This is a genomic window from Streptomyces sp. NPDC005195, from assembly GCF_040608315.1.
GTDB lineage: Bacteria > Actinomycetota > Actinomycetes > Streptomycetales > Streptomycetaceae > Streptomyces > Streptomyces kaempferi.
In genome coordinates, this window is record NZ_JBEXHZ010000009.1 from 169,992 (window position 1) to 227,662 (window position 57,671).

General features: G+C 72.0%; 47 protein-coding genes (2 of these 47 cut by a window edge). 27 read left to right on the forward strand and 20 right to left on the reverse strand.

From position 1 onward, the window contains the following. The 3 genes from ABZV34_RS13515 to ABZV34_RS13525 form a co-directional block, all read left to right on the forward strand. Positions 1-920, forward strand: partial view of a hypothetical protein gene (locus ABZV34_RS13515; RefSeq protein WP_356274584.1) — the 3' portion only. The gene continues 58 nt to the left of window position 1, outside the view; the window shows 920 of its 978 coding nt (coding positions 59-978); its start codon lies beyond the left edge, outside the window; its stop codon occupies positions 918-920. Between the two features lie 65 nt (positions 921-985). Then, on the forward strand, positions 986-2,098 hold the full coding sequence (locus tag ABZV34_RS13520) for a hypothetical protein (RefSeq protein ID WP_356274738.1): 1,113 nt from the start codon (positions 986-988) through the stop codon (positions 2,096-2,098). A gap of 110 nt (positions 2,099-2,208) precedes the next feature. Beyond that, on the forward strand, positions 2,209-3,462 hold the full coding sequence (locus tag ABZV34_RS13525; protein WP_356274586.1) for a hypothetical protein: 1,254 nt from the start codon (positions 2,209-2,211) through the stop codon (positions 3,460-3,462). A 109-nt stretch (positions 3,463-3,571) separates the two neighbouring features. On the opposite strand, the gene ABZV34_RS13530 is transcribed toward ABZV34_RS13525, so the two are convergent. After that, positions 3,572-5,068, reverse strand: a complete 1,497-nt coding sequence (locus ABZV34_RS13530; protein WP_356274589.1) for an oligopeptide:H+ symporter — start codon at positions 5,066-5,068, stop codon at positions 3,572-3,574. Positions 5,069-5,561: 493 nt separating this feature from the next. Here ABZV34_RS13530 and ABZV34_RS13535 point away from each other — a divergent pair, with 493 nt between their 5' ends. Both ABZV34_RS13535 and ABZV34_RS13540 read left to right on the forward strand, forming a co-directional pair. Beyond that, positions 5,562-6,239: a response regulator transcription factor gene (locus ABZV34_RS13535; RefSeq protein WP_018566970.1), complete on the forward strand. Its 678-nt coding sequence runs from the start codon at positions 5,562-5,564 to the stop codon at positions 6,237-6,239. 357 nt (positions 6,240-6,596) lie between these two features. After that, positions 6,597-7,874, forward strand: a complete 1,278-nt coding sequence (locus ABZV34_RS13540) for an ATP-binding protein (protein ID WP_356274591.1) — start codon at positions 6,597-6,599, stop codon at positions 7,872-7,874. A 53-nt stretch (positions 7,875-7,927) separates the two neighbouring features. Here ABZV34_RS13540 and ABZV34_RS13545 read toward each other — a convergent pair whose 3' ends face one another. Beyond that, complete coding sequence (locus ABZV34_RS13545) at positions 7,928-8,506, reverse strand: GtrA family protein (protein ID WP_356274594.1); 579 nt, start codon at positions 8,504-8,506, stop codon at positions 7,928-7,930. 243 nt (positions 8,507-8,749) lie between these two features. Here ABZV34_RS13545 and ABZV34_RS13550 point away from each other — a divergent pair, with 243 nt between their 5' ends. The 4 genes from ABZV34_RS13550 (at position 8,750) to ABZV34_RS13565 (ending at position 12,913) form a co-directional block, all read left to right on the forward strand. Beyond that, positions 8,750-9,922 (forward strand): 5-(carboxyamino)imidazole ribonucleotide synthase, encoded by a 1,173-nt coding sequence (locus ABZV34_RS13550; protein WP_356274597.1) that lies wholly within the window; start codon positions 8,750-8,752, stop codon positions 9,920-9,922. Beyond that, positions 9,919-10,443: a 5-(carboxyamino)imidazole ribonucleotide mutase gene (gene purE / locus ABZV34_RS13555; protein ID WP_356274600.1), complete on the forward strand. Its 525-nt coding sequence runs from the start codon at positions 9,919-9,921 to the stop codon at positions 10,441-10,443. Before ABZV34_RS13550 ends, purE begins: the two co-directional genes overlap by 4 nt. Before the next feature lie 5 nt (positions 10,444-10,448). Next, entirely contained in the window at positions 10,449-11,627 is a 1,179-nt protein-coding gene (locus ABZV34_RS13560) for a dipeptidase (RefSeq protein WP_356274603.1), read from the forward strand. Positions 11,628-11,752: 125 nt separating this feature from the next. Further along, positions 11,753-12,913, forward strand: coding sequence for a dipeptidase (locus ABZV34_RS13565; protein ID WP_356274606.1), 1,161 nt, complete (start codon positions 11,753-11,755; stop codon positions 12,911-12,913). Positions 12,914-12,955: 42 nt separating this feature from the next. On the opposite strand, the gene ABZV34_RS13570 is transcribed toward ABZV34_RS13565, so the two are convergent. After that, positions 12,956-13,351: a VOC family protein gene (locus ABZV34_RS13570; protein WP_356274609.1), complete on the reverse strand. Its 396-nt coding sequence runs from the start codon at positions 13,349-13,351 to the stop codon at positions 12,956-12,958. Positions 13,352-13,443: 92 nt separating this feature from the next. Here ABZV34_RS13570 and ABZV34_RS13575 point away from each other — a divergent pair, with 92 nt between their 5' ends. Continuing rightward, a complete protein-coding gene (locus ABZV34_RS13575; protein WP_356274612.1) occupies positions 13,444-14,013 on the forward strand; it encodes a CGNR zinc finger domain-containing protein in 570 nt (189 codons plus the stop codon). A gap of 130 nt (positions 14,014-14,143) precedes the next feature. Here the strand turns inward: ABZV34_RS13575 and ABZV34_RS13580 are convergent, their stop codons facing one another. From ABZV34_RS13580 to ABZV34_RS13595, 4 genes are all read right to left on the reverse strand, one after another. Then, positions 14,144-14,800: a hypothetical protein gene (locus ABZV34_RS13580; protein WP_356274614.1), complete on the reverse strand. Its 657-nt coding sequence runs from the start codon at positions 14,798-14,800 to the stop codon at positions 14,144-14,146. A gap of 26 nt (positions 14,801-14,826) precedes the next feature. Further along, the gene (locus ABZV34_RS13585) at positions 14,827-15,384 is read right to left on the reverse strand and encodes a hypothetical protein (protein WP_356274617.1); all 558 of its coding nucleotides are present in this window, start codon (positions 15,382-15,384) and stop codon (positions 14,827-14,829) included. Between the two features lie 100 nt (positions 15,385-15,484). After that, the gene (locus ABZV34_RS13590; protein ID WP_356274620.1) at positions 15,485-16,567 is read right to left on the reverse strand and encodes an AI-2E family transporter; all 1,083 of its coding nucleotides are present in this window, start codon (positions 16,565-16,567) and stop codon (positions 15,485-15,487) included. Positions 16,568-16,979: 412 nt separating this feature from the next. Next, positions 16,980-18,323 carry a UDP-glucose/GDP-mannose dehydrogenase family protein gene (locus ABZV34_RS13595; protein WP_356274623.1) on the reverse strand — a complete coding sequence of 448 codons (1,344 nt, stop codon included), beginning with the start codon at positions 18,321-18,323 and terminating at the stop codon, positions 16,980-16,982. Positions 18,324-18,499: 176 nt separating this feature from the next. Between ABZV34_RS13595 and ABZV34_RS13600 the strand changes: the two genes are divergently transcribed. Then, complete coding sequence (locus ABZV34_RS13600) at positions 18,500-19,672, forward strand: acyl-CoA dehydrogenase family protein (protein WP_356274626.1); 1,173 nt, start codon at positions 18,500-18,502, stop codon at positions 19,670-19,672. 196 nt (positions 19,673-19,868) lie between these two features. On the opposite strand, the gene ABZV34_RS13605 is transcribed toward ABZV34_RS13600, so the two are convergent. From ABZV34_RS13605 to ABZV34_RS13620, 4 genes are all read right to left on the reverse strand, one after another. Beyond that, positions 19,869-21,536: an LCP family protein gene (locus ABZV34_RS13605; RefSeq protein WP_356274629.1), complete on the reverse strand. Its 1,668-nt coding sequence runs from the start codon at positions 21,534-21,536 to the stop codon at positions 19,869-19,871. A gap of 310 nt (positions 21,537-21,846) precedes the next feature. Then, positions 21,847-22,152 (reverse strand): hypothetical protein, encoded by a 306-nt coding sequence (locus ABZV34_RS13610; protein ID WP_356274631.1) that lies wholly within the window; start codon positions 22,150-22,152, stop codon positions 21,847-21,849. 682 nt (positions 22,153-22,834) lie between these two features. Beyond that, positions 22,835-23,473: an HAD family phosphatase gene (locus ABZV34_RS13615; protein WP_356274634.1), complete on the reverse strand. Its 639-nt coding sequence runs from the start codon at positions 23,471-23,473 to the stop codon at positions 22,835-22,837. 570 nt (positions 23,474-24,043) lie between these two features. Then, positions 24,044-24,592, reverse strand: coding sequence for an acyl-CoA thioesterase (locus tag ABZV34_RS13620; protein WP_356274637.1), 549 nt, complete (start codon positions 24,590-24,592; stop codon positions 24,044-24,046). Between the two features lie 120 nt (positions 24,593-24,712). Between ABZV34_RS13620 and ABZV34_RS13625 the strand changes: the two genes are divergently transcribed. Then, positions 24,713-26,017 carry an LCP family protein gene (locus ABZV34_RS13625; RefSeq protein WP_356274640.1) on the forward strand — a complete coding sequence of 435 codons (1,305 nt, stop codon included), beginning with the start codon at positions 24,713-24,715 and terminating at the stop codon, positions 26,015-26,017. A gap of 124 nt (positions 26,018-26,141) precedes the next feature. Here ABZV34_RS13625 and ABZV34_RS13630 read toward each other — a convergent pair whose 3' ends face one another. Continuing rightward, complete coding sequence (locus tag ABZV34_RS13630) at positions 26,142-27,719, reverse strand: LCP family protein (protein WP_356274741.1); 1,578 nt, start codon at positions 27,717-27,719, stop codon at positions 26,142-26,144. A gap of 72 nt (positions 27,720-27,791) precedes the next feature. Between ABZV34_RS13630 and ABZV34_RS13635 the strand changes: the two genes are divergently transcribed. After that, positions 27,792-28,826, forward strand: a complete 1,035-nt coding sequence (locus ABZV34_RS13635; RefSeq protein ID WP_356274642.1) for a glycosyltransferase family 2 protein — start codon at positions 27,792-27,794, stop codon at positions 28,824-28,826. Positions 28,827-28,935: 109 nt separating this feature from the next. Here ABZV34_RS13635 and ABZV34_RS13640 read toward each other — a convergent pair whose 3' ends face one another. The 3 genes from ABZV34_RS13640 to ABZV34_RS13650 all read right to left on the reverse strand — a co-directional run bounded on the left by ABZV34_RS13640 (position 28,936) and on the right by ABZV34_RS13650 (position 33,318). Beyond that, the gene (locus ABZV34_RS13640) at positions 28,936-30,687 is read right to left on the reverse strand and encodes an LCP family protein (protein ID WP_356274645.1); all 1,752 of its coding nucleotides are present in this window, start codon (positions 30,685-30,687) and stop codon (positions 28,936-28,938) included. 245 nt (positions 30,688-30,932) lie between these two features. Next, positions 30,933-32,252 carry an LCP family protein gene (locus ABZV34_RS13645; protein WP_356274648.1) on the reverse strand — a complete coding sequence of 440 codons (1,320 nt, stop codon included), beginning with the start codon at positions 32,250-32,252 and terminating at the stop codon, positions 30,933-30,935. A 313-nt stretch (positions 32,253-32,565) separates the two neighbouring features. After that, positions 32,566-33,318 (reverse strand): TIGR03089 family protein, encoded by a 753-nt coding sequence (locus ABZV34_RS13650; protein WP_356274651.1) that lies wholly within the window; start codon positions 33,316-33,318, stop codon positions 32,566-32,568. Positions 33,319-33,446: 128 nt separating this feature from the next. Here ABZV34_RS13650 and ABZV34_RS13655 point away from each other — a divergent pair, with 128 nt between their 5' ends. Both ABZV34_RS13655 and ABZV34_RS13660 read left to right on the forward strand, forming a co-directional pair. Continuing rightward, entirely contained in the window at positions 33,447-34,829 is a 1,383-nt protein-coding gene (locus ABZV34_RS13655) for a peptidoglycan recognition protein (protein ID WP_356274654.1), read from the forward strand. Positions 34,830-35,004: 175 nt separating this feature from the next. Then, complete coding sequence (locus tag ABZV34_RS13660) at positions 35,005-36,087, forward strand: NDP-sugar synthase (RefSeq protein ID WP_356274656.1); 1,083 nt, start codon at positions 35,005-35,007, stop codon at positions 36,085-36,087. A 233-nt stretch (positions 36,088-36,320) separates the two neighbouring features. Here ABZV34_RS13660 and ABZV34_RS13665 read toward each other — a convergent pair whose 3' ends face one another. The 4 genes from ABZV34_RS13665 to ABZV34_RS13680 form a co-directional block, all read right to left on the reverse strand. Next, positions 36,321-37,331 carry a DNA-3-methyladenine glycosylase 2 family protein gene (locus tag ABZV34_RS13665; RefSeq protein WP_356274659.1) on the reverse strand — a complete coding sequence of 337 codons (1,011 nt, stop codon included), beginning with the start codon at positions 37,329-37,331 and terminating at the stop codon, positions 36,321-36,323. A 119-nt stretch (positions 37,332-37,450) separates the two neighbouring features. Further along, entirely contained in the window at positions 37,451-38,890 is a 1,440-nt protein-coding gene (locus ABZV34_RS13670; protein WP_356274662.1) for a coenzyme F420-0:L-glutamate ligase, read from the reverse strand. Then, complete coding sequence (gene cofD / locus ABZV34_RS13675; RefSeq protein ID WP_356274665.1) at positions 38,887-39,852, reverse strand: 2-phospho-L-lactate transferase; 966 nt, start codon at positions 39,850-39,852, stop codon at positions 38,887-38,889. Before cofD ends, ABZV34_RS13670 begins: the two co-directional genes overlap by 4 nt. 42 nt (positions 39,853-39,894) lie before the next feature. Continuing rightward, on the reverse strand, positions 39,895-40,383 hold the full coding sequence (locus ABZV34_RS13680) for a cysteine dioxygenase family protein (RefSeq protein WP_356274668.1): 489 nt from the start codon (positions 40,381-40,383) through the stop codon (positions 39,895-39,897). 746 nt (positions 40,384-41,129) lie between these two features. Here ABZV34_RS13680 and ABZV34_RS13685 point away from each other — a divergent pair. From ABZV34_RS13685 to ABZV34_RS13695, 3 genes are all read left to right on the forward strand, one after another. Beyond that, positions 41,130-41,393 (forward strand): WhiB family transcriptional regulator, encoded by a 264-nt coding sequence (locus ABZV34_RS13685; protein WP_003975777.1) that lies wholly within the window; start codon positions 41,130-41,132, stop codon positions 41,391-41,393. Between the two features lie 233 nt (positions 41,394-41,626). Continuing rightward, on the forward strand, positions 41,627-45,316 hold the full coding sequence (locus ABZV34_RS13690) for a glycosyltransferase (RefSeq protein ID WP_356274671.1): 3,690 nt from the start codon (positions 41,627-41,629) through the stop codon (positions 45,314-45,316). Continuing rightward, complete coding sequence (locus ABZV34_RS13695) at positions 45,313-46,827, forward strand: DUF5719 family protein (protein WP_356274674.1); 1,515 nt, start codon at positions 45,313-45,315, stop codon at positions 46,825-46,827. The genes ABZV34_RS13690 and ABZV34_RS13695 overlap by 4 nt, the downstream gene beginning before the upstream one ends. Positions 46,828-46,887: 60 nt before the next feature. Here the strand turns inward: ABZV34_RS13695 and ABZV34_RS13700 are convergent, their stop codons facing one another. Continuing rightward, entirely contained in the window at positions 46,888-47,337 is a 450-nt protein-coding gene (locus ABZV34_RS13700) for a metallopeptidase family protein (protein WP_356274744.1), read from the reverse strand. A 352-nt stretch (positions 47,338-47,689) separates the two neighbouring features. Between ABZV34_RS13700 and ABZV34_RS13705 the strand changes: the two genes are divergently transcribed. The 9 genes from ABZV34_RS13705 to ABZV34_RS13745 all read left to right on the forward strand — a co-directional run. Beyond that, the gene (locus ABZV34_RS13705; RefSeq protein WP_356274677.1) at positions 47,690-48,064 is read left to right on the forward strand and encodes a DUF3499 domain-containing protein; all 375 of its coding nucleotides are present in this window, start codon (positions 47,690-47,692) and stop codon (positions 48,062-48,064) included. A 273-nt stretch (positions 48,065-48,337) separates the two neighbouring features. Further along, positions 48,338-49,954, forward strand: a complete 1,617-nt coding sequence (locus ABZV34_RS13710) for an L-lactate permease (RefSeq protein WP_356274680.1) — start codon at positions 48,338-48,340, stop codon at positions 49,952-49,954. 144 nt (positions 49,955-50,098) lie between these two features. After that, positions 50,099-51,460 (forward strand): phosphomannomutase/phosphoglucomutase, encoded by a 1,362-nt coding sequence (locus tag ABZV34_RS13715; RefSeq protein WP_356274682.1) that lies wholly within the window; start codon positions 50,099-50,101, stop codon positions 51,458-51,460. A 484-nt stretch (positions 51,461-51,944) separates the two neighbouring features. After that, entirely contained in the window at positions 51,945-52,115 is a 171-nt protein-coding gene (locus tag ABZV34_RS13720; protein ID WP_266699539.1) for a Trm112 family protein, read from the forward strand. A gap of 90 nt (positions 52,116-52,205) precedes the next feature. Further along, positions 52,206-53,333, forward strand: a complete 1,128-nt coding sequence (locus ABZV34_RS13725) for an SIS domain-containing protein (RefSeq protein WP_356274686.1) — start codon at positions 52,206-52,208, stop codon at positions 53,331-53,333. A gap of 99 nt (positions 53,334-53,432) precedes the next feature. Continuing rightward, a complete protein-coding gene (gene manA, locus ABZV34_RS13730; RefSeq protein ID WP_356274688.1) occupies positions 53,433-54,584 on the forward strand; it encodes a mannose-6-phosphate isomerase, class I in 1,152 nt (383 codons plus the stop codon). Positions 54,585-54,748: 164 nt separating this feature from the next. Beyond that, positions 54,749-55,726: a cation diffusion facilitator family transporter gene (locus ABZV34_RS13735; protein ID WP_356274691.1), complete on the forward strand. Its 978-nt coding sequence runs from the start codon at positions 54,749-54,751 to the stop codon at positions 55,724-55,726. 334 nt (positions 55,727-56,060) lie between these two features. After that, the gene (ahcY, locus tag ABZV34_RS13740) at positions 56,061-57,518 is read left to right on the forward strand and encodes an adenosylhomocysteinase (protein WP_356274694.1); all 1,458 of its coding nucleotides are present in this window, start codon (positions 56,061-56,063) and stop codon (positions 57,516-57,518) included. Positions 57,519-57,619: 101 nt separating this feature from the next. Further along, on the forward strand, positions 57,620-57,671 hold the start of the coding sequence (locus ABZV34_RS13745; RefSeq protein ID WP_356274697.1) for a hypothetical protein. Its footprint extends 563 nt past the window's final position; the window shows 52 of its 615 coding nt (coding positions 1-52); the start codon lies at positions 57,620-57,622; the stop codon falls past the right edge of the window.

Consider the following 57,671-nt stretch of genomic DNA (forward strand, 5'->3'; position numbering starts at 1 on the left):
CCCCGGCCGCCGCGGGGGAGGACGACTGGTCCGTCGTGCCGTCCGCGGGCACGGGCACCGGGCGGCCGTACGTCTACGCGGAGGGGACTCCCGGCACGGTCCTCCAGGACACCGTGTCCGTGCTCAACCCGGGCGCGGGGCCGCTGACGGTCCGGCTGCGCGGCGCGGACGCCGACAGCACCGCGCGCGGCGGCCTCACCGTCCGTACCACCGGGAGGCCGACGGACACGGGCGCCTGGATCGCCTTCGCCGAGGAGCGGGAGGGACACCGGGCGCCGGCCGGCGCGGTGTCCGTCCGGGTGCCCGCGCGCACCCGCGCCGACGTGCCGTTCAGCGTGAGCGTTCCGCCGGGCGCGACGCCCGGCGACCATCCGGGGGCGATCGTCGCGAGCGCCGGCGGCCGCACCTCGGCGGTACGGGTGCGGCTGCGGGTCGGCGGGCCGACGCTGTCGGCGCTCACGGTCGAGCACCTCACCCTCCATGGCGGACGCATCTCGTACGAGCTGGTCAACCGCGGCAACACCGTGCTCACCCCGAAGCTCGCGGTACGCGCCGACGGTGTCCTCGGCAGGGTCCTCGACCGACCTCCGAGGGCCCTTCCCGTCGAACTCCCGCCGGGCCGTCGCGTGACGCTCACCGAACCGTGGCGCGACCCGCCGGCGCTGGACGCGGTCGACGTGCGGCTCACGGTGACAGCGGCGGGAGGGGCGCGCGCCACCGCCTCCACGCCGGTGCGGTTCGTGCCCTGGGGCGCGGTGGCGGGTGTCGGGGGCGGTCTCGCGGCGGTCGCCGCGCTGTTCGTCGTACGGCGGCGCGGGCGCCGTACGAGGGATGACGGGGCGTGCGCACCGGCGCGCACGGAAGTGGCGCGTACGGAACCGGCGCGTACCGACGCGGAGTGGACGGGAGCGGTGTCGTGAGCTTCGTCGATGGCAGGGCGCGCGTGACGGTGCGGGCGGTGGTGGTGCGGGTGGCGGCGGTCGCGCTGCTCCTGGTCCCCGTGACGGGGACGGCCGTCGTGTCCGTCGCGTCGGTCGCGTCCGCCGCGGGGAGACCGGGGGTGGAACTGTCCGCCTCCGAGGCGGGGACGGGCGGTTCGGTCACCGTGACCGGCAGCGGATGGCGGCCGAGGACGCTGCTGATGATGCTGATCTGCGGGCAGTCCGTGCCGTCCCGCGGGGTGATCGGCGGCACCAACTCCTGTGCCAACGCGGGCGGCCGGGCCGTCACCACCGACGCGAAGGGGAACTTCGAGAGGAAACTGCCGGTCACCGAGCCGCCCGAGCCGTGCCCGTGCGTCGTGCACGTCGCCACGGTCACGGGCGGACAGGCGGCGGCCGACGCCGTCTTCATGGTCGCCGGGCACCCCGTCGAACCGCTGCCGAAGGAGTCGGGCGCGGGACGTCTGGCGGTGCTCACCGTCACCCGGCTGGACGGCTCCGGCGGGGTGCTGACCTGGTTCGGCGCGCCGCCCGCCCGGGACCTCGTCTTCACCGTCGGCAACGTCGGCACCGCCTCCGTCAAGGACCCCGTCTTCCAGGTCGGCACCTCGCACGGGGTGTTCGCGCCGCAGTGGGAGGAACAGCAGTGGCGCGGCACGGTCGCGCCCGGCGGGAAGGCGCGGATCACCCTCCCGGTGGAGCTCGCGGCCGGGGCGCACGGCGACTACACGGTCTCGCTGAGGTACGGCGGGAAGGTCCTCGCCGAACAGCCGTGGGGCGTCGGCCGCCCCTGGGGCGTGACGCTCTTCTGGATCCTGCTGGGCGTGGTCGTCCCGGCGGCGGTGTTCCGGATCGGGATGGCCGTGGTGGACCGGGTGCGGCCGCGCCGGCCGGCGCGGCGTGCGGGCCCGCACCGGGGCCTGCGGCTGGCCGGCCGCACTCTCCGGCTGCCGAGGCCGGGCGGTTCCCCCGCCCCACCGTCCCCACCCGCCGCGCCCGGGGCGAGGACGTCCGCCGCGGCGGGGAACCGCGTACCGAAGACCGCCGCCACCCCGGCCCTGCCGTGGTTCACGCCGGACAACGATCCCGGTGGCACCGCGAACGGTCAGCTCTCCGCACCGCAAGAGAACAGTCCGACGACGAAGGGGAACACGTGAGTACGCGATGGAGAGTTGCGTCGGCGGGAGGGCGGCGAGGCGCCCCCTCGGACGGGCGGAGAACAGTCCCTGGGGGCGGCCGGAGAGCGAGCGCGGCCGGGTTCGCGCTGATGCTGGCCGGAGCGGGCCTTCTGGTGGGCGTCGCGGCGGGCCCCGCACAGGCCGCCGGGGTGTCCTACGCGACCCGGTGCGTTCCGCCTCCGGCCTCCGGCCTCGACCCCGTCGAGGGCACCACCGAGGTGCAGGTCACGGCGCCCGCGACGGCGAGCGTGGGCGACGAGGTCGAGGTGGTCTGGAAGTTCACGCGGGCCGCGTCGAAGAACCCCGACCTCATCGACCTCCCGGCCGACTCGGTCCAGCCGAGCGGCACCCTGAAGGCGGCCGGTGCGCAGACCGCGGACCTCGCGATGCAAGGACCCCGCGAGAACCCCGCCATACCCAAGGGCGGGGCCATGGTGCTCTCCGACATGAGGGGCACCCTGAAGCTGACGGCGCCCGGCACGGTCACGCTGACCCCGGACGCGTACGTCATCAACGCCTTCTCGACGGACACGAAGTGCGCACCGACCGGGGCGGTGCAGCCGGCGGCGACGATCGAGGTGACAGGTTCCCCGACGTCACCGACACCCACGCCGTCATCGACGCCGACGACGACGCCCTCGGCCACTCCCTCCGGCACGGCGTCGACGCAGCCCACCGGATCCTCGTCGGCGAGCCCGAGCGACAGCGGGGGACAGACGGACTTCACCGGCAAGGAGGTCTCCGTCGCCTACGCGTGCAAGACGCCGATCGGGGACAAGAACGCCGCCTCTCCCGTGCAGATCGACGCACGGAAGAACGGCGGGAGCTTCGATCTCACCGTCCGGTTCAAGAAGTCCGTGATGGACAGTCCGGCCGACATTCCCGCGAACTCGGTCAAGCCGTCGATGGAGGTGGTGCTGGGCGGCGCGGACAAGGGCACGGTCCATGTCGAGGGGCCGGCCAACGCCCAGCCGATCAAGTCCGGGGACCCGATCGGGGTCCCCGACCTCACGGGTACGTACAAGCCCGGCGCGAGCGGTGAGTCCACCCTGGCGCCCGGGGTGCTGACGGTGACGGCCCTCGGCACCACCACCACCTGCACCCCGGCGACGTCACAGGTCTCCCTGACCCTGGACACCGCACGGCAGGAGGGCGGGGCGTCGGGCGGAGGAGGGTCCTCCTCCACGTCCGGTGGCACGTCGTCCGGGTCGACGTCCGGCGGCCTCGCGGAGACGGGCTCCGACAGCCACGGCGCGCTCAGGGCGCTGGGGCTGGTCGCCGGAACGGTGATCCTGCTCGGCGGAGCGGTCTTCACGTTCCTGCCCCGCCGCCACCCGCACTGACCGTCCCCGCGCCCGCGGCGCGGGAACGCCGGAGGGCCACCGCGCCGATGGGGTGCGGTGGCCCTCCGGGTGTCGGGCTCCGGCCCGGGGAAGCCCCGGCGCGGGTGCGTCAGTTGACGTCGCCCATCAGGTCCTTGACCCGCTTGCGGTACATCCAGACCGCGACGCCGGCGATCACGGCGAGCGTGGCCTCCAGGGCGACGATGCCCGTCTTGTTGAGGTCGACCTCGGCGATGGAGAGGATGCCGGTCGTGGCGTCACCGGCGGTGACCGCCAGGAACCAGACACCCATCATCTGGGAGGCGTACTTCGCGGGCGCCATCTTCGTCGTGACCGACAGACCCACCGGAGAGAGCGTCAGCTCGCCGACGGTCTGCACGAAGTAGATCGCCACCAGCCACATCGCCGCGGCCTTGTGACCGCCCTCGGCGATCGTCAGCGGGGCCAGGAAGAGGAAGAACGACGCGCCGACCAGGATCAGGCCGGAGGCGAACTTCGTGGCCGTGCTCGGCTCCTTGCCGCGCTTGTTCAGCGCCAGCCACGCCCAGGCGAAGACCGGGGCGAGCGCCATGATCATGACCGGGTTGACCGACTGGTACCAGGAGACCGGGAAGTCCCACCCGAAGACGGTGTTCTTGGCGGACGAGTCGGCGAAGATCGACATGGTCGAGCCGCCCTGGTCGTAGATCATCCAGAAGACGGCCGCGGCGACGAAGAACCAGATGTACGCGGACATCTTCGACTGCTCGGCGCGGTTCAGGTCCTTGTCCCGCTTGATACGGCCGATGACCATGACCGGGATGACCAGACCGGCGACCGTGATCGGGACCAGCAGCCAGTTCAGCGTGTAGTGGCCCGAGAAGCCGACGATCGCGTAGAAGACGACGGCGACGGCCGCCCAGAACGCCGACTTGCGCAGCGTCGCGGACTTCTCCTCGGCCGACAGGGGCGTGGGGACCTCCTGCGAGCGGGGGCTCAGGTGACGGCCGCCGAGCAGGTACTGGGCCAGGCCCAGGGCCATGCCGAGCGCGGCGATCGCGAAGCCCAGGTGCCAGTTCACGTTCTCGCCGACGGTGCCGATGACCAGCGGCGCGATGAAGGCGCCCAGGTTGATGCCGATGTAGAAGAGCGTGAAGCCACCGTCGCGGCGCGCGTCGTCCGGGCCGTTGTAGAGGTGGCCGACCATCGTCGAGATGTTGGCCTTGAGCAGACCGGAACCGATGGCCACGAGGCCGAGCCCCGCGAAGAAGGTGCCGGAGGTGGGCAGGGCGAGCGTGAGATGGCCCAGCATGATGATCAGGCCCGCGACGGCGACCGTCTTGCGGGGGCCGAGCACACGGTCGGCGACCCAGCCGCCCGGCAGGGCGAGGAGGTACACCAGGGACAGGTACACGGAGTAGATCGCGGTCGCGTTGGCCGCGCTCATGTGCAGGCCGCCCGGTGCCACCAGGTACAGCGGGAGCAGAGCCTTCATGCCGTAGTAGGAGAAACGCTCCCACATCTCGGTCATGAAGAGAGTGGCCAGTCCGCGGGGGTGGCCGAAGAAGGTCTTCCCGGAACCGGGGGTGCCCGGGGTGACCGAGTCCTTCGTCAGGCTGGACGCCATGGTCGTTCCTTGCTGGTCGGGACGCGCCGCTGGAGCGTGACGCGCCCGGTGGGGGGCGGCCGGCACCGGCGGGGTCCGATCCGTCCACCCCACGCCCACGGGGAGTCCGCTCCGGTTCGCGAAGCGGTGCACGGCGACCGCCGGGATCCACGCCCGTCACGCGTCGATGCGCTCGGGCCCGGCCACAGGTCATTCCTGTCGAGGCTGGCGAAACACCAGCCCGCACACAAAAGAGACCCTCAGCGTCACGTAACGCGCCAAAGGTCCCAGTGCGGTGCAACAGGCGTCTGGTCACCATACGACATGTCAATGCCGCATATGAAAGGACTTGAGAGATGGATCACAGGTGATAATGGAACCACGGAAGCATATTCGAAGGCCTTACCCAAGATCGTGCCCACCAGCCGAAGGTGGCTCCCCGGCGGGCCGTAGGTAAGAATCCCGGTCGCCGATCACACCACAGGTGCTGTCCGAGGCGGACTACCATCACCCCATGACCCGTGTACTGCTCGCCGAGGACGACGCGTCCATCTCGGAGCCGCTGGCCCGTGCCCTGCGCCGGGAGGGTTACGAGGTCGAAGTGCGCGAGGACGGACCCACCGCGCTCGACGCCGGAATGCAGGGCGGCGTCGACCTGGTCGTCCTGGACCTGGGGCTGCCCGGAATGGACGGCCTGGAAGTGGCCCGCCGGCTCCGTGCCGAAGGCCACACCGTCCCCATCCTCATCCTGACCGCGCGCGCCGACGAGGTGGACACCGTCGTCGGTCTCGACGCGGGCGCCGACGACTACGTGACCAAGCCGTTCCGCCTCGCCGAACTGCTCGCCCGCGTCCGGGCGCTCCTGCGGCGTGGCGCCGCCGAGCCGCAGCAGCCGCCCGCCACGCACGGGGTGCGGATCGACGTCGAGTCGCACCGGGCCTGGATGGGTGACGAGGAACTCCAGCTCACGGCCAAGGAGTTCGACCTGCTGAGGGTGCTGGTCCGGGACGCGGGGCGGGTCGTCACCCGGGACCAGCTCATGCGCGAGGTCTGGGACACCACGTGGTGGTCGTCCACCAAGACCCTCGACATGCACATCTCCTGGCTGCGCAAGAAGCTCGGTGACGATGCGGCGAACCCCCGGTACATCGCGACGGTACGGGGTGTCGGTTTCCGCTTCGAGAAGAGCTGACGGGGGACTGCCGCCCGGGACCCCGGCATCGGCCTGAACGGCCTCGTCCTCAAACGCCGGACGGGCTGAAAGACATGCCCCCGCCCGAGGCCGGCCCCCACCTCCGGGCCGGCCCCGACCTTCTCGGCACGGGCCTCGACCATCTGGCGGAGGCCCGCACATCCAGCCCGTCCGGCGTTTGAGGACGAGCCCTTGGGGCGATCGGGGGTCCAGGGGGCGAAGCCCCTTGGCGGGGGCCTGGGGGCGGAGCCTCCAGGTACGGGATGGGTCGGGCAGGGGCGGCGGGGGCGAGGAAACCCGCCCGCCACCACAACAGTGCACACTGGTCCCCGTACAGCCACCCGCCCGGAGGGCCCCGTGCGTCGCCGCCTCATCCAGTCCACCCTCGCCGTCGTCCTCGTGGTGATCGCCGTCTTCGGCGTCTCCCTCGTGATCGTCGAGACCCGCACCATCAGCAACAGCGCCCAGGAACGCGTGGACTCCGAAGCCCTGCGCCTCGCCAGCATCGTGGACAGCCGCATCCTCGGCGAGGAACACATCAACGCGGAGATCCTCAGGAACCAGGTCGCGGAGGACCGCTACGCCGTGATCCGGGTCCCCGGCCGGCCCCCCATCGAGGTCGGGATCCAGCCCAGCGGCGACGTCATCCACTCCACGGCCAAGGGCGAGGAGGGCGAGACCGTCGTCGTCCAGGAGCCCCGCTCGGCCGTGACCCGCGAGGTCGGCCGCACGCTCCTGATCATCGCGGCGGTCGCCCTGCTCGCGATCATCGCCGCCGTGCTGCTCGCCGTACGCCAGGCCAACCGCCTGGCCTCCCCACTCACCGACCTCGCGGAGACCGCCGAGCGGCTCGGCTCCGGCGACCCCCGCCCCCGACACAAGCGCTACAGCGTGCCGGAACTGGACCGTGTCGCGGACGTCCTGGACAGCAGCGCGGAACGCATCGCCCGCATGCTGACCGCCGAGCGCCGCCTGGCCGCCGACGCCTCCCACCAGCTCCGTACGCCCCTCACGGCCCTCTCCATGCGGCTGGAGGAAATCACCCTCACGGATGACCCGAACATCGTGAAGGAAGAGGCGACGATCGCGCTCACCCAGGTCGAGCGGCTCACGGACGTCGTGGAGCGCCTGCTGACCAACGCCCGTGACCCCCGTACGGGCTCCGCCGTCTCCTTCGACCTCGACGAGGTCATCAAGCAGCAGCTGGAGGAGTGGCGCCCCGCCTACCGCAGCGCGGGCCGCGCCATCGTCAGCTCGGGCAAGCGGCACCTGCGGGCCGTCGGCACCCCGGGCGCGGTCGCCCAGGTGCTGGCCGCGCTCATCGAGAACTCGCTCATGCACGGCGGCGGCACCGTCGCCCTGCGCACCCGGGTCACCGGCAACCAGGCCGTCGTCGAGGTCACGGACGAGGGCCCCGGGGTCCCCACCGACCTGGGCGCCCGCATCTTCGAGCGCACCATCAGCGGCCGCAACTCCACCGGTATCGGCCTCGCGGTCGCCCGCGACCTCGCGGAGGCCGACGGGGGCCGTCTGGAGATGCTCCAGGCGCAGCCGCCGGTGTTCGGCCTGTTCCTGTCCCGTACGCCGCTGAAGAGGCCGCCACTGGTGGACGACGAGGAGCCGACGGTCCGGTAGCGGGGCTCCGGCGCGGCGGAAGGTCCCGCCCGCCCCGCGACGCCGGGCGCGTCCTAGTTGGCCCGGGCCCTGGCCGGCGCGCGCTCGGCGCCGGTCTGCGCCTCCGCCGCGTCGAGGACGGCCCGCGTCCGCAGCTCCGCCCCCGGCTCCGTCCCGGTCGCGGGCTCCTCGGCCGGCAGCGTGCGGAACACCCAGGTGCGGTACGACCAGAAGCGGAACAGGGTCGCGATGCCGATGCCGACGAACTTGAAGACGTTGCTCTGCAGCGGGCTGTCCCAGCCGAAGCTGTACGTCGCCACGTACAGCACGCCGTTCTCGATGACCAGTCCCACCGCGCTGAACAGCACGAAGAGGGTCATCTCCCGGGTACGGCCGCCGCGGTCGCGGTCCCGGTAGGTGAAGTAGCGGAACCCGACGTAGTTGAAGACGATGGCGACGACCGTGGCGATGACACTGGCCCGGACGACCTGCAGGCCGGTGGCGTGCCGGACCAGGTTGAAGGTCACCAGGTTGACGAGCAGGCCCGCGCCGCCGACCGCGCCGAATTTGGCGACTTCGCGCAGGAGCTGGTCGAAACGGCGGCGAACCGCGCTGCGAGGCCTCGTAGGAAGCCCCGAAGAAGCACTGCCCATGGTGTCGCCAGCCCCCGTCGTTCGGTCATCGGTCGGTCGTCGTTCGGTTATTTCAACCCGGCCATGCTAACCAGCGGCTCCCCGTCCTGCCTGTGGCCGGACTCACGGGTGCGGAAAACGCGGCTCACCGACGGGGCGGGCGCGGGGCGTACGGCGGGGGGAGGGGCGGGCCGCGCGGCGGGCGGGGGAGGGCGCGCGGAGAGCGGAATCCGGTTGCCGTGGCGCGGCCGATACTCTTGGAGCGTGACGTTCCCGGTAGTCGGCATGGTCGGCGGGGGTCAGCTCGCTCGTATGACACACGAGGCGGGCATCCCGCTCGGCATCAGGTTCAAGCTCCTCAGTGACACCCCTCAGGATTCCGCGGCGCAAGTGGTCGGTGATGTCGTCATCGGCGACTACCGCGACCTCGACACGCTGCGTGACTTCGCGCGGGGCTGCGATGTGATCACCTTCGATCACGAACATGTGCCCAGCGAGCATCTGCGCGCCCTGGAGGCGGACGGCATCCCCGTCCGTCCGGGACCCGACGCGCTCGTGCACGCCCAGGACAAGGGGGTGATGCGCGCGAAGCTCGACGCGCTCGGCGTGCCCTGTCCGCGGCACCGGATCGTGGGCGACGTCGACGACGTCGCCGCCTTCGCGGCCGAGGGCCTCGCGCCCGGCGCCGAGGGCGACGGTTTCCCGGTGATCCTGAAGACCGTCCGCGGCGGCTACGACGGCAAGGGGGTCTGGTTCGTACGCTCCCTGGAGGAGGCGGCCGAGCCCTTCCGCGCCGGCGTCCCCGTGCTGGCCGAGGAGAAGGTCGACTTCGTACGGGAACTGGCGGCGAACGTCGTCCGCTCACCGCACGGCCAGGCGGTCGCGTACCCGGTCGTCGAGTCCCAGCAGGTCGGCGGCGTCTGCGACACGGTGATCGCGCCCGCGCCAGGGATCCCGGACGAGCTGGCCCTGAGGGCCGAGGAGCTCGCCCTGCGCATCGCGAAGGAACTCGGCGTCGTGGGTCATCTGGCCGTCGAACTGTTCGAGATCCGCGAGCCCGACGGGACGCCCGGCATTCTCGTCAACGAACTGGCCATGCGCCCGCACAACTCGGGCCACTGGAGCCAGGACGGCGCGATCACCTCCCAGTTCGCCAACCACGTCCGCGCGGTCCTCGACCTCCCCCTCGGCGACCCGCGCCCGCGCGCCCGGTGGACGGTCATGGTCAACGTCCTCGGCGGCGACTACCCGGACATGTACTCCGCGTACCTGCACTGCATGGCCCGCGACCCCCAGCTGAAGATCCACATGTACGGCAAGGACGTGAAGCCCGGCCGCAAGGTCGGCCACGTCAACACCTACGGCGACGACCTGGACGACGTCCTCGATCGCGCCCGCCACGCAGCCGGTTACCTGAGAGGCACGATCACCGAATGAGCCCAGTAGTAGGCATCGTCATGGGGTCGGACTCCGACTGGCCCGTCATGGAGGCCGCCGCCCAGGCCCTCCACGAGTTCGAGATCCCCTACGAGGTCGACGTCGTCTCCGCGCACCGCATGCCGCACGAGATGATCGCGTACGGCGAGCAGGCCGCCGGGCGTGGACTCAAGGCGATCATCGCGGGTGCCGGCGGCGCCGCCCACCTGCCCGGCATGCTCGCCTCGGTCACCCCGCTGCCCGTCATCGGCGTACCGGTCCCGCTGAAGTACCTCGACGGCATGGACTCGCTGCTGTCGATCGTGCAGATGCCGGCCGGCGTCCCCGTCGCGACCGTCTCCGTCGGCGGCGCGCGCAACGCGGGCCTGCTGGCGGCCCGGATGCTCGCCGCGCACGACGAGGAACTCCTCACCCGCATGCGGGACTTCCAGCAGGAGCTGAACGACCAGGCCACCGAGAAGGGCAAGCAGCTGCGGGCCAAGGTCGAGGGCGCGGCCGGCGGCTTCGGCTTCGGGAAGTGACGCGGATGGCCTCCCTCGACGAAGCCCTGGACCTGCTGCGGGAGTTCCCCGTGGTCGACGGGCACAACGACCTCCCCTGGGCGCTGCGGGAACAGGTGCGCTACGACCTCGGCGCCCGCGACATCGCCACCGACCAGAGCGCCCACCTCCACACCGACCTGGCGCGGCTGCGCGCGGGCGGCGTCGGCGCGCAGTACTGGTCGGTGTACGTCCGCTCGGACCTGCCCGACCCGCTCACCATGACGCTCGAACAGATCGACTGCGTACGGCAGCTGATCGACCGTCACCCGGCCGACCTGCGTGCCGCGCTGACGGCGGCGGACATGACGGCGGCACGGGCGGAAGGCCGCATCGCCTCGCTCATGGGCGCGGAGGGCGGTCACTCCATCGACAACTCCCTCGGAGCGCTGCGGGGGTTGTACGCGCTGGGCGTGCGCTACATGACGCTCACCCACAACGACAACACCGCGTGGGCGGACTCGGCCACGGACGTCCCCGCCGTCGGCGGCCTGTCCGCCTTCGGCCGCGAGGTCGTCCGGGAGATGAACCGCGAGGGCATGCTGGTCGACCTCTCGCACGTCGCGGCGACGACCATGCGGGACGCGCTGGACACCTCCGCCGCCCCGGTGATCTTCTCGCACTCCTCCTCGCGCGCGGTCTGCGACCACCCGCGCAACATCCCGGACGACGTCCTGGAGCGGCTGCCCGCCAACGGGGGAACGGCGATGGTGACGTTCGTACCGAAGTTCGTCCTGCAGGCGGCGGTCGACTGGACGGCCGAGGCCGACGAGAACATGCGCGCGCACGGCCTCCACCACCTCGACACCACCCCCGAGGGGATGAAGGTCCACCGCGTCTTCGAGGAGACCCACCCGAGGCCCGTCGCCACGGTGTCGACGGTGGCGGACCATCTCGACCACATGCGCGAGGTCGCCGGCGTCGACCACCTCGGCATCGGCGGCGACTTCGACGGCACGGCGTTCACGCCCGAGGGCCTCGACGACGTCTCCGGCTATCCGAACCTGATCGCGGAGCTGTTCGCCCGCGGCTGGTCCCGCGCCGACCTCGCCAAGCTGACCTGGCAGAACGCGGTGAGGGTGCTGGGCGCGGCCGAGGATGTGGCCCGCGGCCTGCGGGCGACGCGCGGTCCGTCGAACGCGACGCTGGCCCAGCTCGACGGCTGACCGCTCCGGCCGCTTCCCGGTGGACGGGACGTACCCCCGAACGCCCCGTCCACCAGGAAGCTCCCCCGCGCCCCGTGCGACGGTGACGGTACTGCGATCACCGTCCACGCAACGGAGCCGACGTCATGGCAGACCTGCAGGAAGAACTGCACCCCACCCCCGAGGTGGCGGAGCTCGACCGGCCCGCTGCCTGGGCGGAGGCCGGGCCGGAGTCCGGGACGGCGGACCTGGACGTCCCGGAGTCCGCGCCGGCCGCGGTGCGGGAGAACGCCCCGGACGCCGATCCCCTGGTGCGGGCGCGCAGCTTCCTCGCCGGTCATCCCGTCGCCGACGGCTACAGCGGGCTGCCCTGGGCACTGCGACACCTTCCCTGGTACGACCTGGAGGTCGGCGAGAGCGCCGTGGACACGGATGTGCCGCGGCTGCGGGAGGGGCATGTCGGCGCGTTGTTCTGGTCGCTGCACCTGCCCGAGGGACTGGCCGGGGACCGGGCCGTCGGCGCCACCCTGGAACAGCTGGACCTGGTGCGCACCGTGGTCCAGGCCCACCCCGAGGGGCTGCGGATGGCGCACACCGCCTCCGAGGTCAACGACGCCCGGCACTGCCGCCGGGTGGCCGTGCTGCTGGGCCCGGCCGGTGCCGCCGCGCTCGGCGACTCGCTCGGCATCCTGCGGGCCCTGCGCACCCTCGGCCTGCGGGTCCTCACCCTGGCGGGTGCCTCCTGGGCCAGCCAGGCGGGCCTGACCAGGTTCGGGGAGGAGGTACTGCGCGAGATGAACCGGCTGGGCGTGATCGCCGACCTCTCCGGGACCTCGGACGCCACCATCGCCCGTACCCTGGCGGCCTCCAAGGCCCCGGTCCTGTTCACCCGTTCGGCGGCCCGCGCGCTCCGTCCCCACCCGGCGAACCTGTCCGACGACGTCCTCGCCGGACTGGGCGCGTCGAAGGGGGTGTGCATGGTCCCCCTCACCGCCGAGCAGGCGGGCCCGACGGTCCGGGACGTCGCCGACCACCTCGACCACGTCCGGGCCGTCGCGGGCCCGGAGTGCGTCGGCGTCTCGGGGACGTACGACTCCGGGGCCGCGCACCCGCAGGACCTCGCCGACGCGTCCTGCTACCCGAACCTGATCGCCGAACTCCTGGCCCGCGGCTGGTCCGATGCCGATCTCGCCCTGCTGACCTGGGGGAACGTCCAGCGAATCGTGCGCAGTGCCGACTTCACGGCGCGGGCGGCCCAGCAGCGCCGCCAGCCGTCCACGGCCAGGATCGCCGAACTGGACGGCTGACCCGGCCGCAGGGGCCAGGACCCGGCTCCGGGCCCGCCCCGGTCAGCAGGCGCAGAGGCAGAACGGGTGCCCCGCGGGGTCGGCGTAGACCCGCCAGCTCCGCGAACGGTCCTCCGCGTCCAGCGGCCGGGCGCCGAGCGCGAGCACGCCCTCCTCGGCCGCGTCCAGGTCGTCGACGGTCAGGTCCAGGTGGAACTGCTGCGAGCCCTCGGGCGCCGGCCACCGCGGCGGTACGTGCCCGGGAGCGGCCTGGAACGCCAGCGACTGTCCGCCGGGCACTGTCAGATCCACCCAGTCGGTGTTACCGGTGGTTCCCGCGTCTGCCGCGTCTCTCTCCTCGGTTTCCACGGTGCCGCCCAGCACCTCGGCGTAGAACCCGGCCAGCGCGCGCGGGTCGGGACAGTCCAGGACGACGACGCCGAGCTTGGCGAGAGCCATGACTCCTCCTACGGGAGAATGGTTACCTGTAGACCCCTGAATGAGGTAACAGCGTTACTGCATGCTCCCGCACAGGAGGTAACGTCGCAACCATGAACGACCGCGCACCCGCACCCGGAGGACTGGCCCTGATCCAGTCCCTGGTGAACACCCTCGACCTCGAATCGGGCGCGGACCGGCTGGACACCGCCGAGGGCCGGGCCGCGTTCGGCCTCGCGGCAGGCGGCACCGAGGCGGCACGCGAACTGCGCGAGTCGCTGCGCGCGGTGTGCCTGGCGCACGCCGACCATCCGCCGCACCGGCAGGTCACCCCGCTCGGCGAGCTGCTGGCCGGTGCGCCCCTGTACCTCACGGTCGACGGACGGGACGGCGGCGCGGGCTTCGCTCCGGCCGCCCCCGCCGTCCCCGCCGTCACTTCGGCACCGGCCGTCCTCTCGGCCCCCGTCACCCCGGCGCCCGCCGTGAACGAGTCCCTCACCTCCCGGGTCGCCGCGGCCATCGCGGAGTCGCTCGTCGACGGCACCTGGGTCCGGCTGAAGGCCTGCGAGGCGTCGACCTGTCACTGGGCGTACTACGACCGCTCCCCGGCCGGCCGCGGCCGCTGGTGCTCGATGTCGGTCTGCGGGGCGCGCGCCAAGATGCGCCGCTACCGCGCGAAGTAGGTGACGGAGCCGTACGAAGTGGGCCAACCGGCCGCGCCGGTCCCGGGGACGGTGGAGAATGTGGTGCGACGCCGGTCCGGCCGACTGAGCCTCGGCCGGACCGGCGTCGTCCGGGTGCCGCCGCGCCGGGTCAGGTGACCAGCAGCCGGTTGAAGAACGAGCGGTAGTGGCGCAGGGCCAGGCGCAGGTTCTCCGTGTCCGCCTGCTCACCCCGGTTCCACTGTCCTTCCAGTTCCTGTTTGTGATCGGCGAAGGTGGCGGCGAGCCGCTGCATCACGTCCGCGACGAGGGCGTCGGCGGTGTGCACGGCGTCGCGCGGGTCGTCGACGAACTGGCTCTGCACCTCCTGCCAGCGGGCGCGGAACGCCTCTTCGTCCTGCGGGCTGAGGAGTTGGGGAGTGTCGTCGGCGTCCTGGGTGTCCTGGGCGGAGCCGCCGCCGGTGGTCCGGTCCCGCGAGCCCGCCGCCCGCGTGTCGGTGCCCCCGGCCCGGTCGTCCGGGCCCCCGGTGTCGCGCCCGGTGTCCTCCTCGCCCCTGGCACCTTCGCGCCCGGTGTCCGCGCGTCCCGTGTCCTCACGTCCGGCGTCGTCGAACCCGGTGTCGTCCTCGCGCTCCGGGGCGTCGCTCGGCGTGGCCGTGCTCTCGCCGGGGAACATCGGCGCGTCGGGCGGCGGGCCCGACGTGTCCTCGCCGGCGCGGTCGCGGGGCCGGGCGAGATCGTCGGTGGACAGGCCGCTCTCGGTGGCGGTGTCCGGCATGTCATGGCCTCGTGTGTCCTGGCGGTGCATCACTCACTCCGTTCCGTCCGGGCCGGTCAGGCCCGCGCGTGGCGGCGACGGCCGCCGTCGGAGAGCAGCTCGTCGAAGAGGGCGCGGTAGTGCACCATGGCCCCCCGCAGCTGCTCCGTCGTCGCCTGGTGCCGTGTGCTGAGTCCGTCCACGTCATGGGCGGCCCGGTAGTGCTCCAGGGTGCGGCCGTGCTCGACCGAGAGGTCCCTGAGCTGCTGCTCGAAGTCCTGGGTCGGATAGCCGCGTTCGTTCATCAGTGAGGTCACCAGGCGGTCCGCGTCGTGCACGGCGCCCTCCGGGTGATCCACGAAGTCTTCCTGTACGCCGGCCCAGTCGCGGGTGTACCGGTCCTTGGTGCCGCTGTCCAGCGGCCTGATGTCCAGGGAGTCGTGCCGCTTCTCACGGTCCTTGAGGTCGCGCTCCGCGGCCGAGCGGTTGTCGGCGCTCTCCACCGTTCGCTCGTACTCCGGACCGAAGCGCTCCCGCAGCTTCCGGCGCCGCATGAGCTGTGAAGCCACCACCGCGATCAGGGCGATCACCACCACGACAGGAATGATGATGGCCAGAAGTGTTCCTGTTGACATGGGGCAGAGCCTCCTCGCCGGCGCCCGATGTGCGCCTCTGTCTGTCGGGTCCCCCCAACCCCGGGGTTGAAACGAGATGCGAGGAATGCCCTGAATACGGCTATGAGTGTGGTTTGTCGTTGGCGTGCGGGTCCGGTACGGACGGGGCGGGCGGGGCGCGCAGCGCGCCGAACACGGACCAGGCGACCGACACCATCGGAACGGCGACGACCGCGCCGATCACCCCGGCCAGGACGCCGCCGGCGATGACGGAGAGTGCCACCACCACGGGGTGCAGCCGGACCGCCCAGCTGAGCACCAGCGGATGCAGCACATGGCCCTCGAGCTGGCCGACGACCACGATGAGGGCGAGGACCACGACGGCGACCACCGGACCCCGCGAGGCCAGGGCGACGACCGTGGCCACGGCGAGCGCGACGGGCGAGCCCACCAGCGGGACGAACGCGGCGAAGAACTCCAGCAGCATCAGCGGCAGCGCCAGCGGCACGCCCAGCAGGAACAACGCGATGCCCACCACCACGGCGTTGGTGGCGGCCACGATGATGATGCCCCGGGTGTACCCGGCGAACGTCCGCCAGGCCGCCCGTCCCGCGCGGTCCCACGGGTCCCGCGCACGCTCGGGCAGCAGCGCCTGGAACCAGTGCCAGAACCGTTCACCGGAGTGGATGAAGAACAGGGAGCAGAACAGCGCGAGCACGCCGCCGGCCAGCACCTCCAGCACCCGCCCGGCGCCGCTGAGCGCGCTGCTGAGCAGTGCGGAACGGTGCTGTGAGAGGTACGCGGTCGCCTTGTCCTGAAGGTTCGCCAGCGCCGCGTGGCCCACGTGGAAGGGAGATCCCTCCAGCCACCGCTCGATCCGTCCGGCGCCCCCGGCGAACTCCTCGCCCAGCCGCCCCGATTCACTCGCGACCAGACCGCCGACCAGGGCCAGCAGCCCGAGCACCATCACCACGCTGCCCACCAGGCTCACCGCGGTCGCCAGACCCCGCGGCAGCCACCGGGCCAGCAGATTGGCCGCCGGACGCAGCACCGAGGTCACCACCAGCGCGAGGAACAGCGCGACGGCGACCAGTTGCAGCCGTCCCAGGATCTTGAAGCACGCGTACGCGGCCGCTCCCAGCACGAGCAGCCGCCAGGCGTACGCGGCGGTCACCCGCAGTCCGCCGCTCACGTCCGCGGTCACGCTGTCGCGGTCCCCGCCGCGCCGCGCCGCGGTCCCGGCCGTACGAGCCCGGGCCACCGCGCCCACTCCGCCGACGGGCCGGCTCCCCCGTACGACGTACCGCGCCCGCCGTCCACCGCGTCCGGAGCCGCGGCCCGCGTCCGGACCTGTGCCCTGACCTGTGCCCGAATCCGGGCCCGGACCTGTGCCGGGACTACCCGGCCGTCCGTGCGAACGACGCGACCCGTCGGTCACCCGTGCGTCACCGCCCTCCGTCGTCGGGACCGGACAGGCGCGTCACCGAAGAGGCGCCTGCGGTCGACGCCGTGGCATCAGGTGACCGGACCACAACGGGACAGATCGCACACAAGGGGCGTCAGGGACAGCGTGTGGTCCTTCGAGGAGGGGCCGCAAGCCGGGGCGGGCGGGCGGGTCAGGCGGTGGGCCGTCCCATCGCCCGGTACGTCCAGCCGGCCCGCCGCCACAGCTCGGGGTCGAGGGCGTTGCGCCCGTCGAGGAGCACGCGGGCGGTGGCCGCCTCGCCCAGGGCCGCGGGGTCCAGCTCACGGAACTCGCGCCACTCGGTGAGGTGCAGGACGACATCGGCGCCGCGGACGGCCCCGGCGGCCGAGTCCGCGTACCCGAGCGTCGGGAAGAGCCGCTTGGCGTTCGCCATGCCCTTGGGGTCGTAGACGGTGACCTGGCCGCCCTGGAGGTGGATCTGCCCGGCGACGTTCAGCGCCGGCGAGTCCCGTACGTCGTCGGAGTCGGGCTTGAAGGTCGCGCCGAGCACGGCGACCCGCTTGCCGAGGAACGAACCGCCGCCGAGCGCCTCGCGGGCCATCTCGACCATCTGGCCGCGCCGCCGCATGTTGATGGAGTCGATCTCGCGCAGGAAGGTCAGCGCCTGGTCGGCGCCCAGCTCACCGGCGCGTGCCATGAAGGCGCGGATGTCCTTGGGCAGACAGCCGCCGCCGAAGCCGATCCCGGCCCGCAGGAACTTCTTGCCGATGCGCTCGTCGTGTCCTATGGCCTCGGCCAGCATGGCGACATCGCCGCCGGCCGCCTCGCAGACCTCGGCCATGGCGTTGATGAAGGAGATCTTGGTCGCGAGGAAGGAGTTCGCGGAGGTCTTCACCAGCTCGGCGGTCGGGAAGTCGGTCACCACGAAGGGCGAGCCCTCGGCGACCGGCGTCGTGTACACCTCGCGCAGCAGCTTCTCGGACCGCTCGCCGCGCACGCCCACCACGATCCGGTCGGGGTGCAGCGTGTCCTGCACGGCGAAGCCCTCGCGCAGGAACTCCGGGTTCCAGGCGAGCTCGGCGTCCTCGCCGGCGGGCGACAGCTCGGCGAGCGTCCGTGCCAGCCGTTCCGCGGAACCCACGGGCACGGTGGACTTGCCGACGACGAGGGCGGGCCCCTTCAGATGCGGGGCCAGCGACTCGAACGCCGCGTCGACGTACGACATGTCGCACGCGTACTCGCCGTGCTTCTGCGGGGTGTTCACGCAGACGAAGTGGACGTCGCCGAACTGCCCGACCTCGGCCCAGTCCATGGTGAAACGCAGGCGCCCGGTGGACCCCTCGATGCCCGCCACGTGCTTGCGCAGCAGCTCCTCGAGGCCCGGCTCGTACATCGGGACCTCGCCCCGCTGGAGCATCTCGATCTTCTCGGGGACGACGTCGAGCCCCAGCACCTCGAAACCGAGTTCGGCCATGGCGGCGGCGTGGGTGGCGCCGAGATAGCCGGTACCGATCACGGTGATCTTGAGGGCCATGCGTGCTCCTGGGGTATACGGCCGTGGGTGCGCTGCCCGAGCATAGTCGGGGCATGACGGGGCCCCTCGCCGGGCAGGTTTCCCGCTGTCGCGAAGCTCACGTATACCTCCCGTGGGCAGGCCCCTAAAATTTGGGTTACTTAACGGTAATTAGCGTCTTTGGAGCGTGAGAGACCTTGGCCGGATCGGCTGATTTCGACCTGTACCGCCCTTCCGAGGAGCACGACATGCTCCGGGACGCGATCCGTTCGCTGGCCGAGGCGAAGATCGCGCCGTACGCGGCGGTGGTCGACGAGGAAGCCCGTTTCCCGCAGGAGGCCCTGGATGCCCTGGTCTCCTCCGACCTGCACGCCGTGCACGTGCCGGAGACGTACGGCGGTGCCGGCGCCGACGCGCTCGCCACCGTGATCGTGATCGAGGAGGTGGCGCGGGTGTGCGCCAGCTCCTCTCTCATCCCGGCCGTGAACAAGCTCGGCTCGCTCCCGGTGATCCTCTCCGGTTCCGAGGCCCTGAAGCAGAAGTACCTGGCGCCCCTGGCGGCGGGCGACGGCATGTTCTCGTACGCCCTCTCCGAGCCGGACGCGGGCTCGGACGCGGCGGGCATGAAGACGAAGGCGGTCCGCGACGGCGACTCCTACGTCCTCAACGGCGTGAAGCGCTGGATCACCAACGCGGGTGAGTCCGAGTACTACACGGTGATGGCCGTCACCGACCCCACGAAGCGCTCCAAGGGCATATCGGCCTTCGTGGTCGAGAAGTCGGACGAGGGCGTCTCCTTCGGCGCCCCGGAGAAGAAGCTCGGCATCAAGGGCAGCCCGACGCGCGAGGTCTATCTCGACAACGTCCGCATCCCCGCGGACCGCATGATCGGCGAGGAGGGCACCGGCTTCGCCACCGCGATGAAGACCCTGGACCACACCCGCATCACGATCGCGGCCCAGGCGCTCGGCATCGCCCAGGGCGCTCTCGACTACGCCAAGGGCTATGTCCGCGAGCGCAAGCAGTTCGGCAAGGCGATCGCCGACTTCCAGGGCATCCAGTTCATGCTCGCCGACATGGCCATGAAGATCGAGGCGGCCCGGCAGCTGACGTACGCGGCGGCCGCCACGTCCGAGCGCGTCACCGCCGGAGGCAAGGAAGGCGGCCTGACCTTCCAGGGCGCGGCGGCCAAGTGCTTCGCCTCCGACGTCGCCATGGAGGTCACCACGGACGCCGTCCAGCTGCTCGGCGGCTACGGCTACACCCGTGACTACCCGGTCGAGCGCATGATGCGCGACGCCAAGATCACCCAGATCTACGAAGGCACGAACCAGGTGCAGCGGATCGTGATGGCGAGGAACCTTCCCTAGCAGGGTGGTTCCCGTCCGGCGGCGAGATCCGGCGGCGAGATCCGGACGCGGACGGCCGCGTACCTGCCGTCCGCGTCCGGACCACGGGCACGCCGTACGTCCGGACCACGGGCACGCCGAAAGGGGCCGCAGCTCCGCACGGAGCTGCGGCCCCTTCACGTGTGCGCGTTCCGCCGGCGCGGTCAGCGCGTCCCGCTCACCCCCAGGTGAACCCCTGCTGGACCTCCATGCAGGCGTCCTCCTTGTCACCGCTCAGCACGGCGGCGGACTTGGGTGCCTTGGTCGGCTGCGCGGATGCCGGATAGGTGTTCCCGGTACGCCAGTCCGCGCCCACGATCATCGTGACTCCCGAGACGTCGGTCGACTTGCGCACCGAACTCACCGGCACCCCCATCGCCTTGGCCACCGCCTGGGCGTCGCCCTCCAGGTCGGTGCTGGGGTAGAGGACGGTGGTCTCGGCCTCGGGCGTCAGTTCCGTGTCCTTCGTGGCCTGGGTGAACCCCTTGCCCCGCAGGGCCTGTTCGACCGCGAGGGCCCGCTGGGGCGTCGGGGCGAGGCCGTTCACCCCGGTGCCGTTGCGGACCTGTACGGCGATCTGGCCGTCCGGGGCCGCGGGGTCCTTCGATGTCTGCTCGGCCTTCGGCTTCGCGCCGTGGCCGTTCAGCGGAGTGTCCTTACGGATCATGGAGATGAGCTGGTCGGCGTCACCGGGCAGGGGCACCAGCCGGTTGTGGTCCTGCGACCACTGCTCCGTGGGCAGCGTCGTCATCGTGATGCCCTTGGTGGGCACCCGCTTGAAGTCCTCGGACAGGTCGTACAGCTTCTTGACCGTTCCCAGGCCCTCGTCGACCGTGAGCGCCTTCGTCGCGGTCTCCGCCAGGCTGCGCATCTCGTCGGGGTTGCTGAGCGTCGCGTTCTCGCGCAGCTGGCGCACCATCGAGTTCATGTACATGTGCTGGGCGTGGGTACGGCCGAGGTCGGTGCCGTCCTCGAAGCCATAGCGGGTGCGCAGCCACTGCAGGGCCTGCTTTCCCTTGACCGGCGTGGTGCCCGCCTTCAGCTTCAGTCCGGATCCGTGGCCGTCCGAGGTGTGCGAGTAGACGTTCTGCCGCACGCAGACCGGGACGCCTCCGATGGCGTCCGCCATCGACACGACTCCGGAGAAGTCGACCATCATGAAGTGGTCGATGTGGATGTCGGTGAGCTTCTCCCAGGTGGCGACCGTGCAGCCGGGACCGCCGCGGCCCAGCGATTCGTTCGCCATGGACAGGGAGAGCGGCTCGTACACCTGGTGGGTGTGCGGGTCGGTGCACTTGGGGATGGGGATCATGGTGTCGCGCGGGAGGCTGACCACGGACATGTTGCTGCGGTCGGCCGAGACGTGCACCAGCATCTGCACATCCGCGAGCGGCGGGCGGCCCACATCCCCCTTGGAGCCGCCCAGCTTGAGGTCCTCCGCGGTGTTCCGGCTGTCCGAGCCGATCATCAGGATGTTCAGCGGACTCTGACCGGCGGCGTTCGCGCTCGCCTTGGGCGCGGCGTTGTCACCGAGGTTGAGCTTGTCCTTCTTGATGTTGCTGTTGAGGTGCTCGTAGTAGAGGTAACCCGCGCCGGCGGTCCCCAGTATCACCACCGTCAGCGTCATCGCCGACCAGCGCAGTATTCGCCGCTTCGGGCGCGGGGGTCTCGACTCCGCTCCGGGCCCGCGGCTGCCGCCCTGCGGCTCGCGGTCGTCGGACCGCCCCCGTGAGCCCTCTTTGTGCCGTCTGCCGTCCGCGCCCTGCGCCTCGCCCGCCCCACCGGGTTCGTCGCCGCGCCGAGTGTGCGGCAGAGCCCCTTCTCCGCGCACGCTGCTTCGTGTCATTCTCCTGCCCCTCCCGCCCCCGGCATCCTCACCGCGGCTTCGTCTCGCGTCCCGGCACACGTCCTAGTACGGACCGGGGCAACCATGTCGCCTTCCCCCCTCGACTCGGCCCAGTGCCCCGGAAAGCCAGGGCACAGGCCGGGCGAAGTCTCGGCCACGGCACTTTTCGTGGCGTCGCCGCGCTCCTCCACTCAGTGAGACGCAGAATCGGCCCCCGAGGTCACCGGACGCACCTGACCTCGTTGGTTTCCGACCGTGGAACGCCGGGCCGGTGCCTTCGCCGGAGCGACGACCGGTACGCCCCCACACCTCAAGTCCCCACCGAGGGCGGCGCGATCGCCGGCGGTTCCCGAAGGTCGCTCTCGCTCCCGCCCGGCTTCAGGACCGGTGCCGCACGCCTCCTGACGCCGGCCGGTTCGCGCGCCTGGCCGGCCTGGTCAGGAGCGTACTCCAGCGTTGTCCTCCGCTGTTTCGCGGCGACGGCGACGGCGGTGGCGGCGGCGGAGCGGGGCCCTTGAGCCCGGCCGCGTCCGTCGGGCGGCCCCGCGCGGTGGGCGCCGACGTCCGGGACCTCGGCGACGAGGTCCCGGGGGATGCTCGGCGCCATCGCGCTCACGCTCGCGCTCGTATGCGCGCTCGCGGTCGTGGTCGTCCGGTCCGCCGAGTGCCGAGCCGGACTTCGTCGTGCGGTGGGAGACACAGAGGAGAAGGCTGGTGTCCGCGAGGCCGAAGCGGACGGCGTTCGCGCCGGCGGCCGGGACGCGCGCCGGGGCGTCTCCGGTGTCCGGCACCCCCTGCTGCGACGCGTCGATGCTGCCCGCCCATCCACGGCCCTGTGTGTCCACGGCCGTCTTGTCCTCCGTCGGGGCCACGCGGTGTACCGGCCCCCAAAGCCCCTCGGTAGGTCATGCGCTCGGGCGGCGACTCGTGGTCCAGCGCGCCGGATCGCTCACACTATCGGCCAGGTCGAACGCCGAGCGACGGCGGTGAGTAAGGCCACTCCCGTACAACCGGTCAATTGGCCCGATTCCAGGGAATAACGACCGTTCCTTGGCGCGTGCTTTACTCGCGGGTGTCCGTCGGCGGCCGAGGTCCCACGGAACGCCGGGCACCGGCTGCGCTGGTCAACGGGGCTTCGGCCAGGCGGGTTTGGGGCCCCGGCCAGGTGACGCCACCCGAGCCCGAACAGGGGCGTGGGCGTTCCCGGACTCGCCGCGCGACGTGCGCCGGAGGCACAGCGGCCGTGCGCCCGGCCGGCCGCCGTGGGCTGAAGGGCCGGAGCCCGTGCCGGCCGGGCGTCACAGGGTGGCCAGTGCGCGGCGAAGGTCCTCGGGACCGCGGTAGTGGACGGCCCGCATCCCGAGCGCGGACGCCGCCTCCACGTTCTCCAGGGTGTCGTCCACGAACAGGCAGCGCTCGGCCGGAACTCCGGCCCGCTCGACGGCGATGTCGTAGATGCGCCGGTCGGGCTTGGCGATGCCCACCCGCGCGCTGCTGACCACGTGGTCGGCGAGATCCGTCAGACCCAGGACCTCCAGGTCCTCCTCCAGCTGCACCGAGGTGTTGGTGACGAGGACCAGGGGCACCTGGGCGCGGGCCCCGCGCAGCAGCGACACCACCGCCGCGTCCGCCCGGAACGGCGTCCGGACGAGCGCCCCGCCCAGCTCCCGGGCCGTCGCCTCGGACACCAGCCCGGCCAGACCCCGTACGGCAGAGCGTGCCCACTCGTCCGGCGTGATCCGCCCGACCACCAGCGGCAGCACCGTGTCCGGTGCGAAGGCCAGCTTCATGGTGGTGCCCTCGGCCAGTCCGGCGTCGCGCTCCAGCGCGTTCAGGCGGGACGGGTCGTAGACGCGGATCACGTTGTCGACGTCGCACAGCACCGCGTCGAAGGGGCGACCGCCCGGGGTGGGGCGGGAGGCGGGAGAGAGGGTCATACCGTCACCCTGACATCCGGCCCCGCGAACCCCGCGACCAGGGCCACCGACGACACCCCGACGCCGCTCCGGAGGTCTCGGGCCCCCTCCCGGCCGGGCACCTTCCCAGCCCCGCGAGTCTCCGGGCCTGTGGTGTGCGGCGCGGCGACCTGGTGACCCATGCGGCCCAGTGGCCTGGGGCCCCGCGGGCCATCGCCCCTCCCGGTCGCGCAGGCCCACGGCGTACCGGGCCGAGCGGCACCCCGTCAGGGGCGCGGGGAACTGCGCGCGCAACCACACCCCACCCGCACCCGAAGAACCCACACCCCGGGCCGTACGCACTCGGAACTCCAGCGATCCCGTACGCCCCGACCCAGACGCCCTGGTTCTTCGAAACCTCGGGCCCGCGTGTTCTTCGTGACCCAGGGCTCCGGTGTTCTGTGTTCTTCGCAATGCCGGACTCCGGCGTCCCGAACACCGGGCTCCGGTGTTTTTGTAACCCCGGGCTCGGCCGCCCCGATCACCCAGGGCTCCGCGGGTGTTCGGGACCCGTAAACCCCGGAACCCACCCTCCCCACGCCGCCCGAGGCCCTACGCGTCCAGCCCGTCCGCCACGCGCTTCTCGCGCAGTTCCATGATCGCCCGGCGGCGGGCCAGCCGGTGGGTGCGGCGGATCTGGGCCTCCTGGTAGCGGCGCTCGTCCCGCTCGGTCTCCGGGAGGACGGGCGGGACGCGGCGCGGCTTGCCGTCGGCGTCGACCGCGGTGAAGACGAGATAGGCCGAGCCGACCTGCTGGAGCGGCGTGGACTCGTTCCACCGCTCGGTGAGCACGCGGACGCCGACCTCCATCGACGTCCGGCCCGTCCAGTTGACCTGGGCCTTCACATGGACGAGGTCGCCCACGCGCACGGGCTCCAGGAAGGCCATCTCGTCCATGGAGGCGGTGACCGCGGGCCCGCCGGAGTGCCGCCCGGCCACCGCGCCCGCCGCGTCGTCCACGAGTTTCATGATCACTCCACCGTGCACCGTGCCCAGAAGGTTGGTGTCGTTGTGGGTCATGATGTGGCTGAGGGTGGTCCGGGACGCGGAGGTCGGCTTACCCGGAATGTCGGATTCCGTGGTGGGCGCCTGGTCTGTCATGCCCTCCACCCTATGTGGGGTGCGGACACGGTCCGCTTTGCATCAGCTCTGCAACAGGCGTGACCCAGATCTCCCCCCTCTCTTGTTAGGCACCTGGTGCGGCCCTGCACACTGGTCCGCATGAACGATTGGCCCGACGGGTGGGACGACAGCCGCAACAACGGCGGCAACCGTTACGGTCGCGGCAGCGCGGGCGCACAGCCCGAGAGCGCCCGCGTCATGCGGCAGGTTCGGCGTGGTCCGGCGTCGCCCGGACCGGGCCCCGGCGCCCCGCCCTACGGCGGAGTGCCCCAGCAGCCGACGTACGGCGACGGCCAGGGGTACGGCGACGGCTACGACAACGGATACGACTCCGGCTACAACACCGGTCATGTCTACGGATCGCCGAACGGCCCCGGAGGCCCGCAGGGTCCCGGCGGCACCGGCACCCGGGATCCGCGCCCCGCGCCGAACTGGCGGCGCCGGATCAAGTGGACCGCGATCACGCTGGTCACGCTCTTCGTCGTGGTCTCCGTCGGCACGTACTTCTGGGCGGACTCCAAGCTCCACCGTGACGTGGATCTGTCGAAGGTCATCGACCGTCCCGAGGCGGGCAAGGGCACGAACTACCTGATCGTCGGCTCCGACAGCCGCGCCGGAATGTCCGCCGAGGACAAGAAGAAGCTGCACACCGGGTCCGCCGAGGGCAAGCGCACGGACTCCATGATGATCCTGCACACCGGCGACAACGGCTCCACGCTGGTCTCGCTGCCCCGCGACTCGAACGTCGAGATACCGAGCTACAAGGGCTCCGACTCGGGCAAGACGTACCAGGGCACCGGCCGGCACGTGAAGCTGAACGCGGCGTACGCGGAGGACGGCCCCGAACTCCTCGTGCGGACCGTCGAGTTCAACACCGGTCTGCGCATCGACCACTACGTGGAGATCGGCTTCGGCGGCTTCGCGAAGATCGTGGACGCGGTCGGCGGCGTCGACATGACCCTCGACAAGGGCTTCAAGGACAAGTACTCCGGCGCCGACTTCAAGGCGGGCAAGCAGACGCTGAACGGCGAGCAGGCCCTCGCCTTCGTCCGCACCCGGCACGCCTTCGCCGCCTCGGACCTGGAGCGCACCAAGAACCAGCAGAAGTTCCTGGCCGCCCTGGCCCACCAGGTCGCGACCCCGTCCACGGTCCTGAACCCTTTCGCGCTCTACCCGACTATGGGCGCGGGCCTGGACTCGCTGACCGTCGACAAGGACATGAGCCTGTGGGACCTCGCGGACATGTTCTGGGCGATGAAGGGTGTCACCGGCGGTGACGGCAAGTCCATGAACATGCCGATCTCCGGATCCACGGGCGGCAACCTCGTCTGGGACAAGACCAAGGTCAAGGCGCTGGTCGACGAGCTGAGGAACGACGACAAGGTCACGGTCTCGGGCAACTGAGGACCCGACGCCCCGCACACCTGACAGGGCCCCGCCGAGCGCATCGGCGGGGCCCTCTCACGTACTCACGTACCGGCCCCGCCACCAGCCTCCGTGGACAGAACACCCAGAACACCCAGAACACCTAGCGGCACAGCACCTCGTCGCCGGTCACCACGGGGGACGACTCCCCCGGGGCCGGAGCGTCCACCCGTACCCGTCTGACCTCCTTGAAGTCCGCTCCCGCGAGCACCTTCAGCACCGGCCCCTGCCGGTCGACCGCGCGCAGCTCGCTGCCGGGCAGCGCCGCCGCCAGGGAGCGCGCGGAACGGTCCCAGCGCGGGTCGTACGTGATGACGGTGTGCTTCAGGCCCGACTCCTGCGCGGTGGCGGGCTGTCCGGTCGTACGGAACCCGGTGGCGGCGAGCGCGCCGTCCACCCGCCTGCCGAGGCCCTCGGTGGAGGTCGCGTTCTCCACCTGGACGTGGATCTGCTGCGGGGCCACCTCGACGTGCGCGACCGCGCTGCGCACCGGCGCCTGGTGCGGCGGGGCGAGCGGCTTGTCGTCGCGCAGCGACCGGAAGAGACGGGAGGCCTTCGGTTCGTCCCACTTCAGCGTCGAGCCGATGCCCTTGACGGCGAAACCCATCTGCCCGATCGGCACGGTCGTGAACTCGGAGGAGGAAGGGGAGAAGTTACGCATCGCCCGGCCGAGGTCCAGCAGCTCGTCGGTGCCGAAGCCCTTGTCCGCGCGGACCGAGCCGAGCACGGCCCGGGTGACGTCACGGAACCTCAGCGGGTTCAGCAGCACCCCGGAGGAGGTGGCCCGGCCGATCAGCGCCGCCAGGAACCGCTGCTGGCGCTGCATCCTGCCGAGGTCGGAGGCACCGTCGACATGCCGGGAACGCACGTACTGCAGCGCCTGCCCGCCGTTCAGCTTGTGCGGGCCGGCCGTCAGGTCGAGTCCCGTGTAGGAGTCCTTCAGGGGCCGCGTGGTGCAGATGTCGACGCCCCCGAGCACGTCCACGGTCTTCATGAAGCTGGTGAAGTCGACCTCCAGGTAGTGGTCGATCTTCAGGTGGGTCATGTTCTCGACGGTGCGCACGGTCAGCTGCGGACCGCCCTCCGCGTACGCCGCGTTGAGTTTGATCGGGTGCGGGGTGTGCTGCGCGCCGGTGGTCTGGTCGATGTGCGCGGGCGTCTCGGCGTACGAGTCGCGGGGCAGGCTGACGACGCTGGCGCGTTCCTTGTCCGCCGCGATGTGCACGATCATGATCGTGTCGGTGCAGTGGCAGGGCGCGCCGCCCAGGCGGTACTTGCGCCGCTCCCTCTCCGTGATCCCGTCGCGGCCGTCGGTGCCGACCAGCAGGACGTTCATGCCGTGGCCCGCCGCGGGACGGTTCTTCATGTCCTTGAAGGGGTCGACCCGGGCGATGTCCTCGTCGAGGCTGGTGACCACCGCGTGCCCGATGCCCGCCGAGGCGAGGACCACCACCGACAGCGTGGTGATGACCCGCATGGCCCAGCGCGGCTTCTTCCTCCGTACGGGGGGCCGCGCCGGAGGCCGCCGGGTACGGGACGGCTGCGGGCGGCCCTGGAGAGGAGGCCGCCGCGGACGGGCGGGGTCGGGAGCATGGGGCGGGGCGGCGGAGCGGGGCGACGTGGGCAAGGGGGACACCTCCGCGAGGCTGGGCGTGGGGATGCGTGAGCACGGTAGGCAGATACGATCTCCTGCCCGGCCCGTAGGCAGGGCGGCGCGCGCCCGTGTCCCCCATTCGCGGTAACGTGACGTCCGATGAGCGAGAAGTCTGGCGTGCAGCCCCCCGCCGTATCCGTGATCATGCCGGTCCTCAACGAGGAGAGGCACCTTCGCGGAGCCGTCCAAGCGATCCTGGCGCAGGAGTACGACGGTGAGATGGAGGTGGTGATCGCCATCGGTCCGTCCACGGACCGTACGGACGAGATCGCCGCCCGGCTCGTGGCCGAGGACCCGCGCGTGCACACCGTGCCGAACCCGACCGGCCGCACCCCCGCCGCGCTCAACGCGGCGATCAAGGCGTCCCGGCACCCCGTCGTCGTCCGCGTCGACGGGCACGGCATGCTCTCGCCGAACTACATCGCCACCGCCGTCCGTCTCCTGGAGGAGACCGGCGCGCAGAACGTCGGCGGCATCATGCACGCCGAGGGCGAGAACGACTGGGAGCACGCCGTCGCCGCCGCGATGACCTCGAAGATCGGCGTGGGCAACGCGGCCTTCCACACGGGCGGGGAGGCCGGACCGGCCGACACCGTGTACCTCGGCGTCTTCCGGCGCGAGGCGCTGGAGCGGCAGGGCGGCTACAACGAGGAGTTCATCCGCGCCCAGGACTGGGAGCTGAACTTCCGGATCCGGGAGGCGGGCGGCCTCATCTGGTTCTCGCCCGAGCTGAGGGTGTCGTACCGGCCGAGGCCTTCCGTCAGGGCCCTCGCCAAGCAGTACAAGGACTACGGGCGCTGGCGCCATGTCGTCGCCCGCTACCACGAGGGCTCCATCAACCTGCGGTACCTCGCCCCGCCGACCGCGGTGTGCGCGATCGCGGCGGGCGTCGTGGTGGGCGCGGCCCTGACGCCCTGGGGCTTCCTGATCCCCGGCGGCTACCTCGCGGCGATAGCCGCGGGTTCGCTGCCCGCGGGCAAGGGGCTGCGGGCGAAGGCCCGCCTGCAGATCCCCGTGGCCCTCGCCACCATGCACATGTCCTGGGGCTTCGGCTTCCTGACCAGCCCGCGAGCGCTGGCCAGAAGGGTGATCGCCTCACGGCGTCCCGCCGTACGGGAGTCCGCCGCCACGTGAGACGGAGGGCTCGCCGGCACGCGTGCGCGCCGGCGAGCCCTCCCCGCCTCGAGCTCCACGCGGGTCCGCCCTGCGCCCGGATGGACGTACGACGGACCCGTCAGGTCATCTACGAGGCACACTTCACCTTGTCTGCCGTGGACTTGTCGACGTCAGGCGCCTTCGCCGCGGCGGTGAGCGGCTCTCCGGCGCCCTTGAAGTCCTTGCCCAGCGTCAGCGTCATCGCGGGCAGCCCCTGGGCGTTGATCACGCTCTTGCCGGGCTTCAGCGCGGATCCCGACAGCCCCATGATCGCGGCCAGCTTGCGTGCCTGAGCCGCCTGGTCGGGCGCGTACTCCAGCGTGGTCTTGCTCAGTACCGCGGGCGCGTTGCCCGCGTTCTCGGACTTCTGCACGCCCTCGGAGTTCTGCAGCCAGGCGAGGGTCAGCTGAGCGGAGCCGCCGGCGGCCCCACCGTTGAGGATCCGCACCCGGACCTCGGAGGCCGCGGACTTGGTGCCCTGGAGACGGGCGGCCTGGGCGTCCTTCGCCGCCTTCTCCTTCTTCTTCACCTCGGTGAAGGAGACGTCGTTCTTGATCGCGTCGAAGACGTCGGGGGCCGCGGCCGGATTGACGATGACCGTCTTGTGGACCTTGCCGTCGGCCGGGTTGTCGAGCACCGGCACCGTCATGAAGCTGATGTTCTTCGGCGGCACCTTCTTCAGCTCCAGGGCCACGTCCTTGAGCGTGCTGACGTTTCCTATGCCCGTGTCCACCGTGAGCGCCCTGGTGGCCGCCTCGGCCAGGCTGATCAGCTTGGTGGGACTGGTGAGGGTGTCGCTGGAGCTCATCTTGCGCATGAGGGAGGCCAGGAACTGCTGCTGCACCTTGATCCGGTCCAGGTCGCCCTCGTTGCCCCAGCTGTGGCGGGTGCGGACGAACGCCAGCGCCTGCTCACCCTCGACCTTGCTCTTGCCCGCGGGCAGTTTGAGGTGCGAGTCCTTGTCGTTGACGGGATGCGCGAGGCAGACGTCGACGCCCTGCACGGCCGTCGTCAGCGTCTTCACCGCGTTGAAGTCCGCCATCATGAAGTGGTCCACCGAGATGCCGGTGAGCTCCGTCACCGTACGCATGGTGCAGCCCGGGTCGCGGCCGTCCTGCCCCAGGCTGATGTTGAAGCGGACGTTGTCCGTGCCCGGGATCACCTTGGTACTGCCGTCGGGCTGTTTGGTCGGGCAGTCCGGGACGTTCGCGATCAGGTCACGCGGGATGCTCAACGCGGTCGCGTTCGTACGGTCCTTGGAGACATGCAGCAGGATGTTGGTGTCGGCGTGCCCGACGCTGTTCGCGTCGCCGTAGCCCTCGTTGCCCTTACCGGTGCGCTTGTCCGTACCGATGATCAGGATGTTGAAGGCCTCGTCCTTGCTGAAGCCCTTCTTGCCCGCGGTGCCGACGTCCGTCGTACTGACGTTGCCCTCGAGGTGCTTGAGGTACAGGTACCCCGCGGCCGACACGGCGACCAGCACGAAGGCCATCGATCCGCCGGTCCACAACAGGACCTTCTTCGCCTTCGACTTCTTGGGCTTGGTCCGCGTCCGGCGGCGGCCCGGCGGCGGCTCGGGCGGGGCGCCGCGGCGTCGGCGCGGCCCGGGCACATCGGTGCCGGGTGGCGCGGGAGTGTCCCGCTCCGGCGCCGTACGCGCGCGTTGTCCCGGCCTCGCTCCCGCCCCCGTCGGCGCGGGGGTGCCGCGACGCGGTCTCGGGACTCCCGACTGCGGTGCGGAAGCGCTCAGTCGCAGTTCGTATTCGCCGGTGTTCGGGTTGAGCACCCACTGGTCTGCGGGATCGATATTGTCCGCCCGCCCACGGCCTTGCGCGTCCACGGTTGTCTGAATCCTCCGTCGGGGCCACGCGGCGCCCTTCCCCCTCAAGGCGCTCGGGTCTCTCGGTCCAACAGTGCGCGACCGCCAGGACAGACCTCGTGGCCGGGTGCACCGGATCGCTCACACTATCTGCCCAGGTCAGTGTCGAGCGACGACGGTGACGAATTCCACTTGCTACAACTGGGCAATCCGCCCTATTTCTCGGGGACTTCTTAGCTCAGCAGTTCCCGTCCTTGGCGCACGCTTTACCCGCAGGCGTCCTCGGCCGCCGTGTTCCCCCGGAAAGTCGGCGCGGGGGGAGGGGTGCCGGCGGGGGAGAGGGCCTGTTCGACCGGCCACTTCACGTCGCCGGTCAACTGCTCTACGTAGTCGAATGCGAACTCGTACGCGCCTTCACCGCGCCCCTCGAACGAGTTCCGCGCGGACTTCGGACGGCCTTTTGCCGTATTTCCGCTCTTCACTCCGGGATCCTCCGGAACGTCCGCGGGAGAACCCTTCGAAAGGCTCTTGGTGACCGCCACCGGTGTGTCCGAACGCAGCCGCGCGAAGAGCTGGGCCGCCTCGGGCTCGACGAGTTGGTCGCGATTGGCGTTGTAGGCGTACGACGCCCGGGGCACCGTCAGGAATTGCACCTGTTCCACAGGAATGTCGCGCATGCCGCGTACCAACTGGTACAGCCCGCGCAGGCTCGCCAGAGCGGGGTCCGTGGTGAGCGAGGAGGTGGCCGCGTCGAGAACGGGATAGAGCTTCGCCGGATTCAGCAGGACGTCGTTGCTGCGCACCTTGTTGACGAGCGCGCCCAGGAACCGCTGTTGCCGGTCCATCCGGTCGGTGTCGCTGCCGTTGCCGATGCTCTTGCGGGCGCGCACGTAGCCGAGGGCCTGTTCGCCGTTGAGCGTCACCTCGCCCGCGGGCAGCCGCAGCTTGGCGTCCTTGTCGTCGATGGGCTGCTTCAGGCAGACCTGGACACCGTCCACCGCGTCGACCATGTCCTTGAAGCCGTGGAAGTCGACGACCATGTGATGGTCGACGCGGATGTTCGTGAGCTTCTCGACGGTCCGGATCGTGCAGGCCGAACCGCCCACCTCGAAGGCGGAGTTGAACGCCGCGAACACCGGCCCGCTGCGGGTGCCGTCGGGGCGGCGGCAGTCCGGCAGGTGCACCATCAGGTCGCGGGGCAGCGAGACGGCGGTCGCGCTGTGCCGGTTCGCGGCCAGGTGGAGCAGGATCGTCGTGTCGGAGCGCTCGGTCCCGGAGTCGCGGCCGTACTTCCGGTTCCCCTTCCCCGAGCGCGAGTCCGATCCGATCAGCAGGATGTTCTGCGCGCCCCGCACGAGCGCGGTGGGCCGCTCCTTCTCGTACCGGGCGAGCTCGGCGGCCGCGTCGTCGTCCGCCGTGATGTTCCCGTTCAGCTTCTCGTACACGGCCCAGCCGGTCCCGCTCGCGGCCAGCACGAAGACGCCGAGCCCCAGGGACGTGTTGCGCAGCCACAACCGCCGACGCCGCCGGGCGAGCCCGGTTCCGGTGGCCGACGCCCCCGCTCCCGGCCCTGCGCTGTCGGTCACGTCGGGGAACCCCCTCCTGGCGTACGGGCGCGTCGTGCCGCGGTGTTCCTACGACCATGGCCCGCCCACCCCCCGAAGACGCTCCGCTGATAGCCCGAACGAGCGACACCCCGACCCCGGCATCCGGCCTGCCCCAGGGCGCGGGCCCCGGCGCCCACGCCGGAGGGTGCTGGACGCGCCTTCCCAGGGGCGCGGGGAACCGCGCAACCAGCCCGGCCACACCCGACCGGCACCGAACAGCAGACCCTGCCCCCGGCGTCCCCGGCGTCCCCGGCGTCCCCGGCCCCCGGGCCAAGCCGCCGCCCAGACCCCGCTAACGGACCACCGTCACCCGCTCGCTCTCCACCCGCTTCGCCAGCCCTTCCTCGCCCAGCAGCTCGAGGTGCCGGCACAGCACCACGGACGCACCGGTCGACAGCGGCGAGTACAGCCCCGCGCTCAGCCCCTCCCAGGTGTCGTACGCGAGCCCCGACAGGATCCGCGAACCCGGCCCCGTCAGCCCGAGCGAGGGCGCGCCGGACCGGGCCCGCTCCACGACCTCGGCCCCCGTGTACTCCGCCCCGGCGACGATCAGCGCTGGCTCCTCCGGGTCCACCGCCGCGTACGGCACGAACCGGTCCCCCTGGCCCGGCACCTCCACCGCGTAGTCGGCGAAGCCCGCCGGCGGCTGCGGGAAGCGCCCGCCGAGCGGCCGCAGCGCGAGCGCGATCCGCTCCCCGGAGCAGGCGCGCGCCGCCTCCAGCGTGTCCGGCCCGCTGACCACGAGGTCGGCCGCGGCGGGGTCGCCGCCCACGTCCGCGACCACGCCCACCGACGAACACGCGAGCAGCCACACCGCCGTCTGCCAGTGCGCGGGCAGCAGCAGCGCCAGCCGGTCGCCGGGCTCGGCGGACAGTTCGCCCTGGAGCAGGTTGGCGGTCTTGGCCACCCAATTGGCGAAGGTGGCCACGGACAATTCGACACGTTCACCCGTGGCGTCGTCGTAGAAGGTCACCAGCGGGCGTGCGGGGTCCGCGGCGAGCGCGGATCGCAGCAGGTCGGCAGGGGTGCGATCGATGGCGTTCACGCGCAGAAGCGTACGCGGACCCCGCGTCCGGGACGGGCGGGCCGTGCCACCGGTTCGGCCGAGCGCAACAGACGGCCCGTCACATCCCCAATGGACAGATATGTATGCTTATGTCCACGATCAGGGGCATGCGTGGATTCCTTGCTTCCTCGGTCGGCGTCACCTGCGCGGCCGCTCTCGCCCTTCCGCTGGCCCTGTCCGCCCCGGCACAGGCCGGACCCCGGGCGGCGACGGCCGAGCCCGCCGTCCCGGGCAGCACCCAATCCCTCCCGCTCGTCCCGCTCGGCGACGGCCGCGCCCTCGGACCGGCCGCGCCCGAACAAGGGGTCGCGCGACGGGCCGTACGGTCGTTCTCGCTCGTCGGCGTCATCTGGGACGATCCCGACACCGAACTGCGCGGCCGCGTCCAGGTCCGTACCCGCGCCTTCGGCACCCGCCACTGGACCGGCTGGCAGGACATCGAGACGCACAACCGCGAACACGGCGCCGACCCCGACAGCGCCGAGAGCGGCTCGGGCCGGGTGCGCGGCTCCACGGCGCCGTTGTGGGTCGGGGACTCCGACGGCGTCGAGGTGCGCGTCCAGGCGGAGGTGGACGAACGCTCGACCTCACCCGGAGAGTCGCCGCTCCCCAGGGGCATGCACCTCGAACTCGTCGACCCCGACGAGGAGCCCTCGTCGCGGGAGAGGTCGACCGCGGGCGGCCGCTCCACCGGGTCGAACGCCGGGACGGACTCCGCGACCACCGTGGACGCCGTCGCGGCCACCACGTCCGCCGCCCGCGAGGCGACCGCCGCGAACGCCGCACTCGCGCCGCTCGGCGCCACGGTGATCCCGGCACTCTCCAAGGCCCGCACCGAGCGCGAGTACCTCGCCGCCCACCCGGGCGAACCGCGCGCGAAGCCGTACATCGGCGCGCGCCCGAGCATCGTCACCCGGCGCGGCTGGGGCGCGGACGAGGGCCTGCGCGAGCGCGGTCTCGTGTACACCAAAATGGTGAAGGCCGCCTTCGTGCACCACACGGCATCCGGCAACAACTACCGTTGCTCGCAAGCCTCTTCGGTCATCCGCAGTATCTACCGCTACCACGTCAAGAGCAGCGGCTGGCGTGACATCGGCTACAACTTCCTCGTCGACAAGTGCGGAACCATCTACGAAGGCCGGGCCGGGGGCGTGGCCAAGCCCGTCATGGGTGCCCACACCCTCGGTTTCAACAGCGACACCATGGGGATCGCCGTCCTCGGCACGTTCGCCGACACGAGGCCGGCCGCTGCCGCGCTGGGGGCCGTCGCGCGGCTCACGGCATGGAAGCTCGGTCTCTACGGAGTCAATCCGCGCGGCAAGACATACCTGAAGTCCGGCGGTGGCAATCTCTACCGAAAAGGCAAGAACGTACGACTCAACGTGATCTCCGGCCATCGGGACGGGTTCGCCACGGAGTGCCCAGGACGGCTCCTGTACGGCAAACTCGGCTCGGCCCGGACGACCGCGGCTCGGTACCAGGGCCGCTGAGAGGGCTGGAGGCCATCGCGGAGCCCCACGTCCGACGGACCCGGCCGGCCGGCCCGGTCGTCGACCCCGGCCATCGAGGACACCCACCGCTGTCGAAGGCGCCATCGAACGGACTGCATACACTGACCGGCCGGAACACCCTTCGGCCGGTCCCGGCAGGAAGCAGAGACGACAGGTGACAGAAGCGATCCTCCTGGTCGGTGGCAGAGGCACCCGGCTGCGCCCGCTCACGGTGAACACCCCCAAGCCGATGGTTCCGGCGGCCGGGGTGCCCTTCCTCACGCACCAGCTGGCGCGGGCGAGGGCGGCGGGCGTCGAGCACATCGTCCTCGCGACCTCCTACCTGGCCGAGGTCTTCGAACCGTACTTCGGTGACGGCTCGGCGCTGGGTCTCCACATCGAGTACGTCACCGAGGAGGAGCCCCTCGGCACGGGCGGCGCGATCCGCAACGTGGCCGCGCGCCTCCACTCGGGCCCGGACGAGCCGGTCCTGATCTTCAACGGTGACATCCTGACGGGGCTGGACATCCAGGCGCTGGTCGCGACGCACGAGTCGTCGCGCGCGGACGTGTCCTTGCACCTGACCCGGGTCGAGGACCCCCGGGCGTACGGTCTGGTCCCGACGGACCCCTCGGGACGGGTGACGGCCTTCCTGGAGAAGCCCCAGACGCCCGCGGAGATCGTCACCGACCAGATCAACGCGGGGGCGTACGTCTTCCGCCGCTCCGTCATCGACTCGATCCCCGCCGGCCGCCCGGTCTCGGTGGAACGGGAGACCTTCCCGGAGCTGCTGGCCACCGGGGCCCACCTGCAGGGCATGGTGGACTCGACCTACTGGCTGGACCTGGGCACCCCCCAGGCCTTCGTACGGGGCTCCGCGGACCTGGTCCTCGGCCGTGCCCCCTCGCCGGCCGTCCCCGGCCGCTGCGGCGACCGTCTGGTCCTGCCCACGGCCCGGGTCGCCCCGGACGCCAAGCTGACCGGCGGCACGGTCGTCGGGGAGGGCGCGCACGTCGGGGAGGGCGCGCGCGTCACGGGCAGCACCATCCTGTCCGGCGCCGTGGTCGAACCCGGCGCCGTCATCACCGACTCCCTGGTCGGAGCCCACGCCCGCATCGGCGAACGCACCGTCCTGTCCGGCACGGTCGTCGGCGACGGCGCGGTGATCGGCCCGGACAACGAACTCCGCGAGGGCGTACGCATCTGGTGCGATGCCCACATCCCAGCGGGAGCGCTCCGCTTCTCCTCGGACCAGTAACCACCGGACACGGCACGGACCGGCACCTTCAGCCGGTCCGGACCCTTCCAGCGCGGGCCCGCGTACTCAGCCCGTCCGGCGTTTGAGGACGAGCCCTTCGGGCGAAGGCGGGGGTCCAGGGGGCGCAGCCCCTTGGCGGGGGTCTGGGGGGCGGAGTCCCCAGGTACGGGATGGGTCGGGTAGGGGCGGCGGGGGCGAAGAACATCCGGCCCCGCCACCCCACGCACCCAGGATCACAACCGCCCGATGTCCCCCCGCGGCATCCGCGGAACCCTCCGCGCAGGCCCCCGCCCCGACAACAGAATCAACCGGGCCGCCCGATGCCGCTGCCCCGCATACGGCTCCAACAGCGCCAGCATCACGGCATCGTCCGCATCCCGGTCTCCCGCCAACGCGTACCCCACGATCCCCGGCAGATGAAGATCCCCGACCGTCACCGCGTCCGCCGCCCCATGGCTGCGCTGCACGGTCTCCGCCGAGGTCCACGGCCCGATCCCGGACACCAGCTCCAGCCGCGCCTGCGCCCCCGCGGCCTCCATGCCCATCGCTTCCTCCAGGCGTGCCGCCACCCGCACGGCCCGCAGGATCGTCGAAGCCCGCTTGTCGTCGACTCCGGCCCGATGCCACTCCCAGGAGGGGATCAGGGCCCAGGCCCGGGGCGCCGGCATGACGTACATCCGCTCCGGCGCGGGCCCCGGCGCCGGCTCCCCGAACTTCCGTACGAGCAACCGCCACGCCCGATAGGCCTCGTCCGTCGTGACCTTCTGCTCAAGAACGGACGGAATGAGCGACTCCAGTACCAGTCCGGTACGGGTCAGCCGCAACCCCGGCCGACGGTGCCGCACCGACGCGACCAGCCGGTGCCGCGGCTCGAAGGCGGCGGGATCGTCCGACGCGCCAAGCATGTCGGGCAGCTGTTCGAGCAGCCACCGGGCCCCCGGCCCCCACGCCTCGGCCCGCACGACCCCGGCCCGCACCGCGACCCGCAGTGTCCCGGCCCCCGCGGGCGTTCTGCTGGCCCGCCACACGGACCCGTCCGGTGTCGCGCGGAAGGTCGGGTCGCCCGGCCCCCGGCGCAGCGGTCCGAGCACCAGACCGAGATCGAGCGGACCGGGCGGTGTCCAGGTCCGTCCGAGTCCGGACCCGGCCGACTGCCGCGGTATGCCGCCGTCGCCCGCGGGCACGTCGACGTGTCCGCCGCGTACGGTCGTACGCGTCGGCCGGGGGGTGAATCGTCCAGCCACGGAAGAGGTCCTAGGGGTGCTCGGGTCGCCCTACGAGGGTAGGCGCTCCCGGCGCCGTGGACCCACGGGTCGCCGCATGTCCCCGGCGTCGCGGACCCGGGCACCGCACCGCCGTCCGGTCAGCGCACCTCGACGAACGCCCCGGCGTCCCGCTCGGGCCGCACCCTGGGCGCCTCGGCCGCGTGCCCGACGGCGACGGCCCCCATCGGGTCCCAGTCGTCCGGGAGGGCCAGCACGTCCCGTACGACGTCGCGGCAGAACATCGTCGAGGACACCCACGCGGAGCCCAGCCGCTCCCCGGCGAGCGCGACGAGGAAGTTCTGCACCCCCGCCCCCATGGCGACGACGAACATCTCACGCTCCGCGGCGTCACGGCGCGCGTCGCCGTAGGTGTGGGACCCGTCCGTCACCAGGCACGGCACCACCAGGCAGGGCGCGTTGCGCAGCACGTCGCCGCGCCGCACCCGCTTGGCGATCGACTCCGCGCTCTTGGCGTCCCCGCGCAGATCCTCGATCCACGCGTCCCGCATGGCGTCGAGCAGCCGTGTCCGCGAGCGGGCGGACTCCAGCAGCACGAACCGCCAGGGCGTGGTGTGATGCGGCGCGGGCGCGGTCACCGCGGCGGCGACCGCGCGCCGTACGGCGCCCGGATCGACCGGCTCGTCGGTGAAGGCCCGTACGGTACGCCGCTGGGTCACCGCCTCCCGTACGGCCTCGGACGTGCCCAGCCGGAACATGTCGTCGCGGGCGCCCCGCACCATCGCGCGCGTGCCCGCGCCGTCGTCCTCGGCCACCATCTGGGGCAGCCCGCGCACGACGGCGACCGGCAGCCCGGATGCCTTGCCCTTGACCAGGTCACCGGCGCCGGCGAGTTCGTCGGCGGTGGCGACGACGGTCGCGCTCAGCGGATTGCCGTGCGCGTCGGTGCCGCCGCGCAGGTCGTCCAGGACCCGTACGCCCGCGGCGCCGATGGCGACGTCGGTGAGCCCGGTGCGCCAGGGGCGCCCGAAGGTGTCGGTGATCACGACGCCGACGTCCACCCCGAGGATGTCCCGCAGGCCGTCCCGGATCGTCCGGGCGGACGCGTCGGGGTCCTCGGGCAGCAACAGGACGGTCCCGGCCGGCGTGTTGGAGGCGTCGACCCCGGCGGCGGCCATCACGAGCCCCTGCCGGTTCTCGACGATCCGGAGCGCGCCGCGGCGCGCCACGACCCGTACGGTCTCGGCGTCGATGGCCGCCTCCCGGTCGGAGGCCTCCACCAGGCGCCCCTCGGCCTTGGACACGATCTTCGAGGTGACGAGCAGGACGTCCCCGTCGGCCAGCCCCGGCTCGGCCCCCGCGATGATCTTGGCGAGGTCGTCGCCCCGCTGTACCTCCGGAAGGCCGGGCGGGGCCCAGACCCGGTAGCCGACAGCGGCTTCCGGACCCGTACCGCCCGCGCCACCCCTACCGTCGCCCGTGCCACGCGTACCGTCGCCCGTGCCACGCGTACGGCCCGTGTCGTCCGTCGGCCTCACGTCGCCCGTGGCTCCCTCGTCCTCGACCGGTCCGCCGCTCAAGCGCCCCGCACCTCCTCCGCCAGCGTCAGCGCCTCGCGGGCCATCCGCGCGGAGGCGTCGAGGTCGGACATCAGCAGCGGTACGGCACGGCAGCGGATGCCGGCGCTCTCCACGCGCTCCACGGCGGACGCGTCCACCGTGTCGACGAGCCAGCCGTCCAGGAGCCCCGAGCCGTAGTGCTCGGCGACCGCCGCCGCGGTCGATTCCACGCCGACCGCCGCGAGCACCTTGTCGGCCATGCCCCGCACGGGCGCGTCGCCGACGATGGGGGACAGGCCCACCACGGGCACGCCCGCGTCGGCGATGGCCTCCCGGATGCCGGGCACGGCGAGGATGGTGCCGATGGACACGACCGGGTTGGACGGCGGGAAGAGGATCACGTCCGCCTCCGCGATGGCCTCCAGGACCCCGGGCGCGGGCTTGGCCTGGTCGGCGCCGACGGGCACGACGGCCTCGGCCGCCACGGAGGCGCGCAGTCGCACCCAGTACTCCTGGAAGTGGATCACCTTGCGCTCGCCGCTGTCCGGCAGCGTGACGGCGACATGAGTCTCGACGCGGTCGTCGGACATGGGGATCAGCCGGACACCCGGCTTCCACCGGTCGCACAGGGCTTCCGTGACCGCGCTGAGCGGAAAGCCCGCGCTCAGCATCTGCGTCCGCACGATGTGCGTCGCGAAGTCGCGGTCGCCGAGCCCGAACCACTCGGGTCCGACCCCGTACGCCGCGAGCTCCTCCTTGAGGTGGAAGGTCTCGTCGGTCCGACCCCAGCCCTGCTCCTCGTTGATGCCGCCGCCGAGGGTGTACATCACCGTGTCGAGGTCCGGGCAGACCTTGAGCCCGAAGAGGTGGATGTCGTCGCCGGTGTTGCCGATGACGGTGATGTCCGCGTCCGGCGAGGCCCGCTGGAGACCACGAAGGAACCGGGCACCACCGATGCCGCCTGCCAGAACCACAATGCGCATGGTGTCCAGTCTCGCAGGCGGCTACGACAAGGTGTGAGTCGGTTACTGGACCTCGGCGACGGCGCACCGCGCCGCGTGCATCGGCATCGCGGTGAGACCCGGGTGGTAGACGTGCAGGCTCACGGCCGGTTCGAGGGAGTCGTTGACGACCTCGTGGGCGTACCCCGGCGCGAAGACCCGCTGCGCGCCCGCGCCCAAGGCGCGCGTGCCGCGGTCGGTGCGCTCCGTCAACACGCCGTCCAGGACGGTGAGTACGCCGGAGGAGGCGCCGTGGTCGTGCACCCCGCTGCCCTGTCCGGGCACCCAGGAGAGGAGCCACACCTCGTAACCGGGCCCGGTGTGCAGCCGGTGGTACCAGCGTGAGGTCGCGTCGTACTGGACGAGGTGCTCCCACCGGGAGCGGTCGGCGGAGACGGCGCGGGCGAGGCCGACGAAGTCGGCCACGGTGGCGGGGTGCTCGCGCGGCGGCTGGAGCAGGTGCGGGACTTCGAGGATGTCGCCGGCGATCTGGAGGTCGCTGTCGCTGTTCATGGGTGCGGTGGTTTCCTCGGCGGAGAGTGCGGGGGACCCCACTGTTCGAGACTGTTCGAGCGAAGTCGGGAACGTGGGGGAGGGCCGTCGCGTCCGGGTCGCGGACGGGGAGAGGTGCCCTGGTGCGGGCGTTCGCCCCTGCTGGGGGCGGGGATTCGCCTCAGTGGCGGCGAGGCAGCCGGAGCGCGGTGAGGCTCAACAGCTGGAACAGCGACAACAGCTGCGGCGAGCGAGGGCAGCACCCTGGGACCCGGCGGTGCGGGTCGAGGTGCGTGCCAAGTTCGCGAGCATGCCCACTAGCACACCGGTTCACACTCGGACTGTCAACTTCATGTCCGGTATGTGGGAGATGTTTCACCTCATCCGGTTCATCTGAAAGGCGAAAGGTTTGCTCAGGAGCCGCCCCGGACACATGGCGCACAACCGGGCGCGCAAACCTCGGCGCGATCCTGTGATCCAAATGTGATCCGGTTCGCTTCGGGGTGCGCGTCGGAACGAGATCGAACTTCTGGACGTCCTTCCCTGCAGCGGGTCGGAGGTCCGGTCGGACCCTTGAGGCTGTCATGGTTTATGCCGATTTGAACACTTTCCGCATAGCCTTGGTTCCGCAGAGTGAATAAGGGGCCCAATAGCAGATCTCGGCTTGACTGGCCCGGATCGGCACACTTGTAATTTCACTCGTGTCGTTCAGCCGAAAACGGTAACGACAGCATCACGGGGACGCGAAAGACAGACGAGGGGCGCACATGACCGAGCTGGTGCAGCAACTGCTGGTCGACGACGCGGACGAGGAACTCGGCTGGCAGGAGCGCGCGCTGTGCGCCCAGACCGACCCCGAGTCCTTCTTCCCCGAGAAGGGCGGCTCCACCCGCGAGGCCAAGAAGGTCTGTCTCGCCTGTGAGGTCCGCTCCGAGTGCCTTGAATACGCGCTCGCCAACGACGAGCGGTTCGGCATCTGGGGCGGTCTGTCCGAGCGCGAGCGGCGCCGCCTGAAGAAGGCCGCCGTCTGACCGCGCGCCACAACGCCCGAAGCAGACCGCCCGAAGCAGACCGCCGTCCGACCGAACGGCGCACACCTCTCCGTACCGACACGTAAGGAACGGCCCGTCGCAGGTGGGTTATCCACAGGCGGCGGGCCGCCGTGTTGCCCAGCCGTTAGTGTGGGCCCTCGTCCGAGACGTCCAGCTGTCCCCGCCGGACACAGGCGTCCACCGCAGTCCATCGAACCGGGGCCCGTACCTCGATGTCCGTGCACAGCCATACGGCAGCCCAACAAGACGCTGCCGCTCCTGAGTTCCCGCGCCACGTGGTGACCGCGGTGCTCGTCTCCCACGACGGCGCCCGCTGGCTGCCCGACGCGCTCGCCGGCCTGCTCGGCCAGGAGCGCCCCGTGCAGAACGTGCTGGCGGCCGACACCGGCAGCGCGGACGACTCCGCCCAGCTGCTCACCGACGCGCTCGGCGCCGACCGGGTGCTGCACCTCGCCCGCCGGACCGGCTTCGGCCAGGCCGTCGAGGAGGCCATCCGCGGGGCCGGTGTGCTCACCCCGGACGACCTGCCCTACCTGAAGCGCCCCAGCGGCTGGGACCCCGTCACCCGCAGCTGGCGCGACGACGCGTACGACATGCCGGATCTTCCGTACGGCGAACCCGAGCAGTGGCTCTGGCTGCTGCACGACGACTGCGCCCCCGAGCCCGACGCCCTCGCCCACATGCTCCGCGTCGTGGAGAACGAGCAGGAGCTCGGCAAGGAAGTCGCCGTCGTGGGCCCCAAGCTCCGCGGCTGGTACGACCGGCGTGCCCTCCTGGAGATCGGCGTCACCATCGCCAACTCCGGCCGCCGCTGGACCGGTCTGGACCGACGCGAGCAGGACCAGGGCCAGCACGACCACGTCCACCCCGTGCTCGCCGTGTCCACCGCCGGCATGCTGATCCGCCGCGATGTCTTCGAGGAGCTCGGCGGCTTCGACCGGCGTCTGCCCCTGATGCGTGACGACGTCGACCTGTGCTGGCGCGCCCAGTCCGCGGGACACCGCGTCCTGGTCGCCCCCGAGGCCGTCGTCCGGCACGCCGAGGCGGCCTCCCGTGAGCGCCGCACCGTCGACTGCGTGGGACGCACCTCCGCCTCCCCGCACAAGGTCGACAAGGCGGGCGCCGTCTACACCCTCCTCGTCAACGCCCGGACGGCACAGCTCCCCTGGATCCTGATCCGGCTCGTCCTCGGCACTCTGGTGCGCACCCTCGCCTACCTCGTCGGCAAGGTCCCCGGACAGGCCGTCGACGAGATCCGCGGTCTGCTCGGAACCCTGCTGAGGCCCGAGCGGATCCTCGCGGGCCGCCGCAGGCGAGGCAGCCCCCAGGTCGACAAGGACGAGTTGCGCGCGCTGTTCCCGCCCCCGGGCGCGACCGTGCGGGCCACCATCGAGCAGGCCGCGGGCAACCTCATGGGCAGCGACGACCCCGAGGCCACCTCCGGCGCCGGACGGCACGGCGGCGCGGTCGAGTCCGGGCCCGGCGGCGACGACGCCGACTTCCTGGAGATCGAGCAGTTCGCCCGGCTCAAGCGCATCGCCCGCAACCCCGGCCCGATGCTCTTCCTGGTGCTGCTGTTCGTCTCCCTGCTCGCCTGCCGCGGCCTCCTCGGCGGCGGGGCGCTCGCGGGCGGCGCGCTGCTGCCCGCGCCCGCCGACGCCTCCGAGCTCTGGTCGCGCTACCTCGACGGCTGGCATCCGGTGGGAGCCGGCGGCACCGAGTCCGCGCCGCCCTACCTCGCGATCGTCGCGCTGCTGTCCTCGCTGCTCCTCGGCTCCACCGGACTCGCGGTCACCGTGCTCATGGTGGCCTCCGTGCCGCTGGCCGGCTTCGCGGCGTACTTCGCCTCCCGCCCGCTCGTCGAGTCGCGGCTGCTGCGCGCCTGGGCGTCCGTGGCGTACGCGTTCCTGCCCGCCGCCGCCGGCGCGCTCGCGGGCGGCCGCGTCGGCACCGCCTTCCTCGCGATCCTGCTGCCGCTCATCGCCCGCGCGGGCATCGCGGCGAGCGGGCTCGCGCACGCCTCCGGCGCGCGCGGGGGCTGGCGCGCCACCTGGGCGTACGCCCTGCTGCTGACGTTCACCACCGCGTTCACGCCGATCGTGTGGCCCATCGCGCTGGTCCTCGGGATCGCGCTCCTGGCCGTGCGCCGCAGGGAGCTCACCGCGTACGGGCCGCGGTTCCTGGCCCAGTTCGGCACCCCGCTGCTGGTCCTCGCGCCCTGGTCGCTGACGCTGCTTCCGTTCGGTTTCTTCAAGGAGGCCGGCCTGCCCTACGGCGAGAGCACGGCCTCCGCACTCGACCTGCTCGGCGCCAGCCCCGGTGGTCCCGGCACGGTCAGCGGACTGATGCTCATCGGCATCGTGCTCGCCGCGCTGGCCGCCCTGCTGCGCGGTGATCGGCAGCGCGCGGTCTGGACCGCCTGGGCCGTCGCGCTGGTGGCGCTCGTCTTCGCCGTGCTGTCCAACAAGTCGGCGTGGGCCGGTCCCGCCACCCTGGTCTACGGTCTCGCGGTGCTCGCCGCCGCCGCGATCGGCGCCGACGGGGCGCGCGCCCGCGTGGCCGAGCAGAGCTTCGGCTGGCGTCAGCCGGTCGCCGCGCTCATCGCGTTCGCCTCCGCCGCGGGCCCGCTGCTCGTGGCCGCCGGGTGGATCATCGGCGGCGCCGACGGTCCCGTGGAGCGCCGCGACCCGGTGCAGGTGCCGGCGTTCGTCGCCGAGGAGAGCGGCACCCGCGACCAGGCCCGCACCCTGGTGCTGGACAGCGACACCGGCGCCCGCGTCGGCTACACCCTCGTGCGCGGCTCCGGCGCGCGCATGGGCGACGGCGAACTCGCGGCCTCGGGCGGCGAGAACGGGAGGCTCGACAAGATCGTCGCCAACCTCGTCGCGGGCTCCGGCGCCGACCAGGCCGACCAGCTCGGCGGATTCGCCGTGCGTTACGTCCTGGTCCGCAAGGGCGCGCCCCGTGAGGTGAGCCGCGTCCTGGACGCCACCCCGGGTCTGTCCCGGCTCAGCCAGCAGGACGGAAGCGCGCTGTGGCGTCTGGACCGCCAGGTCGCGCGCGCCACGATCGCCCCCAGGTCCGGTGGTGAGCCGCTGGCCGTCGCCGCCGGACCCGTGGAGCTGCACACCACCGTCCCCGCCGGCTCCGAGGGCCGCGTCCTGCGCCTCGCCGACACGGCGGACGCCGGCTGGACGGCGACCCTGGACGGAAAGCCGCTGACCCGCACCACGGTCGACGGCTGGGCGCAGGGCTTCGAACTGCCCGCGAACGGCGGCAGACTGGACGTCGCCTTCGACGCCCCGCTGAGCCACACCGGCTGGCTGTGGGCACAGGGCGCGCTCGCCGTCGTCCTCGTGGTCCTCGCCCTGCCCGGGCGGCGCCGCGACATCGACGACGACCTTCCCGAGGAGCCGGTCCTGCCCGCCCAGGACGTCACGGGCGAGGGCCGCCGCGCCCGCCGCCTGCGCGCCCAGGCGGAGGCCGAGGCCGAGACCGAGGCGGACGCGGAGGGCCGGACAGACCAGGACGCGGACTTCCATCAGCCCGCGGAGGAGGAGCCGGAGCACGGTCCCGCCGCGGTCCCGCACCAGCAGACGTACGGCGAATGGGACGCGCCCAGCCACGCGGGCGCCGACTACGGCTCCTACACCGGCGAGCAGTACCAGGGCACGCAGCAGTACCCGGCGGGCACCTACGAACAGCCGTACCAGGCGGACCCGTACCAGGCGGACTCGTACCAGACCGGCCAGTACGACCCGTACGGGTACGGGAACACGACGTCGTACGACCAGACGTACCAGCAGGGCTACGAGACGGCGTACGACCCGCGGCAGCCCCCGATGCCCCCGCAGCCGCCGCACGGTACCGACAGTGAGCGCCCCGACGGGAGCCAGCAGTGAACCGCACCACCCTGTCCCTGATCGCCGGCGCGACCGCGCTCGCCGCCGTCACCGGATTCGCCTCGCTCAACACGCCTGCCGCCTCCGGCGCCGGGACCACAGGCGCGGCCGTCCAGCAGCCCGTGGAGCGCAGCCGTCTGCTGTGCCCCCAGCCCAGCACGTCCGATCTCGCGGAGACGGCGTACACGTCGTTCACGCCCGTCACCCAGGGCACGAGCGACGGCGGCAAGGCCGAACTGCGGCCCGCGACCGAGGAGTCGCCGGACTCCCCGAGCGGCAAGAAGACCGGCAAGAAGACCGGCAAGAAGGCCCCCAAGCCCGCCGTGGAGCCCAAGGCGCCCGGCAAGCCGGCCACCGGCGACAGCTCGGGCGCCGAGGGACCCGCCCTGGTCGGCACCGCCGAGGGCAGGTTCGCGCCCGGCTGGACCGTCCAGGAGACCACCGAGGTCACCGCGGGCACCGGACGCGGCCTGCTCGGCACCGACTGCACGGCTCCGGACACCGAGTTCTGGTTCCCGGGCGCCAGCACCGCGGACAGCCGCACCGACTACGTACACCTGACCAACCCGGACGACTCGGCCGCCGTCGTCGACATCGAGCTGTACGGCAAGGACGGCACCCTCAAGTCCACCGTGGGCGACGGCATCACGGTCCAGCCGCACGCCGGCGAGCCGATCCTGCTGAGCACGCTGACCGGCGCGCCGCAGACCGACCTCACGGTCCATGTGACCGTCCGCAGCGGCCGTGTCGGCGCGGTCGTCCAGGCCCTGGACGACCGCACCGGCGGCGACTGGCTGGGCGCCTCCACCGACCCGGCGGGCAGCCTCGTCATGCCGGGCATCCCGAAGGACGCCACCTCCGTGCGGCTGGTCGTCTTCGCGCCCGGCGACCAGGACGCCGACCTGAAGGTGCGGCTGGCCTCGCCCTCGGGCCTGATCACCCCGGCCGGCAACGAGACGCTCCACATCAAGTCCGGCATGACCACCGCGGTCGACCTCGGCGACGTCACACGCGGCGAGGCGGGCTCCCTGGTGCTCACCCCCACCGGCAGCGCCCCGGTGCCCGTCGTCGCCGCCCTGCGGGTGGTGCGTGGCAAGGGGGACAAGCAGGAATCGGCGTTCATCCCGGCCACGGCTCCGGTCGCCGCGCGCGCGACCGTCGCCGACAACAGCGCCAAGGGCACCACACTCGCCCTGTCCGCGCCCGGCGGAACAGCCCAGGTCAAGGTCACCGCGTCCGCGGGCAGCGAGGGCGGCACCCCGGCGACGAAGACGTACACGATCAAGGGCGGTACGACCCAGGACGTCGACGCCCCCACGCCGAGCGGGCTGCGGGGGACGTACGCGCTGACGGTCGAGTCGGTCTCCGGAGGCCCCGTCTACGCCTCGCGGACGCTCGCCTCCACCCACGAGGGCGTACCCGGCTTCACGATCCAGACGCTCCCGGACGACCACGGGACGGTGGCGGTCCCGAAGGCGGACCAGGACCTGTCGGTACTGCTCAAGAGCTGATCACGTACGAGTGATCACGTACGGGTGATCCACCGGGTCCCGGGGGGACGCGGTGGATCCTCACTCCTCGCCGTAGCGCGGGTCCACCGTCTCCGGAGTCAGACCCAGCAGTTCCGCGACCTGCTCCACTACGATCTCGTGCACCAGCGCGGCTCGCTCGTCGCGGCCCTTGGTGCGGATCTCGACCGGGCGGCGGTAGACGACCACGCGCGCGGGGTGGCCCTCGCGCGCCGCGATCGTGCCGCCCAGCGGCACCGCCTCGTCGTTCCAGCTCTCGCCGGGGCCGTCCAGGCGCGGCACCTCCAGGACCATGAAGTCGATGTCGGCGAGCTGCGGCCAGCGCCGCTCCAGACGCTCCACGGAGTCCTGCACGAGGTCCGCGAAGACCTCGGCGCGGCTCGCGGCCAGCGGCACCTGGGGCGGCGCGACGGGGCCACGCATGCCCCTCCCGTGGCGATCACGGCGGCGGGGCCCGGGTGCTGCGGCGCGGGGCGGTACAGGGGTGTCCATCACTGACGAAGCGTAGTCCCCGCGACGGCCGCGCGCCCGACCCCCACGCGACTGCCCGCGGCCCCGCGGCGGCGGCCCGGTGCGCGTTCCGGATGTCGCTGGATGACCGTTCCGGCCAAGCTTGGGCTCGATTCCGTATCTCTCCAAGACCGTCACACGCATGGCAATTGACATGGTTTGTTCCAAGTGGCGACCGGATTCAGGTCTGTTCGGCCCTCCGGCGGCGGAGGTCGTCCCAGGTCGGCGAGGGGGTCCCGGAGGGCCCTGTGGGCGGTCTCATGGCACGACACGGTGGGGTGACCTGGGGGAGAGTCGTCGCGGCCCGCTCAAGAGTGCGGTACCGTCCAACGTCGTGAGCCCTGTACGTCGCTGTTCGCGAACCGCTTGCGGCCGTCCCGCCGTCGCGACGCTGACGTACGTCTACGCCGACTCGACCGCGGTCCTCGGCCCGCTCGCCACCTACGCCGAACCCCACTGCTACGACCTGTGCGCCGAGCACTCCGAGCGCCTCACCGCGCCCCGTGGCTGGGAGGTCGTCCGCCTCGCCGACTCCTCGGCCCCCTCCCGCCCCAGCGGCGACGACCTCGAGGCGCTCGCCAACGCGGTGCGTGAGGCGGCCCGTCCGCAGCAGCGCGCCGCCGAGGCCGGTGGCAGCGCGCGGTCGGTGGACCCGATGGAGGTCGCCCGCCGGGGCCACCTGCGGGTGCTGCGCTCACCGGACAACTGAGCGCCCCCTCCGTCGACTTCCCGCGCTCCGGGCTCAGCGGCCCGACGTGACCAGCACCCAGCCTCCGTCTCCCGGACTCTCTGGTGCCGCGCCTTTCGCGACGTCCGCGCCTCCCTCCCTCGCTCGGCTTCCCGGCTTCCCGCACCCCCCGTGTCACAGGGCGGTGCACGCCCATTGACGACTGGTTGTCGCGGACACGACCATTTCGGCACCCGCGAGAAATCGCTTTCCGCATCGCGGAATCTCCGTGCGGCCGAACCCGGGGAGGCGCCCGTGTACGTCCAGGAAGTGGAACCCGTCGCCGACTCGCTCGGCCTGTCCGCCCTCGTAGCGGCCCTGCCCCTCGTCCTCGTCCTCGTGCTGCTCGGCGGCGTCCGCATGAAGGCGCACCTGGCCGCCCTCCTCGGTCTCCTCGCCGCCGCCCTGGTCGCCCTGTTCGTGTACGGGATGCCGGTCGGCCAGACACTGTCCAGCGCCGCCCAGGGAGCCGCCTTCGGCCTCTTCCCCATCCTGTGGATCGTCGTCAACGCCCTGTGGGTGTACCGGATGACCGTCCGCACCCGGCACTTCGACATCCTGCGACGCTCCTTCGGGCGTCTCTCCGACGACCCGCGCGTCCAGGCACTCGTCGTCGCCTTCTGCTTCGGCGCGCTCCTGGAGGCGCTCGCGGGCTTCGGCGCACCCGTCGCGATCTGTTCCGTGATGCTGGTCGCGCTCGGTTTCGACCCGGTGCGCGCGGCCGTGGTGGCACTCGTCGCCAACACCGCGCCGGTCGCCTTCGGCGCGATGGGCACACCGGTCGTCACCCTCGCCCAGGTCACCGGCCTGCCCCTGGACTCGGTGGCCTCCGTGGTGGGCCGTCAGACGCCGCTGCTGGCACTCGTGGTGCCCCTGCTTCTGGTGGCGCTGGTCGACGGGCGGCGCGGGCTGCGGGAGGCCTGGGCGCCCGCCCTGGCGTGCGGAGTCGCCTTCGCTCTCGCCCAGTTCGCGGCCTCCAACTACGTCTCCGCCCAACTCGCCGACATCGCGGCGGCCTTGGCGGGCGCCGCGGCCCTGGTCGCCCTGCCGCGGGCGCGCCGGCCCGCCCCCGAGTCCGTACGCGTCGCGGTACTGACCGGCGTACGCGGCGAGGACCTGGACGAGGAGGACCCGCGTCCCGAAGTCGTGCGCGCCTACGCTCCGTACGCCCTGATCGTCATCGTCTTCTCGGTCGCCCAGATCCCGCCGGTCAAGGAGTGGCTGGCGGGAGCGACACGGGTGTTCGACTGGCCCTTCCTGAACGTCGTGAACCCGGACGGCGAACCGGTCGGCGGCAACGTGTTCACGCTCCCGGTCGTCGCGACCGGCGGCACCCTCGTGCTGCTCGCCGGACTGTGCACGGCCGCCGTTCTCGGCGTGCACGCGCGCGTGGCGGTCGAGGAATGGGTCGCCACCGTCCGCGAGTTGAGGTTCGCGATCCTCACCGTCACGTCCGTGCTGGCTCTCGCCTACGTGATGAACCTGTCGGGGCAGGCCGCCACGATCGGCCAGTTCGTGGCGGCGGCCGGCGCGGGCCTCGCCTTCCTGTCGCCCGTCCTCGGCTGGTTCGGCGTGGCCGTCACCGGCTCCGACACCTCGGCGAACGCCCTGTTCGGCGCCCTCCAGGTGAGCGCGGCCCAGAAGTCGGGGCTCTCTCCCGAACTGCTCGCCGCCGCCAACAGTTCGGGAGGCGTCCTCGGCAAGATGATCTCGCCGCAGAACCTGACCATCGCCTGCGCGGCGGTCGGGCTCGCGGGCCGCGAGGGGGATCTGCTGCGCAAGGTGCTGCCGTGGAGCGCGGGGCTCCTGCTGGTCATGTGCCTGATCGTGCTCGGGCAGAGCTCGCCCGTCCTGGGGTGGATGCTGCCCTGACGAGGGCTGGTCAGTGTGTTGCCCCTGGGCGATGAGTGGCGCTTCCCAGGTGACGGATGCGCGTCCGATCAGCCGCCGCACAGCGGACTGTCAGCACGGACGGGTAGCTTGGGGTGACCGAAGTGGACTTCTGGAGGGTTGGCCGTGACTGCTGATCTGTCGCAGCTCGTGAAGGCGTACGACGTACGCGGGGTGGTCCCGGACCAGTGGGACGAGTCGCTGGCCGAGCTGTTCGGGGCCGCCTTCGTCCAGGTGACCGGAGCGGAAGCCATCGTGATCGGGCACGACATGCGGCCTTCGTCGCCCGGCCTGTCGCGGGCCTTCGCGCGCGGGGCGGCGGCACGCGGGGTCGACGTGACCGAGATCGGGCTCTGCTCGACGGACCAGCTGTACTACGCCTCGGGCGCGTTCGACCTGCCCGGCGCCATGTTCACGGCCTCGCACAACCCCGCGAAGTACAACGGCATCAAGATGTGCCGCGCGGGCGCGTCCCCCGTGGGCCAGGACACCGGCCTCTCCGAGATCCGCGAACTCGTCGAGTCCTGGCTCGACTCGGGCGCCCCGGCCTCGGACGCCACGCCGGGCACGATCACCCAGCGCGACACGCTGGAGGACTACGCGGGATACCTGCGCTCGCTCGTCGACCTGACCTCCATCCGCCCCCTGAAGGTCGTCGTCGACGCGGGCAACGGCATGGGCGGGCACACCGTCCCGACCGTCTTCGACGGCCTGCCCCTGGACCTCGTCCCGATGTACTTCGAGCTGGACGGCACGTTCCCGAACCACGAGGCGAACCCGCTCGACCCGGCGAACATCGTGGACCTCCAGCAGCGCGTCCGCGACGAGGGCGCCGACCTCGGCATCGCCTTCGACGGCGACGCGGACCGCTGCTTCGTCGTCGACGAGCACGGCGACCCGGTCTCCCCGTCCGCCGTCACCGCGCTGGTGGCCTCCCGCGAACTCGCCAAGCACGGCGGCGGCACGGTCATCCACAACCTGATCACCTCCTGGTCGGTCCCGGAGGTCGTCCGCGAGCAGGGCGGCACGCCGGTCCGCACCCGAGTCGGCCACTCCTTCATCAAGGCCGAGATGGCCCGCACCGGTGCGATCTTCGGCGGCGAGCACTCCGCGCACTACTACTTCCGCGACTTCTGGAACGCCGACACGGGCATGCTGGCCGCCCTCCACGTCCTCGCCGCGCTCGGCGGCCAGGCCGGCCCGCTCTCCGAGCTCGTCGCCGCGTACGACCGCTACGCCGCCTCCGGTGAGATCAACTCCACCGTCGACGACCAGGCGGCCCGCCTCACCGCGATCAGGGAGACCTACCAGGGCCGTGAGGGCGTCACCATCGACGAACTCGACGGGCTGACCGTCACGGCGGACGACTGGTGGTTCAACGTCCGCCCCTCCAACACCGAGCCCCTCCTCCGCCTCAACGCCGAGGCCAGGGACGAGGCGACCGTGGCGAAGGTCCGCGACGAGGTACTGGACCTCATCCGAGGCTGAACCCCGCCCGTCAGCGCCCGCACAGGTCCGGGCGACGGCTGTGCGGGGGGCTGCTCACCAGCTCCCCGCACCCCCTGAACCCCCGGACGCGGGCCCACATCCCCACCCCGCCGGGCCATTTTCCGGCGCGGGCGGACCCCTCCTCCGCCCGCCGGGATCCTGCACACGCGGGCCGACACCGCCCGCCGGTCGGAATCCTTCGGGCGCGGGCCGACACCCCCTGCCCGCGGGGACCATCCAGCACGGGCCGACACCCCCTGCCCGTCCGGAACCTCCCGGCGCGGGCCCGCATATCCAGCCCGTCCGGCGTTCGAGGACGAGCCCTTCGGGCGATCGGGGGTCCAGGGGGCGGAGCCCCTTGGCGGGGCGCAGGGGCGAAGCCCCCGCATACGCGATGACAGGGACCCCGCGCCCAACCCCGGCACCCAGCCCCCCACAGCGGTACTCTGACCAGGCCGCATCCACCTGTTCGAAAGGACACCCCATGCCGCTCGAAGCCGGCCTCCTGGAGATCCTCGCCTGCCCGGCCTGCCACGCCCCGCTCAAGGAGCAGGAGAGCGAGCTGGTCTGCACAGGACAGGACTGCGGCCTCGCCTACCCCGTCCGGGACGGCATCCCCGTACTGCTCGTCGACGAGGCCCGCCGCCCCGCCTGAACGAGCCACCGGGCGCCGCCACCACCCGGGCGCCCACCCCGCACCACAGCGACACAGGCGACACACCGGCGATCGGGAGGCTGCCGACCCATGCTCGACGACTCGCTGCTCGACGACCCAGAGGCGCTCGCCCGCGCCGACCGTCGTGAGCTGCTCCGAGGCGCCGCCGAGGCCGGCGCCCGCGTGCGTACCGCGGTCCGCCACGCCACGGAGGCCGGGATCCCGGACCTGAAGCCGGACGGCCGCCCCCGCGCGGTCCTGATCGCCGGCCCCGGGCTGGCGGCCACCGGAGTGGCCGAACTGCTCGGCACGCTCGCCGGGGCCAGCTGCCCCGTCACCCGGCTCACCCCCACCGGCGTCGCCCCCGCGGGAGGCGCCCTGCGCTGGGAGCTGCCCGGCTGGGCCGGCCCGGTGGACCTCGTACTGATCGCCACCCCGGACGGCGCCGAACCAGGACTCGAACTCCTGGTCGAGCAGGCGTACCGGCGCGGCAGCTCCGTCGTCGCGGTGGCCCCCACCGGCACCCCGATCGCGGAAGCGGTGGAGGGCACGCACGGCATGTTCGTACCGATGGCGACCGCCCCGTACGAGCCGAACTCACCCCTCGCGGCCTCCGCCCCCGGCGTCCTGTGGGCGCTGCTCACCCCGCTCCTCGCCCTGCTGGACCGCACCGGCCTGGTCTCGGCCCCGCCCGAGGCGCTGCAGAAGGTCGCCGACCGCCTCGACCGCGTGGCCGAACGCTGCGGCCCGGCCATCGCGACCTACGGCAACCCCGCCAAGACGCTCGCCGCCGATCTGGCCGAGGCACTCCCGGTGATCTGGACGGAGGGCACCTCCGCAGGCCCCGCGGGCCGCCGTTTCACCGCCGCGCTCGCGGAACTGGCGGGCCGCCCCGCGCTCGCCGCGGAACTCCCCGAGGCGCTGGCCGCCCACAGCGTCCTGCTCTCGGGCGCGCTGGCCGCGGCCGCCGACCCCGACGACTTCTTCCGCGACCGCGTCGAGGAGCAGCAGGTCCTGCACGCGCGCGTGGTGCTCCTGCGCGACCGCCCGGCCGGCGGCCTCACCGCCGCGCCCGCCGCCCGCGAACTGGCCCTCAGCCACGACACCGCGATCAGCGAGCTGGAACCCGAGGAGGGCGGCGACCTCGAGACGCTCGCGGAACTGATCGCCGTCACGGATTTCGCCGCCGTTTACCTGGCGATCGCCTCGGGGGCCTGACCTTGAGCGACACCCGCTGACGCCGCACCGCGGCGCACGGGCGCCCACCTGGTGGGGAAACGACCGCAGAGCAGCGTACGTACGGAGAAGACAGCACACATGGACCGCCTCGACAACACCGTCCGCCCCTACGCCTGGGGCTCGACCACCGCCATACCGCGGCTGCTCGGCGTCGAGCCGACCGGTGAACCGCAGGCGGAGATGTGGATGGGCGCGCACCCCGGCGCCCCCTCGCTCACGGCGCGCGGTCCCCTCACCGAGGTCATAGCCGAGGACCCCGAGAAGGAACTCGGCCGCGCGGCCGTCGCCAAGTTCGGCCCCCGGCTGCCGTTCCTGCTGAAGATCCTCGCCGCGGGCGGCCCCCTCTCCCTCCAGGTGCACCCGAACCTCGAACAGGCGAGAGAGGGATACGAGGACGAGGAGCGCCGGGGCATCCCGGTCGACGCCCCGCACCGCAACTACAAGGACGCCAACCACAAGCCCGAACTCATCTGCGCGCTCACCGAGTTCGACGGCCTGTGCGGCTTCCGCGCCCCGGACGAGGCCGCCGCTCTCCTCGCCGCCCTGGACGTCGACTCCCTCAAGCCGTACGTCGACCTGCTGCGCGCCCACCCGCAGGACGCCGCCCTGCGCGAGGTCCTGACGGCGGTGCTGAGCGCGGACCCCGACGACATGGCCCGCACGGTCACCGAGACCGCGGCCGCCTGCGACCGCCTCGGCGGCGCCTACGCCCCGTACTCCGACATAGCCCACCACTACCCCGGCGACCCCGGCGTCATCGCCGCGATGCTCCTCAACCACGTCCGACTGCAGCCCGGCGAGGCGCTGTTCCTCGGCGCCGGCGTCCCGCACGCGTACCTGAACGGCCTGGGCGTCGAGATCATGGCCAACAGCGACAACGTCCTGCGCTGCGGTCTGACCCCCAAGCACGTCGACGTGCCCGAACTGCTGCGCATCGTCCGCTTCGAGGCGAGCGACCCCGGTGTGCTGCGCCCGGAGGAGTCGCCCGGCGGCGAGGAGGTCTACGCGACCCCCATCGACGAGTTCCGCCTCTCCCGTTACGACGTCGCAAAGGGAGCGGCCCCGCACGACCTCACCCGCGAGACCCCGCAGATCCTGCTCTGCACGGCGGGTTCCGTGCACGCGGACGGCGGCGTTCTCGCGCCCGGCCAGTCGGTCTTCGTCCCGGCCGGCGAAAAGGCCGAGGTGTCCGGCTCCGGCACGATCTTCCGTGCGACAGTGGTCGCCTGACGGGGGTGACGGCGGCCGCCCGGCGCGACCGCCGGGCCGCCCGGCCCGGTCGCCGCCGGACCGGGCTGCGACAATGGCCCACCGCAAAGGGCGGGCAAAGCCCGGACCGGGGTACGAGGGTACGAACGGGGTCCGGACGGCGTACGAAGGGACAGCAGGAGCAGATGAGCGCTTCAGGCGGCACCAAAGCGATCGTGGCGGCACTCGGCGCCAACCTCGCGATCGCGGTAACCAAGTTCGTCGCGTTCGCCTTCAGCGGTTCGTCCTCGATGCTCGCCGAGGGCGTCCACTCGATCGCAGACTCCGGCAACCAGGCCCTGCTCCTGATCGGCGGCAAGAAGGCCCAGCGCGAGGCGACGCCCCAGCACCCCTTCGGCTACGGCCGTGAGCGCTACATCTACGCCTTCCTCGTCTCGATCGTCCTGTTCTCGGTCGGCGGCATGTTCGCCGTCTACGAGGGCTACGAGAAGATCAAGCACCCGCACGAGATCGAGCACTGGTACTGGCCGGTGGGCGTCCTGGTGTTCGCGATCATCGCCGAGGGCTTCTCGTTCCGCACGGCCATCAAGGAGTCCAACGAGCTGCGCGGGAAGCTGTCCTGGTCACAGTTCATCCGCCGCGCCAAGGCCCCCGAGCTCCCGGTCGTCCTCCTGGAGGACTTCGGCGCGCTCATCGGTCTGGTCCTCGCCCTCTGCGGCGTCGGCCTGGCCCTCCTCACCGACGACGGTGTCTGGGACGGCATCGGCACGCTCTGCATCGGCATCCTGCTCATCCTGATCGCACTGGTCCTGGCGGCCGAGACCAAGTCCCTGCTGCTGGGCGAGGCGGCGGGCGTCGACGACGTGAAGAGGATCGAGACCGCGATCGTCGACGGCGACACGGTCACCGGCATCATCCACATGCGCACGCTTCACCTCGGCCCGGAGGAACTCCTGGTCGCCGCCAAGATCGCCGTCCGGCACGACGACACGGCAGGCGAGGTCGCCTCGGCGATCAACGCCGCCGAGGCCCGCATCAGGGAGTCCGTCCCGATCGCGCGCGTCATCTACCTGGAGCCGGACATCTACAGCGAGGCCGAGGCGGCCAAGGGCCCTGACCTCGACGCGACCCCCGGCGGCCCGGCACGTCCGGCCGAACACTGACCGCCGACCCCGGCGACGCGACGGGTGCGCCGCGAGCCCCTGTCCGGGCACCCGCTCACACGGACACTAGGGGTTTCCTGGAGACGGCCGAGGCACACTATGGCCGGAGCCGGACTGGGGAGGCCCGGGGTGACCGGTGTAGCTTGGTGACTGAGCCAGACGTCGCTGCTGATGGCGGTCGGGCGGTCCCACCGCGGACCGGCCGAGGGAGAGAGGGCCTCCGACGGACTGAGCTGCGCGCACCGGGCACGCCTGTGCCCGAGGGCACCCCTGTGCCCGCCGTCGCGCAGTACAGCCGTACCCACCTCGCCACAATCCCGAGGAGCAGCTCCCCATGACGACTGTCGACAACCGACAGGACTTCAAGGTCGCCGATCTCTCCCTGGCCGACTTCGGCCGCAAGGAGATCACCCTCGCCGAGCACGAGATGCCCGGCCTGATGTCGATCCGCAAGGAGTACGCGGCCGCGCAGCCGCTCGCCGGCGCCCGCGTCACCGGCTCCCTGCACATGACGGTGCAGACCGCCGTCCTCATCGAGACCCTCGCCGCCCTCGGCGCCGAGGTCCGCTGGGCGTCCTGCAACATCTTCTCCACCCAGGACCACGCCGCCGCGGCCATCGCCGTCGGCCCGAACGGCACGCCGGACAACCCGCAGGGCGTCCCGGTCTTCGCCTGGAAGGGCGAGACCCTGGAGGAGTACTGGTGGTGCACGGAGCAGGCGCTGACCTGGCCGAACACCCCCACCGGCGGACCGAACATGATCCTGGACGACGGTGGTGACGCCACCCTCCTCGTCCACAACGGCGTCAAGTACGAGAAGGACGGCAAGGTCCCCTCGGTCGACACCGCCGAGAACGACGAGCACCGCGTCATCCTCGAACTCCTGAACCGCACGATCACCGACGGCTCCCAGAAGTGGACCCAGCTCGCCTCGGAGATCCGCGGCGTGACCGAGGAGACCACGACCGGCGTGCACCGTCTCTACGAGATGCACCGCGACGGCACCCTCCTGTTCCCGGCGATCAACGTCAACGACGCCGTCACCAAGTCGAAGTTCGACAACAAGTACGGCTGCCGCCACTCCCTGATCGACGGCATCAACCGCGCCACCGACGTCCTGATCGGCGGCAAGACCGCCGTCGTCTGTGGCTACGGCGACGTGGGCAAGGGCTGCGCGGAGTCCCTGCGCGGCCAGGGCGCCCGCGTGATCATCACCGAGATCGACCCGATCTGCGCCCTGCAGGCGGCGATGGACGGCTACCAGGTCGCGACCCTCGACGACGTCGTCGACAAGGCCGACATCTTCGTCACCACGACCGGTAACAAGGACATCATCATGGCCTCCGACATGGCCAAGATGAAGCACCAGGCGATCGTGGGCAACATCGGCCACTTCGACAACGAGATCGACATGGCCGGCCTCGCGCAGATCCCGGGCATCGTCAAGGACGAGGTCAAGCCGCAGGTCCACACCTGGAAGTTCCCCGACGGCAAGGTGCTCATCGTGCTGTCGGAGGGCCGCCTGCTGAACCTGGGCAACGCCACCGGCCACCCGTCGTTCGTGATGTCCAACTCCTTCGCGGACCAGACGCTGGCCCAGATCGAGCTGTTCACCAAGCCCGACGAGTACCCGACCGACGTCTACGTGCTGCCCAAGCACCTCGACGAGAAGGTCGCCCGCCTCCACCTCGACGCCCTCGGCGTCAAGCTCACGACGCTCCGCCCGGAGCAGGCCGCCTACATCGGCGTAGAGGTCGAGGGCCCGTACAAGTCGGACCACTACCGCTACTGAGCACCCGCGCCGAGCGGCCGCACCGACCGCGCGGCGTACGGATGTCAGCAGGCCCCCGCCCCCGTGGCGGGGGCCTGTCCCCGATGAGGACCTGAACGCCCATGCCACGCGGCCGCTATTCGCTCCACGATCCGCACGATCACACCCCCCTGG

What these genes read in the sequence shown, in the direction of transcription:
- ABZV34_RS13525 (WP_356274586.1), top strand. Translation starts at nt 2,209, where the DNA reads ATGCTGGCCGGAGCGGGCCTTCTGGTGGGCGTCGCGGCGGGCCCCGCA.
- ABZV34_RS13530 (WP_356274589.1), bottom strand. Translation starts at nt 5,068, where the DNA reads ATGGCGTCCAGCCTGACGAAGGACTCGGTCACCCCGGGCACCCCCGGT.
- ABZV34_RS13535 (WP_018566970.1), top strand. Translation starts at nt 5,562, where the DNA reads ATGACCCGTGTACTGCTCGCCGAGGACGACGCGTCCATCTCGGAGCCG.
- ABZV34_RS13545 (WP_356274594.1), bottom strand. Translation starts at nt 8,506, where the DNA reads ATGGGCAGTGCTTCTTCGGGGCTTCCTACGAGGCCTCGCAGCGCGGTT.
- purE (WP_356274600.1), top strand. Translation starts at nt 9,919, where the DNA reads ATGAGCCCAGTAGTAGGCATCGTCATGGGGTCGGACTCCGACTGGCCC.
- ABZV34_RS13560 (WP_356274603.1), top strand. Translation starts at nt 10,449, where the DNA reads ATGGCCTCCCTCGACGAAGCCCTGGACCTGCTGCGGGAGTTCCCCGTG.
- ABZV34_RS13565 (WP_356274606.1), top strand. Translation starts at nt 11,753, where the DNA reads ATGGCAGACCTGCAGGAAGAACTGCACCCCACCCCCGAGGTGGCGGAG.
- ABZV34_RS13570 (WP_356274609.1), bottom strand. Translation starts at nt 13,351, where the DNA reads ATGGCTCTCGCCAAGCTCGGCGTCGTCGTCCTGGACTGTCCCGACCCG.
- ABZV34_RS13575 (WP_356274612.1), top strand. Translation starts at nt 13,444, where the DNA reads ATGAACGACCGCGCACCCGCACCCGGAGGACTGGCCCTGATCCAGTCC.
- ABZV34_RS13580 (WP_356274614.1), bottom strand. Translation starts at nt 14,800, where the DNA reads ATGCACCGCCAGGACACACGAGGCCATGACATGCCGGACACCGCCACC.
- ABZV34_RS13585 (WP_356274617.1), bottom strand. Translation starts at nt 15,384, where the DNA reads ATGTCAACAGGAACACTTCTGGCCATCATCATTCCTGTCGTGGTGGTG.
- ABZV34_RS13595 (WP_356274623.1), bottom strand. Translation starts at nt 18,323, where the DNA reads ATGGCCCTCAAGATCACCGTGATCGGTACCGGCTATCTCGGCGCCACC.
- ABZV34_RS13605 (WP_356274629.1), bottom strand. Translation starts at nt 21,536, where the DNA reads ATGACACGAAGCAGCGTGCGCGGAGAAGGGGCTCTGCCGCACACTCGG.
- ABZV34_RS13615 (WP_356274634.1), bottom strand. Translation starts at nt 23,473, where the DNA reads ATGACCCTCTCTCCCGCCTCCCGCCCCACCCCGGGCGGTCGCCCCTTC.
- ABZV34_RS13620 (WP_356274637.1), bottom strand. Translation starts at nt 24,592, where the DNA reads ATGACAGACCAGGCGCCCACCACGGAATCCGACATTCCGGGTAAGCCG.
- ABZV34_RS13625 (WP_356274640.1), top strand. Translation starts at nt 24,713, where the DNA reads ATGAACGATTGGCCCGACGGGTGGGACGACAGCCGCAACAACGGCGGC.
- ABZV34_RS13635 (WP_356274642.1), top strand. Translation starts at nt 27,792, where the DNA reads ATGAGCGAGAAGTCTGGCGTGCAGCCCCCCGCCGTATCCGTGATCATG.
- ABZV34_RS13655 (WP_356274654.1), top strand. Translation starts at nt 33,447, where the DNA reads ATGCGTGGATTCCTTGCTTCCTCGGTCGGCGTCACCTGCGCGGCCGCT.
- cofD (WP_356274665.1), bottom strand. Translation starts at nt 39,852, where the DNA reads ATGCGCATTGTGGTTCTGGCAGGCGGCATCGGTGGTGCCCGGTTCCTT.
- ABZV34_RS13680 (WP_356274668.1), bottom strand. Translation starts at nt 40,383, where the DNA reads ATGAACAGCGACAGCGACCTCCAGATCGCCGGCGACATCCTCGAAGTC.
- ABZV34_RS13685 (WP_003975777.1), top strand. Translation starts at nt 41,130, where the DNA reads ATGACCGAGCTGGTGCAGCAACTGCTGGTCGACGACGCGGACGAGGAA.
- ABZV34_RS13690 (WP_356274671.1), top strand. Translation starts at nt 41,627, where the DNA reads ATGTCCGTGCACAGCCATACGGCAGCCCAACAAGACGCTGCCGCTCCT.
- ABZV34_RS13700 (WP_356274744.1), bottom strand. Translation starts at nt 47,337, where the DNA reads ATGGACACCCCTGTACCGCCCCGCGCCGCAGCACCCGGGCCCCGCCGC.
- ABZV34_RS13720 (WP_266699539.1), top strand. Translation starts at nt 51,945, where the DNA reads ATGCCGCTCGAAGCCGGCCTCCTGGAGATCCTCGCCTGCCCGGCCTGC.
- ABZV34_RS13725 (WP_356274686.1), top strand. Translation starts at nt 52,206, where the DNA reads ATGCTCGACGACTCGCTGCTCGACGACCCAGAGGCGCTCGCCCGCGCC.
- manA (WP_356274688.1), top strand. Translation starts at nt 53,433, where the DNA reads ATGGACCGCCTCGACAACACCGTCCGCCCCTACGCCTGGGGCTCGACC.
- ABZV34_RS13735 (WP_356274691.1), top strand. Translation starts at nt 54,749, where the DNA reads ATGAGCGCTTCAGGCGGCACCAAAGCGATCGTGGCGGCACTCGGCGCC.
- ahcY (WP_356274694.1), top strand. Translation starts at nt 56,061, where the DNA reads ATGACGACTGTCGACAACCGACAGGACTTCAAGGTCGCCGATCTCTCC.